The following is a 56,362-nucleotide window of genomic DNA, read 5'->3' as shown; positions in this document are numbered from 1 at the left end:
CAGCAGGACGACCCAGACGATCAGCAGGCTGAGCATGGAGACCGCCACGGACATCTGGCCGTCGCTCTTGCCGTTGGAGTTGATCCACACCGAGAAGGGGGCGAAGCCGAGGATGGAGGCGGTGGTGAACTCGCCGAGCACCAGGGCGACGGTGAGCACGGCCGCGTTCAGCAGCGCGCTGCGCAGGTTCGGCAGGACGACGGTGAACACCGCGCGCAGCCAGCCCGCGCCGCAGTTGCGGGCGGCCTCGACCAGGGTGACGACGTCCACGCCGCGCAGTCCGGCGTCGATCGCCCGGTAGGCGAAGGGCAGCGCCATCAGCACGTACGCGATGACCAGCACGATCGGGAAGGCCGGGTCCTGGATCGCCACGATGGTCTGGAAGAGCGGGGTGTCCTGGAGGTAGTCCGGGCCCCAGCGCAGCACGCCGATGATGCCGGTGGTGAGCGCGACCACCGGGACGACCAGCGGCATCGAGCACATCACCTCGATCACCGGGCGCAGCCTGGGCGCGCCGAGCCGGGCGGCGAGCATCGCCGGGACGAGCAGGAGCAGCAGCACCGCCACGGTGACGCCGGCCAGTTCGAGGCTGAGCACCAGGCTGTCGGTGAAGCCGGGGGCGTTCAGCAGCTCGGTGTAGGCGCGGAAGGTGGTGCCGCCCTTGTTGTCGTCGATGCTGAACCACAGCGAGGCGGCCATCGGCACGGCGAAGTAGACGCCGCAGAGCAGCAGGACCAGGCCGCGGCCGAGTCGGATGCGATTGATCAGGCGAGCCACTTGGCACTCCGGCGCTGAAGGGGCAGGTACACGGCCATCACCAGGCAGGCGACCACGATCATGTCGAGGCCGAGCGCGAGGGCGAGGTTGCCCTGGCCGACCAGGACGTTGCCGGACAGCGCGTCGCCGATCTGCATCGAGATCAGCGGCACCGAACTGCCCACCATGGCCTCGGCGGTGGCGTACGCGGCGAAGGAGGCGCCGAACAGCAGCACGAAGCCGCCGAGCAGCGAGGGCAGCAGGACGGGCAGCGCGACGTGCCGCCAGTACTGCAGCGAGGTGGCGCCGTTGTTGTAGGCGGCCTCGCGCCACTGGACCCGCAGGCCCTCCAGGGCCGGGGTGATGGTGATGACCATCAGCGGGACCAGGAAGTAGAGGTAGACCACCGAGAGGCCGGAGAAGGTGTAGAGGTTCCAGCCGTGCGCGGTCAGGCCGAGCTTCTCGGTGACCTCGCCGGAGTTGCCGAGGGTGGCGACGAACATGAAGGCGAGCGGCACGCCGCCGAAGTTGGCGAGCACGCCGGAGGCCGACATCACCGCCTCGCGGAACATCCGGAACCGGGAGGTCGCCACGGCCTGGGCCAGCGGCAGGCCGACCACGGTGGCGATCAGCGCGGTCAGCAGCGAGAGCTTCACGCTGCCCCACAGGGCGGTCCAGTAGGCGCCCTGGAGGGAGCCCGTGAGGTTGTCGGTGGTGAAGGTGCCGCCGCCGTCGGGCGCGTCCGAGGAGGTGGTGAACGCGCCGATGGCGATCGCGACGGCGGGCAGGCCGAAGCCGATCACGAAGAACAGCAGCAGGGGGAGGGCGGCGAGCCAGGCCCGTCCGCCGCCGGCCCGGCGCCTGCCGGGGCGGGGGGCCTTGGCCGTGCGGGCCGGGGCCGTGGTGGGGGAAGCGGGGCCGGGGACGCCCCCGCCGCTCTGGGCGACGGAGGCGGAAGCCGGCACCGGGGTGGGAGCCGTGGTCATCTCAGGTCAGCCCGCGATCGCCTTGGCCCAGTTCTCGGTCACGGTCTTCTTGGCCGCGTCCGTCTGCTCCTGGGTCGGGAAGGTGGTGAAGGGCTTCTCGACCGGCGGGAGCTTGGCGGCGGCGGCCGCGTCCAGGGTGCCGGCGGCCTTCATGGCGTCGAACAGTGCCGGGGTGGCGTAGCCGCCGAGGAAGCCGTTCTGGCCCTGGGCGCTGTAGAGGTACTCCTCCCACAGGCGCGCGGCGGCCGGGTGCGGGGCGTCCTTGTTGATCGCCTGGTTGTAGTACTGGGCGTAGGAGCCGTCCGAGGGGATGGCCACCTGCCAGTCGATGCCCTTGTCCTTGAACTTCTCGGCGTAGCCGGCGTTCAGGTAGGACCAGTCGATCGAGATCGGGGTCTCGCCCTTCTCGATGGTCGCCGGGGTGACCTCGACCGGGTTGAAGTTGCCGGCCTGCTTGACCTTGCCGAAGAAGTCGATGCCGGGCTGGATGCTGTCCAGCGAGCCGCCGTTGGCGAGCGCGGCCGCGTACACGGCGCCGAAGGCGGCACCGGCCTTGGTCGGGTTGCCGTTGAGGGCGACCATGCCCTTGTAGTCGGGCTTCAGCAGGTCGGCGAAGGTCTTCGGGCAGACGGACACCTTCTTGGCGTCGCAGCCGATCGACATGTAGCCGCCGTAGTCGTTGTAGTGGCGGCCGTCCGCGTCCTTCATGGTGGCCGGGATCTTGTCGAAGTCGGTCACCTTGTACGGGGCCAGCAGGCCCTGCTTGGCGGCGCTCAGCGCGAAGGCGGAGCCGAGGTCGACGACGTCGGGGGCGCGGTCCTGGCCCTTGCGGGAGGTGACGGCGTTGATCTCGTCCTGGCTGGAGCCGTCCGGGTTCTCGTCCTCGATCTCGATGCCGTACTTGGCCTTGAAGTCGTCCATCAGCTTGCCGTAGTTCGCCCAGTCGCGCGGCAGCGTGATGACGTGCAGCTTGCCCTCCTTCTTGGCGGCGGCGACCAGGCCGTCCATGCCGCCGAAGTCGGCGACCGAGGTGGCGGTCTTGGCGTTCTTGCCGCCCGCGCCGTCGCCGGACTTCGCGGCGGAGGAGCCCGCGGAGCCGCAGGCGGTGAGGGAGAGCGCGGCAGCGGTCAGGACGGCCGCGAAGGCGGCGGAGCGGGCACGGTGCACGGACACGGGTCAGTCTCCTGAGAAGGGGGAACTGCGAGTGGGCGTCTCGATCGGGGGATCTGGCGAGTGGCGTCCGGAGTCGTCCGGGCTTCGGGGGCTGTTCGGAACCGTCCGAGTTGACTAGCCAACTTCGCTGACGGGGGTAAGTACGCCGGAGTCCGGTGACGGGAAGGTGAACGGACGGCCCAGAACCGGGGTCAGCTGCGGGAACGGTCGAATCCGGCCATCGGAGCGTGATCCGTTCGGTGCCATGCTTCGAAGGCGCACCGGGATAGGGTCGGGTTGTCCGCGCCGGCACCGCTGCGCAGGACACCGCCCCAGGAGGGACATTGACTGACGTGGCAACCGAGCCCCAGCGCCCCGAGGCCGAGGGGCACCCGGCCGTCGAGCGTCCGGCCGTCGAGCGCCCCGCCGCGAGCGAGGAGCGCACCCCGGGTGCGCTGTACCGGAAGGTCGCCGCCGACCTGCGCGAGGCCATCACCACCGGCGCGTACGGCGAGGCCGGCCGGCTGCCCGCCGAGGGCGCGCTGGCCGAGCAGTACGGCGTCTCCCGCGGCACCGTCCGCCAGGCGCTCGCGGTGCTGCGCTCCGACGGGCTGGTCACCTCCCGCCGCGGCACCCGCCGGGTGGTCCTCGGCGGCGCCCGGGTACAGAGCTTCTCCGAACTGCTCAGCTTCACGCACTGGGCCTACTCGATGGGCGAGGAGCCCGGCGGCATCCTGGACTCGCTGGTGCGCCGTCCCGCCGACGCCGCCGAGCGCGAGCAGCTGCGCCTGGAGCCCGGCGCCGAGGTGTACGTGACGGTCCGGCTGCGCACCCTCTCCGGCACGCCGGTGATGGTCGAGCGCACCGTCTACCCGCCGCGGGTCGGCGAGATCGTCGCCGAGCTGCCGCCGGACGTCGTCTCGCACACCGAGGTCCTGCGCGAGCACGGCATCCTGTTCACCGACGCCGACCACACCATCGACATCGTCGCCGCCAACGCCGAGGACGCCCGGCTGCTCGGCTGCCGCCGCGGCGGCCCGCTGCTGCGCGAGCGGCGCCGCACCACCGACCCCACGGGCACCCCGGTGGAGTGGTCCCAGGACCGCTACCTGCCCGGGACGGTGGCCTTCAGCGTGCACAACTCCCTGGCCACCTCGGCGCTCTCGCGGCACGCGCGGGAGATGGATTGAGCCCCCTCCCACGCGCTCCGCTGACCGCGTGAGGGTGCCCGCTCCGCTCACCGCATGAGGGAGGCGAGCAGCGCGCGGTAGTGGTCGAAGCCGGGGGCCGGGGCGCCGGGCACCTTCGCCTGCTCGTCCCAGCGCCGTACCGCCACCGCGTCGACCGCGCCCGGGAGTTCGGCGGGAGCGGTGCCCGTCCGACCAGAGCACCTCCAGCAACCCGTCCGTCTCCGTGCTCGCCGCGACCGCCAGATCCTGCGGCAGGTCGTCGATCCGGAACAGCTTCTGCCCGTTGCGCGGGTCCCGGCACCCGGCGCACGGGCAGTTGTCGCGCAGCCAGTACGGCGGCAGCTCGGTCGGTCGGGTGGGCTCGGCGGGCTCGGTCATGGGTGGTCTCCTCCTCGGCGGCATCCCGTGGTGAAGTTGTATAGCCAACTTCACCACGGAGCGGAGCCTGCCCGTTGGCGGTGAGTTCCGGGTGCCGGGTGGATGAACGCTGCGGGAACTGTGCCGTCGGGCGGTGGCCGGGCCGGGGCGGACGGCGTTCGCCCGGTCGGGTCGGGGCCGGCTGCGCCGGGCGCGTCCGGCTGGTGCTTCGTCCGTCTGGCTGACAGGGGCGGGTCGGAGCGCGTTTTGGCGTGGGGGAGTTCGGGGTGCTGCGGCACTGTCGGGGTGGATTTCCCCTGATGTGAGAGGCGGCCGGGCATGGCTCATTCCGATACGAACACGGGGCCGGTTGCCTCGGGGCACACCGGGCTCAAGCGCGAGGTCGGCGTGATCGGGCTGCTCTGGGCCTCGGTCGGGGCGATCATCGGCTCCGGGTGGCTGTTCGGGGCGCAGAAGGCGGCGGTGGCGGCGGGGCCCGCCGCCCTGCTGTCCTGGGGGATCGGCGCGGTGGCGATCATCCTGCTGGCGCTGATCCACGCCGAGCTGGGCGGGCTGTTCCCGGTGGCGGGCGGGACGGCGCGGTACCCGCACTACGCGTTCGGCGGGTTCGCCGGCATGTCGTTCGGCTGGTTCACCTGGCTGCAGGCGGCGACCATCGCGCCGATCGAGGTGCAGGCGATGATCAACTACGCCCAGCACTGGTCCTGGGCGGACGGCCTGCTGAACAAGAACCTGACGCTCACCGGCGCCGGGTTCGTGGTCGCGGCCGTGCTGCTCGGCATCTTCGTCGCGATCAACTTCCTCGGTGTGCGGCTGCTCGCGCACACCAACAGCGCCGCCACCGTGTGGAAGGTGGCGGTTCCGATCCTGGCGATCTTCGCCCTCGGCATCACCGAGTTCCACGGGTCCAACTTCTCCGTGCACGGCTTCGCTCCGGACGGCGCCAAGGGCGTCCTCGCGGCGATCAGCACCAGCGGAGTGATCTTCGCGCTGCTCGGCTTCGAGCAGGCGATTCAGTGGGCGGGCGAGAGCCGCAACCCCCGCCGGGACATCCCCCGGGCCGTCCTGGGCTCGGTCGTGATCGGCACGATCGTCTACGTCATGCTCCAGGTGGTGTTCATCGGCGCGCTGCCGCCGGAGACCTTCGCCGGCGGCTGGGGCACGCTCACCTACCCCGGCATCAGCGGGCCGTTCGCGGGCCTCGCCACGTTGATCGGCCTCGGCTGGCTGGCGACCATCCTCTTCATCGACGCGATCATCTCGCCGGCGGGCACCGGGCTGGTCTACATCACCTCCAGCTCGCGGGTCACCTACGGCCTCAGCCGCAACGGTTATGCGCCGCAGGCGCTGCAGTTCACCGACCGCAACTCGGTGCCCTGGCTCGGCCTGATCATCGCCTGGGTGGCCGGCGTGATCTGCTTCCTGCCCTTCCCGAGCTGGCAGCGCCTGGTCGGCTTCATCACCTCGGCCGTGGTGCTGATGTACGCGGGCGCGCCGCTCGCCTTCGGCGTGCTGCGCAAGCGGCTGCCCGAGCTGGAGCGGTCGTACCACCTGCCCGGCGGCACGATCATCTCGCCGGTGGCCTTCGCGGTGGCGAGCCTCATCATCTACTGGTCCGGCTGGGACACCCTGTGGCGGCTGGGGCTGGCGATCGTCATCGGGTACGTGCTGCTCGGCGGGTACTCCGCGTACGCCGCGTCGAAGGGCGTGCCGAACGCGCCGCGGATGGACTTCAAGGCCGGGCAGTGGCTGCCGGTCTACCTGGTCGGGATGGGGATCATCTCCTGGCAGGGCAGCTTCGGCGAGGGCTCGCAGGGGAACCTGCCGCTGTGGTGGGACATCGCCGTGGTGGTGGTGTTCGCGCTGTTCGTCTACTACTGGGCGCTGGCGGTCGCGCTGCCGAAGGGGGAGATCGAGCGGAACATCCGCGGCGTCGAGGTGGTGGAGGCCGGCGGGCACTGAGGCCCGGTGGGACAGGGGCGGCCCCGGGAGCCTTCCCGGGGCCGCCCCCGCGCGCTCAGGCCCGGACGGTCGCGTTCCAGGCGGCCTCGGCGGCGGTCAGGGCCGGCTCGGCGTCGGTGCCCGTGGCCGCCGCCAGGCCGGCGAGGCAGGCGCGGACGGTGTCCAGCGCGGCCGCCGGGCCGTAGTGGTTGACCCGGAGCATCGTGGCGGCCAGCGCGCCGCCGCCCGGCTGGACGGGCAGGGCCGGGTCGAGGCGGGCGGCGAGCTCGGCCGCGTTCAGGCCCTCCGGGGCGCGCAGGGTGGTGGCGACCGGGGCCGCGTGGGCGTCCTGGTGCACGTACGGGCTGAGGGTGCCGAGGGCGCGGACGCCGGCCCGGGTGGCGGCCGCGGCGGCGCGGTGGCGGGCGATGACGGCGGGCAGGCCGTCGCCGGCGATCCGGTCCAGGCAGGCGCCGAGCGCGAGCATCTCCAACTGGGCCGGGGCGTGCGGGAGTACGGTGCGGCCCGCGTCGGTCCAGCGCTCCTTCCAGTCCAGCAGCGACAGGTAGGAGCGGCGCGGGGCGGCCGGGTTGGCGGCGATCCGCTCCCAGGCGCGCTCGGACACCGAGACGGCGGAGACCCCGGCCGGGCCGCCCATCGCCTTCTGGCCGCCGATGACGCACAGGTCGACGCCCCACTCGTCGGTGAACAGCGGCTCGGCGGCGACGGAGGCGACCGCGTCGAGCATCAGCAGCGCGCCGTGCTCGCGGACCACGGCGCCGATCTCGGCGACCGGGTTGGTGTTGCCCGTGGCGGCCTCGGCGTGGACGAGCGAGACGAAGTCGATCGCCGGGTCGGCGTCGAGGGCCTCGGCCACCTGCCGCGCGCTCACCGCGCTGTCGAAGGGCACGGCGAGGTCGACGACGGTCGCGCCGCAGGAGCGCAGCCAGTTGCCGAAGGTCTGCCCGTACGGGCCGGTGACGATGTTGAGCGCGGTGGAGCCCGGGTGTGCGGCGCCGCGGATCGCGGCCTCCAGGGGGAGCAGGGCCTCGCCCTGGGTGACGATCACGTCGGCCTCGGTGTGCAGCAGCGCGGCCACCTGGTCCTCGATCGCCGCGAACTCGGCGGCGGAGAGCGGGGGGAGGTCGAGGAAGGGGCTCACGGTTGAACCTTTCGCGCGCGGGACCGGGATGGTGGGTGCCGGAACGAGTCTGCCGCATCCGCACTGCTTACAGGGAACCCGCCCGTCGGTAGAGTGCGGCCATGAGCGATGGCGCGGTGCTGCACGTGCGGGGTCGGGTGCTGGTCGGTCCGGAGGACGTCCGGGACGAACTCTGGGTGGTGGACGGCAGGGTGAGCTTCACCCGCCCGCCGACCGCCGGCGACGTCCGGACGGTGACCGGCTGGGTGCTGCCCGGCCTGGTGGACGCGCACTGCCACGTCGGCCTGGACGCGCACGGCGCGGTGGACGCCGCCACCAGCGAGAAGCAGGCGCTCACCGACCGCGACGCCGGCACGCTGCTGATCCGCGACGCGGGCTCGGCCGCCGACACCCGGTGGATCGACGAGCGCGAGGACCTGCCCCGGATCATCCGCGCCGGGCGGCACATCGCCCGCACCCGCCGTTACATCCGCAACTACGCGCACGAGATCGAGCCCGGCGACCTGGCCGCGTACGTCCGGGCCGAGGCTCGGCGCGGGGACGGCTGGGTGAAGCTGGTCGGCGACTGGATCGACCGCGACCGGGGCGACCTCGCCGCCTGCTGGCCGGGCGACGCGCTGGCCGAGGCGATCGCGGCGGCGCACGAGGAGGGCGCGCGGGTCACCGCGCACTGCTTCTCCGCCGAGTCGCTGCCGGACCTGCTGGCGGCCGGGATCGACTGCGTCGAGCACGCCACCGGGCTGACCGAGGAGCTGATCCCGGTCTTCGCCGAGCGCGGTGTCGCCATCGTCCCGACCCTGGTCAACATCGCCACCTTCCCGGACCTCGCGGCCGGCGGCGAGGGCAAGTTCCCGGCCTGGGCGGCGCACATGCGGCGGCTGCACGAGCGCCGGTACGACACGGTGGGCGCCGCCCACGACGCGGGCATCCCGGTGTTCGTCGGCACGGACGCGGGCGGCTCGCTCGCGCACGGGCTGGTCGCGGACGAGGTGGCGGAGCTGGTGAAGGCGGGGCTGAGCCCGGCCGAGGCGCTGTCGGCGGCGAGCTGGGGGGCGCGGGAGTGGCTGGGGCGGCCGGGCCTGGAGGAGGGCGCTCCGGCGGACTTCGTGGTGTACGGGGAGGACCCGCGGGCGGACGTCCGGGTGCTCGCGGACCCGCGGACGGTGGTGCTGCGGGGGCGTCCGGTCGGCTGACTGAGCCGTCCCCGGCGGGCCGTCGGGAGGTCCCGGGCGGGCCGTCGGGGAGGTCCCCGGCGGGTCCTCGATCACATGATCATCCGCTGAACGCCCTGTCGGTGTAGGCCGATAGGGTGGCGACCATGGCACCGCGTCCACTGAATGAGATCGTCGAGCCCGGCTGGGCCGCCGCCCTGGAACCCGTCACCGGACGGGTCGCCGCGATGGGCGACTTCCTGCGCACCGAACTGGCCGCCGGGCGTACCTACCTGCCCTCCGGCCCGAACGTGCTGCGGGCCTTCCAGCAGCCCTTCGCCGACGTGCGGGTGCTGATCGTCGGGCAGGACCCGTACCCGACCCCCGGCCACGCCGTCGGGCTCAGCTTCTCGGTGGCGCCGCAGGTGCGGCCGATCCCGGCGAGCCTGATCAACATCTACCGGGAGTACGGCACCGACCTCGGCCTGCCGCAGCCGTCCAACGGGGACCTCACCCCGTGGACGCAGCAGGGCGTGCTGCTGCTCAACCGCGCGCTGACCACCGCGCCGGGCAAGCCCGCCGCGCACCGGGGCAAGGGCTGGGAGGAGGTCACCGAGCAGGCGATCCGGGCCCTGGTGGCGCGTGGCGGGCCGCTGGTGGCGATCCTCTGGGGCGCCGACGCCCGTCGGCTGCGGCCCGTGCTCGGGCAGGTCCCGGCGATCGAGTCGGCGCACCCGAGCCCGATGTCGGCCGACCGCGGCTTCTTCGGCTCGCGCCCGTTCAGCCGGGCGAACGAGCTGCTGGTGCGGCAGGGGGCGCAGCCGGTGGACTGGCGGCTGCCGTAGGGCTCCGCCGTCCGGCTGTTGTAGCAGAGGCGGGTCGGTGCAGAACGTCAATCTCACTCCAACGGGTGAAATAACGTTCTGTGTTGCTCATGTGACGGATTGTTCGAGAAGACTGGCGGCTCATCGTTTCATCTGCGTGGGGGTGCCGCCATGTCTGCTCGTCCGTCCTCGGGGCGAATTGTTTCTGCAACCGCCGTCGTACTGGTGAGCACCGCGCTCACCGCCGGGCCCGTCCAGGCGGCTCCGTCCGCCCCGTCGGCCCCCGCCTCCCCGGGCAAGGCGCGGGCCGTCACCGCCGAACTCGCCCTGGACGTCAAGCTGTTGAACAACGCCGTGGACGTCCCGGTGAACATCGCGCTGAACAAGGTGGAGTCGCCCGCGCAGCGCGAGGGCTCGGTACTCACCGCGAAGGTCGACGGGGTCGACCAGCAGGGCCCGGTCACCCTGGTCAAGGCCGACGTCGGCACCTCCGTGACCCGGGTCGACGCGAAGGGCGCCACTGCCTCCGTCAAGCTGGTCAACGCCGACGTGCACGCCCCCGGCCTGCCCGCCACCGCGCTGCTCGGCCTGGAGGCGATGAGCGCCGAGGCCACCTGCCCGGTCGACGGGCAGCCGACCGCGGACGTGGTCGCGCCCGCCAGGCTGACCGTGCTCGGCAAGCCGGTCACCGTCGGACTGTACGGGCCGACCAAGGTGGACGTGCCGCTGATCGGCAGCGTCTCGGTGGAGTTCTCGAAGAAGACCACCACCTCGACCACCGCCGCCGCCTCGGCCCTGGAGGTGCAGGTGGAGGTGAACCCGCTGAACCTGAACGTCGCCAAGGTCACCGGGAAGGTCACCGTCGCCTCGGTGGGCTGCGAGAAGCCCTCCGCGCCGTCGGCCACCCCGTCCGCCACCGGCGAGCCGAGCACCCCGCCCGCCGCCCGGCCGGCGGCCGACAGCACCACCTCGCGCGCCGCCGCCCCGCAAACCGCCGTGGACGGGCCCGGGAAGCCCGAGCACCTCGCTGCCACCGGCGGCGGCAGGGCCACCGGCCCGCTGGCCGCCGGGGCCGCCGCCCTGGTCGCGGGCGGAGCGGCCGCGCTGTGGGCCACTCGGCGCCGCCGGGCCGCGCACGCCCGCCGGCACTAGTTGCTCCGTCGGCGGGGTCGCTCCGCACGGCAGGACACTCCGTGGGGCGGGAGTGCCACCCCCGGCACTCCCGCACCGTGACCGTGCCAACGCGGACGGTTGGTTCACATGCGCGTTACATGAGAGGAACAACCGGGAAACGGCGGCTTGCGACGCTACGCGGGCACCCACCACCCAGCAACGCGAGGGACAAGCCGTGGCAATCAAGGCCGAGTACATCTGGATCGACGGCACCAAGCCGACCGCGAAGCTCCGTTCCAAGACTCGCGTCCTGCCGAACGCCGACAAGATCCCCACCTGGGGCTTCGACGGTTCCTCGACCAACCAGGCCGAGGGCCACGCCTCGGACCGCGTGCTGGAGCCGGTGAAGGTCGTCAAGGACCCGATCCGCGGCGGCGACAACATCCTAGTCCTCTGCGAGGTCCTGGAGACGGACGGCACCCCGCACGAGTCCAACACCCGTGCCCTGCTGCGCGAGGTCGAGGAGAAGTACACCGCGCAGGAGTCGATCTTCGGCATCGAGCAGGAGTACACCTTCTTCAAGGGCTCCCGCCCGCTCGGCTTCCCGGAGGGTGGCTACCCGGCCCCGCAGGGCGGCTACTACTGCGGCGTCGGCGCCGAGGAGGTCTTCGGCCGCGAGATCGTCGAGCTGCACCTGGACCGCTGCATCGACGCCGGCCTGGCGATCTGCGGCATCAACGCCGAGGTCATGCCCGGCCAGTGGGAGTTCCAGATCGGCCCGGTCGACGCGCTGACCGTCTCGGACGACCTGTGGATCGCCCGCTACCTGCTCTACCGCACCGCCGAGGAGTTCGGCATCGACGCCACCCTGGACGCCAAGCCGGCCCGGGGCGACTGGAACGGCGCGGGCGCCCACACCAACTTCTCCACCAAGGCGATGCGCGAGGGCTACGACGCCATCATCACCGCCTGCGAGTCGCTCGGCGCCTCCCAGGAGAAGGTGCTGGAGCACGTCAACCAGTACGGTGAGGACATCCAGTCCCGCCTCACCGGCAAGCACGAGACCGCCCCGTGGAACGTCTACAGCTACGGCGTCTCCAACCGCGGTGCCTCCGTCCGCATCCCGTGGCAGGTCGAGGTGGAGCAGAAGGGCTACATCGAGGACCGTCGCCCGAACGCCAACGTCGACCCCTACGTCGTCACCCGCCTCCTGATCAACACCTGCTGCGAGGCCCTGGAGAAGGCCGGCCAGGTCTGATCCCACGCCCTGAGGTGTGAGTGCAACGTCCGCAGGCCCCTCCCCGCACCGGGGAGGGGCCTGCGGACATTCGGGTGCCGGGGGCCCTGGCAGCGGACGTCGGCGGGGACGTTCGCGAAGCCCTGGACCACGTGCCTTCACGTTCCGTGCCGACGCCCCGGCGGACAACCGTACGCGTCCGAACGGACCACGCGCCGGGGGGCGCGGCCGTGCCCCGCAAATCGCTGGTCAACCGCCCCTGCCGGACCGAGAATTCATGGCATGACCCAGCAGCCCCTGCTCCTCCTCGACGTGGACGGACCGCTCAACCCCTTCGCCGCGCCGAAGCGGCGGCCGGACGGCTACGGCACCTACCGGCTGCTGCCCACCTGGTGGGTGGCGAAACAGGAGCGGCTGGCGGCGGCGCAGGCCAGGTCGGCGACGCGGGCGAAGCACGCGAAGCCTCCCGCGGCGCGGATCAAGCCGCTGCGGGTGCTGCTGAACCCCGCGCACGGGCCCGAGTTACTGGCGCTGCCGTACGAGCTGGTGTGGGCCACCGGGTGGATGAGCGAGGCGAACACGCACATCGGCCCGAACATCGGGCTGCCCGAACTCCCGTACATCCGTTGGACGGAGATGTTCGCCGAGGATCCGGACGGGCTGCACTGGAAGACCCGGGACGTCGTCGCCTGGGCGGACGGGCGGCCGTTCGTCTGGGTGGACGACGAGCTCGGCCCGCAGGACGCCGAGTGGATCGCGGCGAACCACCCCGGGCCGGCGCTCACCCTGCACGTCAATCCCCGAATAGGCCTGCTGGACGACGACTTCGCGGCCCTGCGGGAGTGGGCGGCCGCCGCATGACCGGGAAGCCGCTGCTCCTGCTCGACGTCGACGGGCCGCTGAACCCCTACGCCGCGCCCGCGACCCGCCGCCCGGAGGGCTACCGGACGCACCGGCTGCTCCCCGAGTCGTGGGTGGCCCGCCACGCGCCGCAGCCGCGCGAGCGGGTCAAGCCGCTGCGGGTGTGGCTGAACCCGGCGCACGGGCCGGAGCTGCTGACGCTGCCGTACGAGCTGGTGTGGGCGACCACCTGGATGGACGAGGCGAACACCCTCATCGGCCCGAACATCGGGTTGCCCGAACTCCCGTACATCCGTTGGACGGAGATATTCGCCGAGGATCCGGACGGGCTGCACTGGAAGACCCGGGAGCTGGTCGCCTGGGCGGACGGGCGGCCGTTCGTCTGGGTGGACGACGAGCTCGGCCCGCGGGACATCGAGTGGATCGAGGCGAACCACCCGGCCCCGGCGGTGGCGCTCTGGGTCGACCCCCGGTTCGGCCTGCGGGAGCTGCACTTCGCGGCCCTGCGGGAATGGGCGGAGGAGGAGCAGTGAGCGGTGCGGGTACGGGCGGTGTCGGCACGGTCGAGCGGCTGTGGCGCTACCCGGTGAAGTCTCTGCTGGGGGAGGAGCTGGACGAGGCCGAGGTCACCGGGCGGGGACTGGCCGGGGACCGGGAGCGGGCGCTGCTCGACCTGGCGACCGGACGGGTGGCCAGCGCCAAGCACCCCCGGCTCTGGTCGGGCCTGCTCGGGTACGCGGCGGCGGCCACGGCGGACGGCGGGGTGGCGATCACCGGCCCGGACGGGCGGCGCGTCGCCGACGAGGCCGAGCTGTCCGAGGCGTTCGGCCGCAAGGTCGAGCTGATCGACGAGCGCCCGCCCGGAGCGGCGGTCGAGCGGGCCGTGCCGGAGGAGGTGCTGGCGCACGGCATCGCGGCCGAAGTCGACGTCACCGTCAGCGAGTTGGGCCGCGGAGCGCCGGACGGAGGCTTCTTCGACTTCGCCCCGCTGCACCTGGTCACCACCTCCGCGCTGCGCGCCACCGGCGCCGAGGCCGAGCGCTACCGGCCGAACCTGGTGATCCGCACCGAGGGCGAGGGCTTCGTCGAGAACGCCTGGGTGGGGCGGGAGTTGGCCATCGGCGCGACGCTGCGGCTGCGCGTCCTGGCACCCACCCCGCGCTGCGCCGTCCCCGTCCTGCGGCACGGCCCGCTGCCCCGCAACGCGGACGCCCTGCGCATCCCGGCCGAGCGGAACCGGGTGGTCCCGTTGGAGGGCATGCCGGCGCTGCCCTGCGCCGGGGTGTACGCGCAGGTGGTGGCACCAGGGCGGATTCGGACGGGCGACCGGCTCAGGGTGAACTGAGCACGGCCTCAAGGGCCTTGAGGAAGCGGTCGGTGGTCTCCTCGTCCCGGACGGCGATCCGCAGCCACTCCTCGCCCAGCCCCGGGAAGGTGTCCCCGCGCCGGACGGCGAAGCCGTGCTCGCGCAGCCGCTCCCGGACGGCCGCCGCGTCCGGCAGCCGGACCAGGACGAAGGAGGCGGTCGGTTCGCCGTACAGCCGCACCGAGTCGAAGGCGGCCAGCCCCCGCACCAGGTGCTCGCGATGGTGGGCGAGTTCGGCGGCGGCCCGGTCCGCCTCGGCGAGCGCAGCCGGAGTGCTGCAGGCCTCGGCGGCGGCCAGCGCCGGGGTGGAGACCGGCCAGAGTGGCTGGGCGGCCGAGAGTTCCGCGATCAGCGGCGCGGGCCCGAGCACGTAGCCGATGCGAAGCCCGGCCAGCCCCCAGGTCTTGGTGAGGCTGCGCAGGACGACGACCCGGCCGGGCAGGTCCCGTACGGAGGCGAGGGACTCCCGCTCGCCCGGCACGGTGTCCATGAACGCCTCGTCCACCACCAGGGTGCGCCCCGGGCGGGCGAGCGCGGCGACGGCCCCGGCGGGGTGCAGCACGGAGGTCGGGTTGGTCGGGTTGCCGAGGACGACCAGGTCCGCCTCCTCGGGGACGGCGCCCAGCCGGAACCCGTCCTGCGGGGAGAGCAGCACCCGGTGCACCCGGTGCCCGGCGTCCCGCAGCGCCGCCTCCGGCTCGGTGAACTGCGGGTGCACGACGGCGATGTGACGTGCCGTCACCACCCGCGCCAGCAGCACGAAGGCCTCCGCCGCACCCGCGGTGAGCAGCACCTCCTCGACCGGGCGGGTGTGCCGGGCGGCCACCGCGGCGCGGGCGGTGCGCTGGTCGGGGTAGGCGGCGAGGTCGCCGAGGGTGGCCGCGAGGCGCTCGCGCAGCCAGCCGGGGGGCGTTCCGGTACGGACGTTGACGGCGAGGTCGACCAGGCCGAGCCCGTCGGCGCGGACCTCGGCGTCGCCGTGGTGGCGCAGGTCGGGTTCGGGGGCGGTCACGCGGGGTCTCCTCGGTGAAGGACGGGGGCTGCGGGCGGCTCGGGTGAGTCGGGCACGTGGTCGGGCACGTGGTGGACCTCGTACGGGCCGGGCGGGACGGCGAGTCCGGTGCCGTCGCCGAGGGTGACCAGCGCGACGGCGTGCCCGTGGGCGGCCAGGAGCGCGGCGGCTCCGATCGGGTCTACCGGCGTCCCGGAGCCGTCCGCCGCCGTCCCGGCGGCGACGTCCACCGCGATCCGCCGGGTGGTCGGTCGGAGCAGCCCGCCCACCGCTTCGACCGCCTCGAGCGAGTCGAGCGCCTCCAGCGCCCCGGGCGTCCCCACCACGGCCGAGGCTGCCCGCAGTTCGGCCAGGGCGTGGGGCGTCAGCCGGTCGGGCTCGCCGGAGCCGAGGTCCGGTCCGAGGCCTTGTTCGAGGCGGAGCACGGCGAGCCGCCCACGCACCGCCCCCCGCGCGATCGCCACCGTCGCCGTAGCCGACTTCCGCTTGGCGACCAGCAGCCGGCCGCCCGGCGCACTCGCCAGTGCCGCCGCCTCGGCGACGCTCGCGGTGCCGACGGCCGTCCCGACCCGCGCGGACGGGTTCGGCACCGGCACGCCCGCCAGGGCCTGGGCCGGGTGCTCGTCCACCGGTACGCCGCCGAGGCAGAACGCGGCCCAGCGCACCGCCGGGTGGTCCGCCTTGCCGGCCACCGTCGCCAGCCGGGCCACCGCGGAGCGCTCCAGCCCGGCCTCTTCCAGGGCGGCCGCCAGCAGCCGCATCGCCTCGGTCTCCTCGGCACCGCCGGCGGCGCCGATCCCGACGACGAGGGTGCGCGGGAGCACCAGCAGGTCGCTGTATCCCGGGTCCTCCTGGTCGGTGACCCGCAGGACCGGGGCCTCCCCGGGGGCGTCGGGCTCCGTGTACGGCCGGTGGCGGGCCCGCGGCGCGTGCCCGGTGGGGACCGGGGTGACGCCGAGGGCGGCCGCCACCTCGACGGACAGCTCCTCCGCGGCGTCCCCGCCGGCCATCGGGACGACCCAGCGCCGCTGCGGGTCCACGCAGAGCAGCACCGTGCCGCGCGGCAGATCGACGAAGCCGCAGGTCAGCAGGGAGACGAGGGTCGGCAGCGGGGATACGGCGACCACCGACCGGTACTGGCGGAGGGCGAAGTCCAGGACGTCGGGCGGCTGGGAGCAGTTGCCGTACGAGGCCTGGTGGACGCGGCTGCTCTCGGGCCAGCGGGCGTGCAACTCGGAGGTGAGCGGGCGGGACGGCCCGTCGATGGCGACCAGTCCGATCACGTACCGCACTCCTTGCCGTTCCCGGCCCTCCGGCAGCGGGCCTCCGCGATCCCACCACGGGCGGCCGGAGGGGGTCAATCACGGAGCGTGTGAGATCCGTCGCCGGGGAGCACACGGGGAGCGGTGGGAACCAGTGGGGAGCAGCCGGAGCGGGCGCGCCGGGGAGCACACGGACGCCCGCCGGGGGACGATCGGGAGAGTGCGACCCCGAACGCCGCACGTCCACGAACCGGAAGGTCCGCGCGTGGCAGCTGCTCGTCTGTTCTTCACTTGTCTTGTGCCGTACACGCCACCGCCGCGATCCTACTGTTTTCGGCGCTCCCGCCCCGGCAGCCCCGACCTCCGGAGGACCCCATGGCCTTCATCCGACCGCGCACCCCCGGCGCACCCGCCCCCACCTCCAGTTCCGCCCCGTCCGGCGCCCCGCGCCCCACCCGCCGTCGCCGGCTCCGCCCGCTGACCGCCCTCGCTGCGGGCCTCGGCCTGGTCGCCGGCTCGCTCGGCCTCTGGGCCGCGGGCGGCAGCGCGTCCGCCGGCACCGCCGCCGCGCTCCCCGCGCCGGACCACGTGGTGGTCGTCGTGCTGGAGAACCACGCCTACTCGCAGGTGATCGGCAGCTCCAGCGCCCCGTACCTCAACGGCACCCTGGTGGCCGGCGGCGCGCGGCTGACCCAGTCCTACGCACTCACCCACCCCAGTCAGCCCAACTACTACATGCTGTTCTCCGGCAGTTCGCAGGGCATCGTCGACGACAGCTGCGTGGACGTCGGAGCGCTGCAGGGGCCCAACCTGGCCTCCGAGCTGCTCGCCGCCGGCCAGACCTGGGCCAGCTACAACGAGGGCCTGCCCGCCCAGGGCGCCACCGACTGCCGCGTCGACTCCTACGCGCAGAAGCACAACCCGTGGTTCGGCTTCGGCAACGTGCCCACCGACAGCGCCTACGGCATGGACGCGTTCCCGACCGACTTCAGCACCCTGCCCAAGGTCTCCTTCGTCATCCCGGACCTCTGTGACGACATGCACGACTGCTCCGTCCGCACCGGCGACTCCTGGCTGCAGAGCAACCTCGACGCGTACGCGCAGTGGGCGAAGAACAACAACAGCCTGTTGATCGTCACCTTCGACGAGGACAACCGCCTGGCCGGCAACCGCATCCCGACCGTCGTCTACGGCGCCCACGTCGCCCCGGGCAGCAGCACCACCACCAGCTACAACCACTACGACGTGCTGCACACCCTGGAGGACCTGGCCGGGGTCGACGCCCACGCGGGCAACTCCGCCGGGGCCACCGACATCACCGGCATCTGGAACTGACGCCCGTGTACGTCGCGGACTCCCGCAGCTCGAAGGCGCCCGTCGCACCGGCCACCGGTTCGGTGCGGCGGGGCGCCGTCCCCGGAACGGTGCTCGCCCTCGGCGCCGTCAGCATGGTCACCGACATCTCCTCCGAGATGGTCACCGCCGTCCTCCCCCTCTACCTGCTCACCGGGCTCGGCCTCTCCCCGCTCGGCTTCGGCCTGCTCGACGGCATCCAGAACGGCTTCAGCGCGCTCGTCCGCCTCGCCGGGGGCCACCTCGCCGACCGGCGCGGCCGGGACGGCGCCGCCCGGCACAAGTCCGTCGCGGCCGTCGGGTACGGGCTCTCCGCGCTCTGCCGGCCGCTGCTGCTGTTCGTCCACACTGTGCCGCTGATCGGCGCGGTGATCGCCGTCGACCGCACCGGCAAGGGCCTGCGCACCGCGCCCCGGGACGCGATGATCTCGCTCGCCACCGAACCCGCCCACCGCGGACGGGCGTTCGGCGTGCACCGGGCGATGGACACGGCCGGCGCGCTGCTCGGCCCGCTCACCGCCTTCCTGGTGCTGCGGCTGGCCGGCGGCCCGATGCTCGCCGACGGGGGCGAACGGCACGGCTACGACGCGGTGTTCACCGTCAGTGCGTGCGTCGCCGCACTCGGCGTGCTGATCCTGCTGCTCTTCGTGCCGAACCGGCATTCGGCTGACGAGACGTCAACTGGCGCCCCGTCGCTGCGTGACAGCCTCACCCTGCTGCGCCTGCCCGGGCTGCGGCGACTCACCCTGTGCGCCGTCCTGCTCGGGCTGACCACCGTCAGCGACTCCTTCCTCTACCTGCTCGTCCAGCGCCGACTGGGCCTGCCCGTCAACCTCTTCCCGCTGCTGCCGCTCGGCACCGCCGCCGCCTTCCTACTGCTCGCCGTCCCGCTCGGCGCCCTCGCCGACCGGATCGGCCGCCACCGGCTCTTCCTCGCCGGGCACGGGGTGCTGCTGCTCGCGTACGGGGTGCTGCTCTCGCCGCTGCGCGGGCTGCCGGCGGTGGTCTGCGTGCTGGTGCTGCACGGCGCGTTCTACGCGGCCACCGACGGCGTGCTCGCCGCCGCGGCCGCCGACACCGTACCGGCCGAGCAGCGCGGCGCCGGACTCGCCCTGGTCGGCACCGGGCAGGCGCTGGCCCGTTTCACCTGCTCGCTGCTGTTCGGCGCGCTGTGGGGTGCGGTCGGCGGCCCGTCGGCGCTGGCCTGGTCGGCCGGGGCGCTGGCGCTGTGCGTGGCCGGCGCGGCGGCGGTGCTGCGCCCGTCCGAACCCGTCGTCGCATCCGAGGCCGTCGAGGAGAGCTCGTGAACCTGCAGAACCGGACCAGGGTGATCATCCTGCTGGTCGCCGTCGTGCTGCTCGGCGCGGTCGGCACCGGAGCCGTCCTCCACGCGGCCGACCGCACCGCCCGTCGGGACCAGGTCCAGCCCGGCGGTCCGTCCGTCGAATCCGGCGCCGTGTCACTCCAATCCGCGGGCGGTGGACGGAAGTTGCTGTTCCGCAACATGGCCTGGGGCCCGCACCGGGACGAGGTCACCGCCGTCCCCGCCGACCGCCCCGACGGCCCGCGCACCGCCTCCGGCGTCCAGTGCCTGCGCTTCCACGCCGCCGCCGGCACCGGCATCTGCCTGCAGGCCGAGCACGGCCCGCTGGAGGACACCTACCGGGCCGTCATCCTGGACGACCACCTGCGCGAGCAGCGCTCCTTCCCGGCCGCCGGGATCCCCACCCGCTCCCGGGTCTCGCCGTCCGGGCACCTCGCCGCCTGGACGGTCTTCGTCAGCGGCGACTCGTACGCGGGCAGCAACTTCTCCACCCGCACCTCGATCGTCGACGTCCGGGACTGGAACCTGCGGGAGAACCTGGAGGACTTCGCGGTCATCCTGGACGGCCACCCGTACCAGGCGCACGACATCAACATCTGGGGCGTCACCTTCGCCGACGACAACACCTTCTACGCCACCGTCGCCAGCGCCGGGCAGACCCACCTCGTCCGCGGCGACCTCACCGCCCGCACCCTCACCGCCCTGCACGACAACGTCGAGTGCCCCTCGCTCTCCCCGGACGGCACCCGCATCGCGTACAAGAAGCGCGTCCCCGGCCTGCCCGCCGACGCGCCGTGGCGGCTGTACGTGCTCGACCTCGCCACCATGACCGAGACCGCCACGGCCGAGCAGCGCGAGATCGACGACCAGGCGCTCTGGGACGGCGCGGGCACCCTGGTCTACGCCCTGCCCGGCGACTACGGCGCCGACCTGTGGACCGTCCCGGCGGACGGCTCGGGCAGTCCGCAGGCGGTCACCAAGGCCGCCGTGGCCCCCGCCTACCTCGGCTGAGGAACTCTCGGATACGGTCCCTCGTCGAGCACAGTGTGACGTCCTGATCGAAGGTCCTGGTCCGAAGCCCGGTCCGAGGCCCTGGACCGAGGTCCTGGTCCGGGGCCCTGGACCGAGGTCCTGGTCCGGGGCCTTGGTCCGAGGTCCTGATCGAACGTCCTGATCGAGGGGGAGCGAGCAACAACCGTGGACGGCATCCCACCCGAGCGCATCGTGACCGACTCCTGGCCCGCCCTGCACGGCCGCCCGGTCCTGCGGCGCACCGTCGCCGTCGGACTGGTGCTGTGCGTGTCCGTGGCCGGCGCCCTCGTGGTGCGCGGCGTCAACGCGCTCACCGTCGGCCGCAGCGGCCACGAGACCGACCGCGACCGCGCCGAACGCCTGGCGGGCCTCCACCCCTCGCAGCACCCCGGCGTCGGCCGCTACTACGTACCGGTCGGCGCCGTGTACACCCACACCTCCGACGGCGCCCCCGTCGCCTACCTCCACTACCGCCTCGGCGGCGGCAAGGCCCCGGGCCTCGGCGACTTCCTCAGCGCCTACGACCTCCCGGCCCCCGGCCCTGCCGCGCCCCTCCCGCCCGACCTCGTCGCCGCGCTCGGCGGCGACGAGCCGGCGGAGGCCCCGGAGCTCACGGAGGATCCGCTCCCTTCCCCTTCGCCGTCCGCTCTCCCCTCGGCGTCTCCCTCCCCCTCGGTCGTGCCCTCCGCCGCGCCCTCCGCCGCGCCGTCGGCGTCCCCCGTCCCGCCCTCGCACGCTCCCTGCCCCGGCGAGGACGACTCCGAGGACGACTCCGAGGCCGACCCCGCTCCCGCTCCCGAGGCCACGCCCGCGGCGGCCCCCGCCTCCGTCCCGGAGGTCACGCCCACCCCCACGGCGACCGTCACCCCGACTCCCACGGCCACTCCCACCCGCACCCCCTCCGCCCGCCGCATCTACGTGGCCGCGATCCCCGGCGGCCTCTCCGGTGCCGCCGACATCTACATCCGCGCCACCGGCTGACGTCCGGGGCGGTTCGTCTGCGTGTGGACGTGCCGCTGCCCCGCCGAGTGGTGCTCGGCGGGGCAGCGGTGGTGAGGGGGTGGTGCGGGCGTCGCGGTCAGCGGGTGGCCGCCGGGACCGGGGTCGGCGCCGGGGCCGGGACCGGAGCGGGAGCGGCGGTCGGAGCCGGGGTCTTGCGGGCGGGGCCCTGGCCGGCGACCAGGGCGCCGAGGGCGAGGAGGAGGCCGAGGACCTGCCACGGGGTGAGGGTCTGGCCGAGGACGATGAGCCCGCCGACCGTGGCGACGACCGGGTTGATCAGGCCGAGGAACGAGGCCGGACCGGCACCCAGGTGGGCGATGCCGCGGAACCAGAGGACGTAGCCGAGTGCGGTGCTGAACAGGCCGAGGTAGGCGAAGCCGGCCAGGTTGGCGGCGCTCAGCGCGGGCGGCGCGCCCTCGACGAACGCGGCGAGCGGGACCAGGAAGACCGAGCCGGCGAGCAGCTGCCAGGCGGTGAGGTCGGTCAGGGTGGCGCCCTCGGGGCGGCCCCAGCGGCGGGTGAGGACGGTACCCATGGCCATCAGCGCGACCCCGGTGACCATCGCGGCGATTCCGATGCCGTCCAGCCGGGCGCCGCTCTTGAGCACCAGGAGTGCCACCCCGCCGACCCCGACCAGCCCGGCGAGCACCGCGCGGCGCCCGGGCCGTACGCCGAGCACGCCGATGGAGAGCCCGGCGACGAGCAGCGGCTGGATCGCCCCGATGGTGGCCGCGACCCCGCCGGGCAGACGGTAGGCGCCGACGAACATGAGCGGGAAGAACAACCCGATGTTCAGCATCCCCAGTATTGCCGCGCGTCCCCACCAGCGGCCCTTGGGCAGCTTGCGGCCGATCGCCAGCAGGAGCAGCCCGGCCGGCAGGGCGCGCAGCGCGGCGAGCAGCAGCGGGCGGCCTTCCGGCAGCAGCTGGGTGGTGACCAGGTAGGTCGTGCCCCACGCAGCCGGTGCGAGTGCTGCGGTGGCGGCGATTCCTGCGCGCTTGCGGTCCATGACGACCATCCCCTCAACGTTGATTATCTGAACGTTGAGATAAGTTCTACGCGCCTCGGTAGGTGAACGTCAAGTATGTGAAGGTTAAGATATCTGGACGAGGTTCCAGCGAAGCAGAACGCAGGAAGGCGGCAGACCATGCAGCAGCGCGACACCGTCGACGACATCGTCGAGCAGTGGGCCCGGGCCCGTCCCGACCTGAACCCCGAGCCGATGGCCCTGATCGGCCGGCTGCGGCGGCTCAACGCCCGGGTCGACAACGCCCTGCGCGAGTACTTCACCGCCTGCGGCCTGGACTCCTCCGAGTTCGACGTCCTGGCCACCCTGCGGCGCTCCGGCGAGCCCTACGAGCTCAACGCCCGCGCCCTCCTCAAGTCCGCCATGGTCACCTCCGGCGCGATCACCAACCGGGTCGACCGGCTCTCCGCCAAGGGTCTGGTGGAACGCAACCCCAGCCCGGACGACCGCCGCGCCGTCCTGATCCGGCTCACCCCGGCGGGCAAGGAGTTGATCGACGGCGCCCTGGAGGGCCACGTCCGCAACGAGGAGCGGATCCTCGCCGCGCTCGACGCGAAGGAGCGCGCCCGGCTCGACGGGCTGCTGCGCAAGCTCCTCATCGCGCACGGCGACACCGAGCCGCTCCTCGACTGAGCCACCCCTCGGCCGGGTCCGCCGCGCGGCACGCGGGCGGGCGTGTCGCGCGGGCGGGGGTGTCCAGCACGTCGTCGTCCACGCCGAGCACCCGACCCACCTGATCTGCCGCGCCTGCTCCGTCGCCGCCCGCCCCCACCGCCCCTGCCTGGACTGCGGCGAGCCCGCCGACTCCCGGTCCCCCGCCGACGGCCGCGAGGACGTCTTCATGGGCGCGGTGGCGATCCACACCCGCCTGCGCTGCGCCCGCTGCCACCGCGGCGACGCTGTCAACGGCACCTTCGGCAACGGCGGCTGACCGGTCGTTCAGGGGCGGGCGCTCAGCGGTACGCGATCAGCGCGTAGCGCTCGTCGCGCACCGGACCGCCCCGCAGCCCGGCATCCCCGCTGAGCGGCTCGACGCGCACCTCGGACACCAGCGGCCGGACGGCTGAGGCGAGTTCCTCCGCCCCGACCCCGCCGGCCCACGGCAGCGGCGGCGCCCCGGCCGCGTACGGCGTCACAGCCTGCCCGGCCTCGCGCCACCGGCCCTCCACCAGCACCAGCCGACCAGCGGGGCGGAGCAGACCCACCCAGGTCCGGAGCGTCTGCTCGGGCTCGGGCAGGGTCCAGACCAGGTGGCGCGACAGCAGCACGTCGAACCGCTCGCCCCCGACCGGCGGCGCCGCCGCATCGCCCACCAGGAACCGCCCCGGCAACCCCGCCGCAGCCGACTTCGCCCCCGCGCGCTCCACCATCCGCGGTGCCAGGTCCACCCCCGTCACCCGGTGCCCGTCCGCAGCGAGCAGCACCGACATCGAGCCCGTGCCGCACCCCACATCGAGCACGTCACAACCGCCACCCGGCACCCACCCCCGAAGCCGTCGCACCCAAGCCGCCCGGACCGCCTCCTCCCGCACCCCGTGGTCGGGCTCCTCGTCGAAGGCCTCGGCGGCCGCATCCCAGTACTCGGCAATGGCACGGCTGGAGTCGCTCATGCCGGGCATCGTCGCAGGGGCCACTGACAGTCGGTGGTTCGTCGGAGCGTCCGGTCGGCCATGCGGGGGAGCGGGCGCGCCGAACTCCCGGCAGTACGGTCAGCTGCCGGACGCCGCGACCCGCGCGGCGATGACCCGCGCGCACTCGGCGGCGGAGGCCCGCGAGCTGTCCACCACCAGGTCGTACCCGACCCCCTCGTGCACCGCCTCCGCCTGCGCCGCCGCCATCCCGGCCACCCGGTCGCCGCGCGCGGCCTCCCGGGCGGCGGCCACCGCCGGGTCGCAGCGCACGCCGACCCAGAGCACCTCCAGGCCCGCCAGCGCTGCCCGCCAGCGGGTCTGCGAGGCCGTGGTGCCGAGGAACACCTCGTCCACCACGATCCTGGCGCCGGCCCGGGCCATCGCCGCCACCCCGAGCGTCCAGGCGGCGTCCAGTTCGGCGAAGACCGGCCCGACCTCGACCGCCCCGTCCCCGTCCGTCACGCCGCCGATGCCCTCGCTCCCGCCCAGCAGCGCGGGCGGCAGCGCGTCGACCAGGGTGTCCGCGCCGAGGTGCAGCCACGGCTGGGGCAGCAGCTCCTGCAGGCAGCGGGCGATGCTCGACTTGCCGGAGCTGGAGCCGCCGTTGAGGACGATCACATGGATGCGCGCATCCTACGGCGGCGCAGCTTACCGCGACCCCCCGTGAGCCGCCGCGGCGGCCGCGAAGGAGGAGGCCAGCGCCGGCGCGCCCGCCCAGTGCAGGTGCAGGTACGAGGCGTGCACGTTGCCCCCGGCGAAGCCCTCCGTGCGCGGTCCGGTCGGCAAGTGCCAGCCCCACGCGGGGTGTTCGCCCGCGCCCGGTTCGCAGACCGTGCGGTGGAACTCGTGTCCGCGCAGCCGGGTGCCGGCTGCCGCCAGCGGCGAGTCGTGCAGGGCGACCGCCTCCCGGTAGCCGAGGGTGAGGCGTTCGGTCATCCGGGCGTCGGCGTCCAGTACGCCGCACATCGGCAGGCCGTCCAACTCCCGCCCCAGGTAGAGCAGTCCGGCGCACTCGGCGGCGATCGGCCCGCCCGATGCGGCGAACCGCCCGATCGCCGAGCGCAGTTCCGCGTTCCCGCTCAACTCCCGCACGTACAGCTCCGGGAAGCCGCCGCCGATGACCAGCCCGGCCGTCCCCGCGGGCAGCGCGGTGGCGTGCAGCGGGTCGAAGGGGACGACCTCGGCCCCGGCCGCGCCGAGCAGTTCGGCGTTCTCGGCGTACGAGAAGGAGAACGCCGCGCCGCCCGCCACCGCGATCCGCGGCCGCCCGGCCACCGGGGTGACCTCGGCCGACGCGTCCCACGGCTCGGCGTCCAACTCGGGTGCGGTACGGGCGAGTTCGAGCAGGGCGTCCAGGTCCACCGAGGAGGCGACCAGGTCGCCCATGTCGGCGACCGCCTTCAGCGCCTCCGCCGAGCGCTCCACCGCCGGGATCAGCCCGAGGTGGCGGGACGGCGTGGCGACCGCCGCCGAGCGGCGCAGCGCGCCCAGCACCGGCACGCCGGAGCCCTCCTCCAGGGCCTCGCGCAGCAGCTGCTCGTGCCGGTCGGAGGCGACCCGGTTGAGGATCACCCCGGCGAGCCGCACCTGCGGGTCCCAGGAGGCGAAGCCGTGCACCAGCGCGGCGACCGAGCGGGACTGCGAGGAGCCGTCGACCACCAGCACTACCGGCGCCCGCAGCAGCTTGGCGACGTGCGCGGTGGACGCCAGCTCCCCGCGCCCGGAGGCCCCGTCGAACAGGCCCATGACGCCCTCGACCACGGCGACGTCCGCCCCCGCCGCGCCGTGCAGGAACAGCGGGGCGATCCGCTCGGGCCCGCAGAGGAAGGCGTCCAGGTTGCGGCCCGGGCGCCCGGCGGCGAGCGCGTGGTAGCCCGGGTCGATGTAGTCCGGACCGACCTTGTGCGGCGACACCGCCAGCCCGCGCGCGGCGAGCGCCGCGATCAGGCCGGTGGCGACGGTGGTCTTGCCGGCTCCGGAGGAGGGCGCGGCGACGACGAGGCGGGGGATGTTCACGGGGCTGGCGCTCAACGCTCTACCACTCGATGCCGCGCTGGCCCTTGCGGCCGGCGTCCATGGGGTGCTTGACCTTGGTCATCTCGGTGACCAGGTCGGCGAAGTCGGTCAGTGCCTCGGGCGCGTACCGGCCGGTGATCACGACGTGCTGGCTGCCCGGACGGTCCTTGAGTACGGCCACCACCTCGTCCGCGTCGACCCACCCCCAGTGCATCGGGTAGGTGAACTCGTCGAGCACGTAGAAGCGGTAGGTCTCGGCGGCGAGGTCGCGCTTGACCTGCTCCCAGCCCTCCTTGGCAGCCTCCTCGCTGGACATCTCCTGCTCGGCGGAGCGCTGGATCCAGGACCAGCCGGAGCCCATCTTGTGCCAGTCGACGGTGCCGCCCTCGCCGGAGGCGCCGAGCACGCGCAGCGCGTTCTCCTCGCCGACCTTCCACTTGGCGGACTTCACGAACTGGAACACCCCGACCGGCCAGCCCTGGTTCCAGGCCCGCAGCGCCATGCCGAACGCGGCGGTGGACTTGCCCTTGCCCGGGCCGGTGTGCACGGCGGTGATCGGCAGCGTGCGGCGTTGACGGGTCGTCAGGCCGTCGTCGGGAACGCTCTCGGGGACGCCCTTGGGCATGGGGATCAGGCCGCCTTTCGGATCGAGGTCGTACGGACGTCGCCGCGGCCGGCCGCGGGACGGTTCTCGCGGACGAGCGAGGCCACGCCCTCGGCGCGCAGCTCGTCCAGGCTGACGGCGGTGCCGCCGAGCTGCCCGGCCAGGGTGCGGGCCAGGCCAAGCCGGACCGGGCCGGACTCGCAGTCCAGCACCACGCTCGCGGTGCCCTGCGCGGCGAACAGCGCGGCCGCGCGGTGGGAGCGGGCGAGCGCGTCGCGCCCGCCGGTGGCCCGGCCGTCGGTCACCACGACCAGCAGCGGGCGCCGGCTGGGGTCGCGCAGCCGCTCGATCCGCAGCACCTCGTGGGCGCGCAGCAGCCCCTCGGCCAGCGGGGTCCGCCCACCGGTGGGCAGCGACTCCAGCCGGGCCGCGCCGACCTCCACCGAGGAGGTGGGCGGCAGGGCCAGCTCGGCGCCGGTGCCGCGGAAGGTGATCATGCCGATCTTGTCGCGCCGCTGGTAGGCGTCCATCAGCAGCGACAGCACGGCGCCCTTGACGGCGGTCATCCGCTGCCGGGCGGCCATCGAGCCCGAGGCGTCGACGACGAACAGCACCAGGTTGGACTCCCGTCCCTGGCGCACCTGTTCGCGGAAGTCGTCCTTCTGCAGCACCAGCGCCCGCCCGCTGCGCCCGCGCGCCACCTGGTGCGGCGCGGCGGCCTGCAGGGTCGCGGTCAGGTGCAGCCGGCCGAGCGCGCCCTGCGGACGGCGGGCGCGGATGGTGTGCCCGCCGGTGGTCTCGGCGGGGGAGCGACGGCCCTGGGCGCCGTGGCCGGTGCCGCGGACGGTGAACAGCTTGGTCCGGTACGGGTCCCCGGCCGCGGCCGGCGCCGACTCCCGTGCGGGCGCGGGGTGTTGGGCCGGGACGGGCTGCTGCGGCTGCTCGCCGGCGGAGTCGGTGTCCGCCGCGGAGGGCTCCGGGGCGCCGCCCTCGGACGGCTCGGGAGCCCCGCCGCCGTCCGGACCGCCGCCGTCGGGGCCACCGCCGTCCGGGCCGCCTCCGTCGCCAGGACCGTCGCCGTCACCGTCCCCGTCGCCCTCCGGCTCCGGCTCCGGCTCGTCCTGCCCGGCGTGCTCCTCCAGCGTCCGGTCCAGCTGCTCCTCGTCCAACCCCGGCGCGTCGAAGGGGTTGCGGCGGCGCCGGTGCGGCAGCGCCAGCCGGGCGGCCTTGCGGACGTCCTCCTCCAGCACCTCGGTGCGCCCGTCCCAGGCGGCGAGTGCGACGGCGGTGCGGGCCATCACGATGTCCGCGCGCAGACCGTCCACCTCGAACGCGGCGCACACGGCGGTGATCTGACGCAGCGCCATATCGGTCAGCTCGACCTTGGGCAGCAACTCCCGCGCGGCGGTGATGCGTTCGGCGAGCGCCCGTTCCTCCGCGGCGAACCGTGCGGCGAACCCGGCCGGGTCGGCGTCGTACGCGAGCCGCCGCCGGACCACCTCGGCGCGCTCCGCCGGGTCCCGGGTGGCGGCGATCTCGACGGTCAGGCCGAACCGGTCGAGCAACTGCGGCCGGAGCTCGCCCTCCTCCGGGTTCATCGTGCCGACCAGCAGGAACCGGGCCGCGTGCCGCACCGACACGCCCTCGCGCTCGACGTAGGAGCGGCCCATCGCGGCGGCGTCCAGCAGCAGGTCCACCACGTGGTCCTGGAGCAGGTTCACCTCGTCGATGTAGAGCACACCGCGGTGCGCCTTGGCGAGCAGCCCGGGCTCGTACGCCTTGACGCCCTCGGCCAGTGCGCGTTCCAGGTCGAGCGAGCCGACGATCCGGTCCTCGGCCACGCCGACCGGCAACTCGACCAGCTGGGACGGGCGTTCGTGGACTCCGGCGGCGGAGGCGTGCGGCCCGTCCGGGCACTGCGGGTCGGGGGCGGCGGGGTCGCAGGCGAAGCGGCAGTCGTCCACGGCGGCGATGGACGGCAGCAGGCCGGCCAGCGCGCGCACCATGGTCGACTTCGCGGTGCCCTTCTCGCCGCGCACCAGCACGCCGCCCACGGCCGGCGAGACCGCGTTCAGCAGCAGCCCGAGCCGCAGGTCGGCCATGCCGACGATCGCGGTGAACGGATAGCGGACGTCACTCATGCCGTGCCCCACTCCTGTCGTGCCCGGTCCTGCGGTCGTACCCGGCTCATGCGTCACTCCCAGGTGCCCCGGGCGCCAGGAACGGCAGCGATCCGGCCGCCGGCACCCCGCCCTCGATCAGCTTCCACAGCGCGTCGGTGTCGGCGTGCTCCTCGATCAGGTCGCCCAGCCGGTCCAGCCGGGCCTCGCGCGCCGCGGCGAAGGAGGTGTCCGGCGCCGGGACGAACGCCCGTCCCGCCAACTCGGCGACCTCGCGCAGGAATTCACGACGGAAGGCGTCGTTCTCCAGGACGCCGTGCCAGGTCGTGCCCCAGACCGCGCCCACCCGGCAGCCGTCCATGCTCCGCCCGAGGCCGTCGGAGACGAACGCGTCCCCGCCCTCGACCGCCACCACGCCGTGGTGGATCTCGTAGCCCTCGACCCGCTGTCCGTACGCCTCGCCGACCGGCCGCGCGAGCACCTTCCCGGCCCCGAACCGCACCTGCGTCGGCTGCAGGCCCAGCCCCTCGACGACGCCCGCCTTGGACTCCACCTCGTCGACGATCCCGCGCGCCAGCATCTGGTAGCCGCCGCACACCCCGAGGATCGGCAGCCCGGCCGCCGCCCGCGCCTTCAGCGCCGGCTCCAGGCCGCGCTCGCGCAGCCAGGCGAGGTCCGCCACGGTGGCCCGGGTGCCGGGCAGCACCACCAGGTCGGCGTCGGCCAGCTCCTCCGGCCGCGTGGCCCAGCGCACCAGCACGCCCGGCTCCTGCGCCAGCGCGTCCACGTCGGTGAAGTTGGACAGCCGGGGGAAGCGCACCACGGCCACCCGCAGCACGTCCGCCCCGAGCGGGCCGCGGCCGTCCACCCGGTCCACCACGGTCGACAGGTCCAGCGAGTCCTCGGCGTCCAGCCACAGTCCGGGCAGCATCGGCAGGGTGCCCAGCACCGGACGGCCGGTCAGCCCGTGCAGCATCTCCAGCCCGGGCGCCAGCAGGCGCGCGTCGCCGCGGAACTTGTTGACGAACCAGCCCGCCACGTGCCGCTGGTCCTCCGCCGACAGCAGCGCCAGCGTCCCGTACATCGCCGCGAACACACCGCCCCGGTCGATGTCCCCGACCACCACCACCGGCAGTCCGGCGGCCGTGGCCAGGCCCATGTTGGCGATGTCGCGGTCGCGCAGGTTGATCTCGGCGGGCGAGCCGGCCCCCTCGCAGACCACCACCTCGTAGCGGCGGCGCAGGTCGGCCAGGCACTCCAGGGCGCGCTCCAGCAGGACGGGCTTGCGCTCGCGGTAGTCCAGCGCGCCCACTTCGGCGACCGGCTTGCCCAGCAGGACCACCTGGCTGCGGCCGTCCGCGCCGGGCTTCAGCAGCACCGGGTTCATCGCCGCCTCCGGCTCCACCCGGGCGGCCTGCGCCTGCATCGCCTGGGCGCGGCCGATCTCGGCACCGTCCAGGGTGACGAAGGAGTTCAGCGACATGTTCTGCGCCTTGAACGGCGCCACCCGCACGCCCTGGCGGGCCAGCCAGCGGCAGATGCCGGCCGTGACCACGCTCTTGCCCGCGTCCGAGGTCGTCCCCGCGACCAGCAGTGCGTTCGTCATGCCCTTCCCCTCTTCCCCAGGAGCGCGCGCAGCAGGACGTGCCCCGCGACCGTCGTACCCAGCGCCAGCGCGCCCACCCGCCGCGAGAGCGTGCAGGCCCGCTCGATGTCGTCCACCGTCACCGGCCGCAGCTCCGCCCCCAGTACCGGCCGGTGCTCCACCCTCGTGCCGTACCGCAGCGTGCCGCCCAGCCGTACGCCCACCGCGCCGGCGAAGGCCGACTCCGCCTGGCCCGCGTTCGGGCTCGGGTGCGCGGAGCCGTCGCGCCGCCAGACCCGCCAGGCCGTCCGCGGTTGCGGGGCGGCGGCCACCGTGAGCAGCGCCGTCAGCCGGGCGCCCGGCCAGCCCGCCAGGTCGTCCAGCCGCGCCGAGGCCCAGCCGAACCGGGCGTAGCGCGGCGAGCGGTGGCCCACCATGGCGTCCAGGGTGTTCACCGCGCGGAAGGCCAGCAGCCCGGGCGTGCCCGCGAGGGTGCCCCAGGCGAGCGCGTTCACCACGGCGTCGGCGGTGTTCTCGGCGACCGACTCGACCACCGCGCGGGCGATCTGCTGCTCGTCCAGCGCGCTCGGGTCACGCCCGCACAGGTGTGGCAGCCGCTCCCGGGCGGCCGCCAGGTCGCCGTCCTTCAGCGAGCGGCCGACGTAGCGGGCCTCGCGGGTCAGCGAGGTGCCGCCGAGCACCGTCCAGGTCGCGGCGGCCGCCAGCGCCGCCCGGCCCAGCGGCCGCCGGCCCACCGTACGGTCCAGGGCGAGCGCGCCCGCCGCGACCGCGCCCACGCACAGTGCCGTGTACCCGGCCCCGGCCGCACGGTCGTCGCGCCACAGCCGCCGCTCCAGGCGGGTCGCGGCGCTGCCGAAGGCGGCCACCGGGTGGCCGCGGCGCGGGTCGGCGAAGCGGGCGTCGGCGGCGTAGCCCGCGGCGGCGCCCAGCGCGAACGCGGCGGCGTGGGCGAGCGGTCGCGAGGTCAGTGCGCGGACGGTCATCGGCTGGACGCCGGAAGACGACTCGGCGTGGAGCCGAACGAGGCGGCAGGACAGCTCGGAGTCCGGCGTGGCGGTGGGGCAGCCTGCATCGCGTGCGTGTCCTCACTCAGGGTCCGCGCCCTGGATCGACGTAGCGGGGGCGAGAGTCTCCTGGCTTCCGGGTCGGACGCACCCCCGGGGCCTTCCAGCGGCTTCTGACGGCCCGCCGTGGCGATAGTTCCGAGCGTGCTCCCCGGTGACAGTGGCGGGACCGCGCCGGACTCGCACCGGCTTCCTCTCCATGCCTCCGATTGGCCCCAGGATCCCATCACGGGCCAGAACCGGGAGTCAACCGAGGTCACGGAGGGGTTGGTCACACGGGCGACCCCGCTGACACCCTGTGGGATCGCCCAGCGGAGCGCCGCCCCCGGACGTGCCGCTTCGTGCGTTCGGGTGCTGGGGGGCGCGCCGGGTCCGCGCCTACCGTTCGGTGGCATGCGTCGCAGAAAGCCCCCCGCCCCACCGCCCCCGGTGCCGTTCTCGCCCGCGGCCGCCCGCGCCCACCGGGCCGGCCTCGGCCTGACCCCCGAGCAGGTCGCCGAGGGCATGGCCGCGCACGGCGTCCGACTGCTGCCCGCCCACGTCCTCGCCTGGGAGAGCGGCGAGCTGCGCCCCAGCGAACCGGAGTTCATCGCGCTCGCCCGTGCCCTCTGGTGCCCCGCCGCCCAGCTGATGGGCACCCGCCCGGTCCGGCTGCGCGACCACCGCATCGCCCGCGAACTCGGACAGGCCGCCGTCGCCGACCGCACCGGCACCACCCTCGACGCCTACCGGGAGGCCGAACTGACCGGCCACTGGGACGGCGACGAGGAGCAGACCCGCGCCCTCGGCGAGGTCCTCCACCTCGGCCTGCCCGAACTCGTCGAGGCCACCGGCCGCGCGGGCGCCCTCGACCACCTCCTGCGCCAGTGCCTCGGCGGCCGCTGGCAGCCCCAGCTCCACGCCCTCGCCCGCATCGTCCCGGCTCCCGCCGACGCCCTCGCCGACGTCCTCGCCGCCCTCCACCAGGAGCACCACGTCCCCACCCACTGGGGTGCCACCACCCGCGCCGCGCCGCCCCCCGCCACCGACTCCCTCACCCCCCGCTTCTGGCACCTCCTCACCGAGGCCCTCTGATCTCACCGTCGGCGCTCCCCGACACGCGCCGGGCCCGCTCCCCGACACGCGCCGGGCCCGCTCCGCGTGACCCGGACGGTCCAGCCCGGTGGCCGGGCGGGCGGGGCGCCGGTGGACTGGTGCACGAACACCGTCCGGTCCGTGACCGAGAGAGCGGGGAACGATATGCGCTGGGGAACCGCTGCCGTCGTGGCGGCCGCCGCCGTCGGGGCCGGGGCCGTCGTCCTGGTGATCGGCCGGCGGGCGTCCGAGCGGATGGTCCGTCCGGTGACCGACGGCCAGGAGTCCGGGCCGGTCCTGGTCCGGAGCCTCGGCGCCGGGCGGATCACCTTCAGCCGCGGCCCGGAGAGCCTGCACCCCGGCCGCTGGGCGGTCGAGTGGGCGGACGGCGGGCACGCGGTGGTCGAGGAGGTCCTGCACAGCGACGAGCAGGGCGTCACCCGTCGGCTGGTCCGCGCCGACCGGGGCACCCTCACCCCCGGCACCGAGGTCCGCTTCACCCCGCGCGTCCACCTCGGCGACCCGACCCGGGCGCTCGGCCTCGCCTACACCGAGACCGCCGTGGACGGCGAGCTCGGCGCCCTCCCCGCCTGGTACCTCGAGGGCAAGCGCGGCACCTGGGTGGTCCTGGTCCACGGCCCCGAGGCCGACCGACAGCAGACCCTCCCGGTCCTGCCGGTCCTCGACCGCCTCGCCCTGCCTGTCCTCGCCGTCACCTACCGCGGCGACGAGGGCGCCCCCGCCTCCCCGGACGGCTACAGCCACTTCGGCGAGACCGAGTGGCGCGACGTCGAGGCGGCGGTACGGTTGGCGCTCGACAACGGGGCGGGCCGGGTGATCCTCTACGGCTGGTCGGTCGGCGCCACCATGGTGCTGCAGACGGCGGCGCGCTCCGCCTGGTCGTACGCCATCAGCGGGCTGATCCTCGACTCGCCGGTCCTCGACCTGCCGGCCAGCGCCCGGCGCGACGCCGAGCGGCTCGGCTTCCGCGGCGCCGCCGCCGAGCTCGGCGCGCTCGCCGCCCGGGGCCGCACCGGCGTCGACCTCGCCGACTTCTCCCGCATCGCCGAGGGCACCGACCTGCGCGTCCCGACGCTCCTGCTGCACAGCCCGGCGGACCGGATCTCCCCCTTCCGCAGCGCCCAGCACCTGGCCGCCGCCCGCCCCGACGTGGTCAATCTGCAGGCCTTCCCCGGCGCCGACCACGCCGCCCTCTGGAACAGCGCCCCCGACTACTACACCGAGCTCCTCCGCCGCTGGCTCACCCCCCTCCTCTGAAGTCCTCCGGAGTCCCCTGAGCTCCCCCCGACCGCCGGCCGGGCGTGAGAAGTCGGGCCCGCCGACTTCTCACACCGCAAGATCGCCGCGGCTCGCCCGCCATCCGTCCGGATCCGGGCTGGACAGTCCCCTCGGACGCGGACGGCGGCGCCGCCGTCCGCCGCGATCGCCCCCGCAGTCAGGGGCACAATTTGGCCCCCTTGGCCGACCACCGCCACCACACTCCGTGACCGTTCGAACGGGCCCAGCAACCGTCCCGGCCCACCTGGCATGAGCAGGCCACACGTTTCCGGCCAGGCGGTTTGCCTCTGTTGCCCGATCTTGCGGAGGTGCCGTCGCCGGTCGTCCGGTCGTACGGACAACCGGATGTGACAGAAGGCCGGTACAAGGGGAAGACTGCTCGACGTGACGTCTCGGAACCCGCGCGACCGTGATGCCCCGCTCCCGCCTCCGATCGGTACCGGTGCGACGGTGACCCGTCTCCCCGGTACGGCCCACCGGCCCGCCGGTGGCAGGCCGGGCGGGGCGGGTGTACCCCGTAACGGCGTACCCCGGCGGCGGGGGCCCGCGCCGGCGCCCGGGCGGGGCAGGGTTCCCGTGCCGGAGGGCTTCCCCGCGCCGGCCGAGCTGGCGCCGCTGGCCCGTCGGATGCTGGTGGACGCCGTCCGGATCGCCCGCTGGGCCGGGGAGCTCGAGGAAGTCGACAAGCGTGGCGAGCTGCTGCCGGAGGACGCCCGTACGGCGGGCCGGGCGCTGGCCATGACGGTCGGCGCCGCCGCCAAGGCCTGGGGGCAGGCGCTCCTGGTGGGCCTGGTGGAGGCCCGGGACGCCGGTGCCGGCCCCGGCTGGCGCCTGCACGCCTGGGAGCACGACGACGAGGCCGTGGTGCGGGGCTGGTCGGCGCTGTTCGACGCCTGGACCCTGCTCGCCCCGGTGCCGCCCGCAGCGCTGCGCGGCGTGTTCGCCGTGCTGGCCGGGCAGGCCGTCGACCAGGCCCCGCAGCTGCTCTCCTTCCTGCACCTGGTGGACGGCCCGGTGGCCGAGAGCGAGCTGCTGGAGCTGCTGCGCCGCGGTCTGGACGAGCGCCGGGTCGGCGGCGGGGCCGGCGGTCCCGGCCTGTCGCCGGTGCCGCACGCCGCCTCCGCGGTGTCGGCCGTCCGCGGCACCTGCCGGGAGCCGCAGATCGACACCCCGGCCGCTCCCTCGGACGTCGCCGCCGTCCTGGACTGGATGCTGGACGGCCTGGCCGCCGTCGGCGCCCTGACGCGCAGGAACGACGCCGCGGAACTGTCGCCGCTCGGCCACTGGGCGGTGCGGGCGAAGCTGGAGGAGATCTGCACGGTCGCCCAGACCGCGGCCGGGCACATCGAGCAGAGCGCCTTCGAGCTGCTGAACGCCTGCGCCGACTACTCGCCGGGCCCGGCCCGCGCCGAGTACCGAGCCTGGGTCGCGGCGCGGCCGGCGGACCGGGCGGTGGCCGAGCTGCTGGACGCGGCGCAGGGCGACGACGCGCTGGTGCGCGGCCTCGCCTTCGAGGCGCTGCGGGTGGCCGGCGGACCGGCCGAGCAGGCGGTGCGGGCGTCGGTGGACGAGCCGGTGCTGCGCCCGTACGCGCTGCTGTGGCTGGCGGAGCGAGCGGACGAGGGGGTCTCCCCGGCGGACGTGCTGGGCGCGGACGACGCGGCCTGGCTCTGGGTGGACACGGCCGCCGCGGTGCTCGACCACGGCGAGACGGAGCTGCTGGTGGGCCACGTCGAGGGCGCCTCGGCGGGCGATCCGGTGCGGCTGTTCGCCCGGGCCCGGCAGTCCGGGCACCCGCGGGCGGCCTCGGTGCTGTCGGCGGTCTCGAGCGTGCACCCGGACCCGGGCGTGGCCAGAGCGGCCCGCCGCTCGGCGTTCAGCGTCCACACCGGCGGCGCGTAGCCGGCGCAGGCACGAACGGCCGAGAACGACGAAGAACGGCTGGAACGAAGAACGGCCGAGACGGCATAGAACGACGAAGAACGGCGAAGGGCCCGGAACCGATCGGTTCCGGGCCCTTCGCCGTGAGACGGGAAATCAGCCGAGCCGCGACTCCGCCCGCCGGGCGCGGACGTCGCCGACCTTCTGCCCCACCTTGCGGCGGATGACCAGCAGCGGCGCCATCGCGGCGAGCGTGATCTGGGCGAACGCGCCGACGTGCATCAGCGCGTCGCCGCCGGGCAGGCCGGTGGCCCAGGCGGCCAGGCAGCCGATGGAGACCACGATCCAGCAGAGCGTGGCGGTGGCCAGCAGCCCCTGCGGCTTCGGGTACTCGATCCGGCTGACCATCAGGTACGCGGCGCCGAAGATGGCGAGCAGACCGGGCAGGAACGGCGGGTCGAGCAGCACGATGGCGATGACCGTCATCGCGCCCATCGGGCAGGGCATGCCCTGGAACACCCCGGGCCGCATCTTGACGGCCGAGAAGCGGGCCAGCCGCAGCACGACGGCGAGCAGCACGGTGATCGCGATGAGCGCCGAGAGCTTGCTGTTGGAGCCCTGGGAGACCATGCCCCAGACCGCGACGAAGTAGGCCGGCGCGATGCCGAAGCTGATCAGGTCGGCCAGGTTGTCCAGTTCCGCTCCGAGGGCGGAGGAGCGCAGCTTGCGCGCCACCAGGCCGTCGAAGAGGTCGCACATCGAGCCGATCAGCAGCAGCGTGACCGCGGTGGCGGCGCTGTGCCGGTCCGGAGCGGCGTCCGGGTTGGTGATGTGCGGGACGAGGACCCCGGTGGTGATCGAGTAGATCGCCAGGAAGCCGCAGACGGCGTTCCCCAGGGTCAGGAAGTCGGCGGTGGACAAGTGCTGCGGAGAGCGCGGGGCGCGCAGCTCGCGGTCGCGCGCCCAGCGGCGGCGGCGCAGGGCCGTCTCCTCGTCGTCCAGGCCGACGATTGTCTCAGGATCAGTCACGGTCAAGGCGCGTCACCCCGGCTGTGGTCTTCTGGCCGACCTCGACGCCGACCTCGACGCCGGCCGGCAGGTAGGTGTCGACCCGGGACCCGAACCGGATCAGACCGATCCGGTCGCCCTGCTCGACCTTGGTTCCGGCGTCCACGTACGGCACGATGCGGCGGGCCACGGCCCCCGCGATCTGGACCATCTCGATGTCGCCGAGCTCGGTGTCGAAGTGCCAGACGACCCGCTCGTTCTGGTCGCTGTCCTTGTTGAACGCGGGGACGAAGCCGCCCGCGACGTGCTCGACCGACGTCACCGTGCCCGGCAGGGGCGCGCGGTTGACGTGGACGTTGAGCGGGCTCATGAAGATCGCGACCCGGGTGCGGCCGTCCGGCCAGGCGTCGATGCTCTGCACCACGCCGTCGGCGGGGGAGATCACTCTGCCCGTGCCGATCTCACGCTCGGGGTCGCGGAAGAACCACAGCATGCCCGCGCTGAGCGCGCAGGCGGGTACCGCCGCCAGGGCCCACTTGCCGCTGCGCCGGGTGAGGGCGGTGGTCACGGCGGCCGTGGCGAGGGTGGGGACGAACCAGGGGGTGGCTCCGCGCGCGATGGTCACGCGGGGTCGCCGACCGGCCGTCGTGGCTGCGAGGGCATCGCGGTCCGTGACGGAGTGGTGAGGGGACGGGCTGATGGGCATCGAAGACCTTTGTCGCGGGGGATCATGGCCGCTGGACGGGGGCCACCGCGGGATCGGTAATAGAGGGACGGCTTGCTGTCCCGGTGGATGCTATCGGGAGCACACGGTGGGTGGGCAACCCGCCTGCTCGTTCATGTGTCCGGTGGGAGCGCGTCCGCGCGTCCACCTCTACGACCGTAGCTCGACCCGGTCCGGTTCCCAAGGGACCGCACACGGCTGGTGAGACTTGTCTCAACGGCACGCGGACGGAACCCGCCGGGGGAAACGGCCGCGGCGGCCGGAAGCGGGTGTACGGAAGCGGCCGCAGGGCGCGTTGTCGCAGCTATACGCCCTGCGGCCGCTTCCGGAGGGCCGTGCCGGACCCTGGCGGACCAGGCCGGGCCCGTGACGGGGCACGGCGCTCCGCCGGGACGGGCCCGCACGCCCGTCGACCGGCGGTTCGAGGGGGCCGCCCGGTGACGTGGTCCGTCGGCGGGCGGCCCGGGGATCACTCGGCGATCCGGTACTCCTCCAGGAGCCGGCGTCCGACGATCATCTTCTGGATCTCCGCAGTACCTTCACCGATGAGCAGCATCGGGGCCTCGCGGTAGAGGCGCTCGATCTCGTACTCCTTGGAGAAGCCGTAGCCGCCGTGGATGCGGAAGGCATCCTCGACGACCTCCTTGCAGTACTCGGAGGCGAGGTACTTGGCCATGCCGGCCTCGAGGTCGTTGCGCTCGCCGCTGTCCTTCTTGCGGGCGGCCATGACCATCATCTGGTGGGCGGCCTCGACCTTGGTGGCCATCTCGGCGAGCTTGAACTGGATGGCCTGGTGCTCGGCGATCTTCTTGCCGAAGGTGGAGCGCTGCTGGGCGTAGGAGATGCCCAGCTCGAAGGCGCGGCGGGCGACGCCGCAGCCGCGGGCGGCGACGTTGACGCGGCCGACCTCGACGCCGTCCATCATCTGGTAGAAGCCGCGGCCCGGGACGCCGCCGAGGATGCGGTCGGCCGGGATCCGGACGTCCTGCAGCACCAGCTCGGTGGTGTCGACGCCCTTGTAGCCCATCTTCTCGATCTTGCCGGGCACGGTCAGGCCGGGAACCTTGGGGTTCGGGCCGAAGCCGGCCTCCTTCTCGATCAGGAAGGTGGTCATGTTCTTGTACGGGGAGCTGCCGCCCTCGTCGGTCTTGCAGAGGACCGCGACGAGGGTGGAGGTGCCGCCGTTGGTGAGCCACATCTTCTGGCCGTTGAGGACGTAGAACTCCCCGTCCTTGACGCCCTTGGTCGAGATGGCCGAAACGTCGGACCCGAGGCCCGGCTCGGACATCGAGAAGGCGCCGCGGATTTCGCCGGCCGCCATCTTCGGCAGGAAGTAGTCCTTCTGCTCCTGGGTGCCGTGGGCGTTGATCATGTGCGCCACGATGAAGTGGGTGTTGACGATGCCGGAGACCGACATCCAGCCACGGGCGATCTCCTCGACCACCAGGGCGTAGGTGAGCAGCGACTCGCCGAGGCCGCCGAACTCCTCGGGGATGGTGAGCCCGAAGAGGCCGAGCTGCTTCATGCCCTCGACGATGGCGGTCGGGTACTCGTCCTTGTGCTCCAGCTCGGTCGCGACCGGAATGATCTCCTTGTCGACGAAATCCCGCACGGTGGCGAGGATGTCCCGCTGGATCTCGGTGAGGCCGTCGGTCTGTGCGAGGCGTCCCATCGTGCGGCTCCGGAAAGGTCTAAGAGGGCGGGGGGGGGGATTGCGGGGGCCCTGCCGGCGTGGCTGCGGCAGCAGGGCCCCCGTTACCGGGTGGGGGTCGGCCGATGACGGCGGCCTGCCCCTCCGGGGTCTCGGGTGGAGATGGGTCAGGAGAGCGGGGTCGGGCGGCCGGGCTGCTCGCCGCCGCGCTCCTTGATGTACGTCTCGGTCGGCACCATCACCTTGCGGCGGAAGATGCAGACGACCGTGCCGTCCTGCTTGTACCCCTTGGTCTCGACGTAGACGATGCCCCGGTCGTCCTTGGACTTGGACGGCCACTTGTCGAGCACGGTGGTCTCGCCGTAGATGGTGTCGCCGTGGAAGGTCGGCGCGACGTGGCGCAGCGACTCGATCTCCAGGTTGGCGATCGCCTTGCCGGAGACGTCCGGGACGGACATGCCGAGCAGCAGCGAGTAGATGTAGTTGCCCACCACGACGTTCTTGCCGAAGTCCGTCGTCTTCTCCGCATAGTTGGTGTCCATGTGGAGCGGGTGGTGGTTCATGGTGAGCAGGCAGAAGAGGTGGTCGTCGTACTCGGTGACCGTCTTGCCGGGCCAGTGCTTGTAGACCGCGCCGACCTCGAACTCCTCGTAGGTGCGTCCGAACTGCATGGCTCAGGCCCTCAGCTTTCCGGGATCTCGAACTTGGTGGTGCGCTGCATGCCGGCGGCCCGGCCCTTGCCGGCGATGACCAGGGCCATCTTGCGGCTGGCCTCGTCGATCATCTCGTCGCCGAGCATCGCGGAGCCCTTGGCGCCGCCCGCCTCGGAGGTGCAGTAGTCGTAGGCGTCGAGGATCAGCTCGGCGTGGTCGTAGTCCTCCTGCGAGGGCGAGAAGATCTCGTTCGCGGCGGCGACCTGGTCCGGGTGGAGCACCCACTTGCCGTCGAAGCCGAGCGCGGCGGAGCGGCCGGCGACCTCGCGGTAGCCCTCGGCGTTGCGGATCTGCAGGTACGGCCCGTCGATCGCCTGCAGGTCGTTGGCGCGGGCGGCCATCAGGATGCGCATCAGGATGTAGTGGTAGGCGTCGGCGCCGTAGCCGGGCGGCTGCTCGCCGACGACCAGGGACTTCATGTTGATGGAGGCCATGAAGTCGGCGGGGCCGAAGATGATGGTCTCCAGCCGGGGCGAGGCCTCGGCGATGGCGTCGACGTTGATCAGGCCCTTGGCGTTCTCGATCTGCGCCTCGATGCCGATCTTGCCGACCTCGAAGCCCATGGTCTTCTCGATCTGGGTGAGCAGCAGGTCGAGCGCCTTGACCTGCTCGGCGTCCTGGACCTTGGGGAGCATGATGCAGTCGAGGTTGGGGCCGGCGCCCTCGACCACGGTGATCACGTCGCGGTAGGTCCAGTGCGTCGTCCAGTCGTTGACCCGGACGACCTTGGTCTTGCCGCCCCAGTCGCCGTTGTTCAGCGCGTCGACGATGTTGTGGCGGGCGCTCTCCTTGACCAGCGGGGCGCAGGCGTCCTCGAGGTCGAGGAAGACCTGGTCCGCCGGGAGGCCCTGGGCCTTCTCCAGGAAGCGCGGGTTGCTGCCCGGTACGGCGAGGCAGGAACGGCGGGGCCGGAGGCGGTTCACGGTAGTCATGAGGGTGGTTCTGTCCTTCCCAGTGGTCAGCTGGTGGTCGCGGGTGCGGGCGTCCAGGGCTGGAGCTTGTTGGCGAGCCGGATCTCGTCCACGATCCGGCCGATGATGGTCGTGATGCCGAAGTCCTTCGGGGTGAACACGGCGGCGACGCCGGCGGCCTTGAGGGCCTCGCCGTCCGCTGCCGGGATGATGCCACCCACGATCACCGGGACATCCTGCACCCCGGCGCGGTCCAGGCGCTTGAGGACGTCGGGCACCAGCTCGCAGTGCGCGCCGGAGAGGATCGACAGGCCCACGCAGTGGACGTCCTCCGCGACGGCGGCGGAGACGATCTGCTCCGGGGTCAGCCGGATGCCCTGGTAGACCACCTCGAACCCGGCGTCGCGGGCCCGGACGGCGATCTGCTCGGCACCGTTGGAGTGTCCGTCCAGGCCGGGCTTGCCGACCAGCAGGCGCAGCTTGCCGGCGCCCAGCTCCGCGGCGGTCGCGGCGACCGCGGCGCGGACCTGCTCCAGCTCCCCACCGGGCTCGGCGGCCACGGCGACGGGCGCTCCGCCGACGCCGGTGGGGGCGCGGTACTCGCCGAAGACCTCGCGCAGGGCGAAGGACCACTCGCCGGTGGTGACGCCGGCGCGGGCGCAGGCGAGCGTGGCCGGCATCAGGTTGGCCTCGGTGGCGGCGACGGCCTTGAGCTCGGCCAGCGCCCGCTGGGCGGCGGCCTCGTCGCGCTGTCCGCGCCAGGCCTCCAGGGCGGCGAGCACGGAGCGCTCGGAGGCCGGGTCGACCACCATGATCGCGGTGTCGAGGTCGGCGGTGAGCGGGCTCGGCTCGGTGGTGTCGAAGCAGTTGACCCCGACGATCTTGTCCTCGCCGGACTCGATCCGGGCCCGGCGGGCGGCGTGCGAGGCGACCAGGTTGGACTTCAGGTAGCCGGACTCGACGGCCGGAATGACCCCGCCCATCTCCAGCACCTTGGCGATCTCCGCCTCCGCGCCGGCCAGCAGCGCGGCGGTCTTGGTCTCGATCACCTCGGAGCCGTTGAAGATGTCCCCGTACTCCAGCAGGTCCGACTCGTACGCCAGCACCTGCTGGATCCGCAGCGACCACTGCTGGTCCCACGGGCGGGGCAGGCCGAGCGCCTCGTTCCAGGCGGGCAGCTGGACGGCCCGGGCGCGGGCGTCCTTGGAGAGGGTGACGGCCAGCATCTCCAGGACGATCCGCTGGACGTTGTTCTCCGGCTGCGCCTCGGTCAGGCCGAGGGAGTTGACCTGGACGCCGTAGCGGAAGCGGCGCTGCTTGGGGTCGGTGACGCCGTAGCGCTCCAGGGTGACCTTCTCCCACAGCTGGGCGAAGGCGCGCATCTTGCACATCTCCTCGACGAAGCGCACGCCGGCGTTCACGAAGAAGGAGATCCGGGCGACCACGTCGCCCATCCGCTCGGCGGGCACCTGGCCGGAGTCGCGGACGGCGTCGAGCACCGAGATGGCGGTGCACATCGCGTACGCGATCTCCTGGACGGGTGTGGCCCCGGCCTCCTGCAGGTGGTAGCTGCAGATGTTGATCGGGTTCCACTTGGGGATGTTGCCGACCGTGTAGGCGATCATGTCGGTGATCAGCCGCACCGACGGGCCGGGCGGGAAGACGTGCGTCCCGCGCGACAGGTACTCCTTGACGATGTCGTTCTGGGTGGTGCCGGTGAGCTTGGCGATGTCGGCGCCCTGCTCCTCGGCGACCACCTGGTAGAGCGCCAGCAGCCACATCGCGGTGGCGTTGATCGTCATGGAGGTGTTGGTCTGCTCGAGCGGGATGCCGTCGAACAGGGTGCGCATGTCGCCGACGTGGCCGACCGGGACGCCGACCCGGCCCACCTCGCCGCGGGCGAGGATGTGGTCGGAGTCGTAGCCGGTCTGGGTCGGCAGGTCGAAGGCGACGGACAGGCCGGTCTGGCCCTTCGCCAGGTTCCGCCGGTAGAGCGCGTTGGAGTCGCTCGCGGTGGAGTGGCCGGCGTAGGTGCGCATCAGCCAGGGGCGGTCGCGCTTCTGGGGCTCTGTCATCGGGGTGCGCCTCACACGTTCCGGCTGTGCTTGTTGTTCCGCTCGTCGAGCTCGCGGAAGAGGTTGATGGCGTCGATGTGCTTGGCGCGGAACTCCGGGTCGGTCACGCCCAGGCCCTCCTCGGGGGCCAGGCAGAGCACGCCGACCTTGCCCTGGTGCTTGTTGTGGTGCACGTCGAGGGCGGCCTGGCCGGTCTCCTCCAGGGAGTAGACCTTCGACAGGGTCGGGTGGATCTTGCCCTTGGCGATCAGGCGGTTGGCCTCGAAGGCCTCGCGGTAGTTCGCGAAGTGCGAGCCGACGATGCGCTTGAGCGACATCCACAGGTAGCGGTTGTCGTACTGGTGCATGTAGCCGGAGGTGGAGGCGCAGGTGACGATGGTGCCGCCCTTGCGGGTGACGTACACCGAGGCGCCGAAGGTCTCGCGGCCCGGGTGCTCGAAGACGATGTCCACGTCCTCGCCGCCGGTGAACTCGCGGATCTTGGAGCCCAGGCGCTTCCACTCGCGCGGGTCCTGGGTGTGCTCGTCCTTCCAGAACTTGTAGCCCTCGGCGGAGCGGTCGATGATCGCCTCGGCGCCCATGGCGCGGCAGATCTCGGCCTTGGCGTCGTTGGAGACCACGCAGATCGGGGTGGCGCCGCCGGCCAGCGCGTACTGGGTGGCGTACGAGCCGAGGCCGCCGCTGGCGCCCCAGATCAGCACGTTGTCGCCCTGCTTCATGCCGGCGCCGTTGCGCGAGACCAGCTGGCGGTACGCAGTGGAGTTGACCAGGCCGGGGGAGGCGGCCTCCTCCCAGGTGAGGTGCTTCGGCTTGGGCAGCAGCTGGTTGGTCTTCACCAGGGCCAGCTGGGCCAGGCCGCCGAAGTTGGTCTCGAAGCCCCAGATGCGCTGCTCCGGGTCCATCATCGTGTCGTTGTGGCCGTCCGCGGACTCCAGCTCGACCGAGAGGCAGTGCGCGACGACCTCGTCGCCCGGCTTCCAGGCGTTGACCCCGGCGCCGGTGCGCAGCACCACGCCCGCCAGGTCGGAGCCGACCACGTGGTACGGCAGGTCGTGGCGCTTGGTGAGCGGCGACAGCCGGCCGTAGCGCTCCAGGAAGCCGAAGGTGGAGACCGGCTCGAAGATCGAGCTCCAGACGGTGTTGTAGTTCACCGCACTGGCCATGACGGCGACCAGGGCCTCGCCGGGGCCCAGCTCGGGCAGGGCCACGTCGTCGAGGTGAAGGGACTTGCGGGGGTCCTTGTCGCGGCTGTCGAGGCCCGCGAACATCTGCTCCTCGTCCTTGTGGAGCGTCACCGCTCGGTAGGACTCGGGGAGCTTGATCGCCGCGAAGTCCGCCGACGTGCTGTCGGTGCTGAGGATCGCGTCGAGGATTTCCTGCATGGCTGCCTCCGAAGGCGTACCTGTGTGAGGGTCACAGGGCGTCTGGGGGAGCCGGGAGCGGACACCGGCTTCGCTGAGGTGGGTGGTGGGTGGGTCAGGCTGGGCACCCGGTGTGGACCGGGCCGTGCTGGCACTGCTCCCGGGGTGTGGGAACGCCGGACGACGGCGCGCCGAGGTGGGGAGCCGCGGCGCCGCGACTGGTGGGTAACAAGGTAGTGGCACCCTGTGCCACTCGTAAAGACACCGGGTGTCAGGAATTCCGAGCGTCCGAAACGGGCCGAAACGACGCGTGACGCGCGCCCGGCGGGCATGCGAAAGGCCCGCGCCGACGAATCGGTGCGGGCCTTCGATACCGCTCTGACCTGCGTAAATGCTGGGCTTACGACTCCCGGGCGCCGCTCAGTGCGGCCCGGATGCTGTCCACCACGACGTCCAGCGGGACGTCCGTCCGGGCGACTGTGATGAGTACCTCACCTCCGGGGCTGGCACTCAGTGCGCTCTCCGCCACGATCTCACCGGGCGCCCCACTGGCACCGGGTGCCACCACTGATCCCCGGCGTCTGGCACCCGGGGCACTGGAGGCCCAGAAGGTCCGCCGGATCACCTCGAAGGAGTGGTCCAGCTGCGCCTCCACGTCCCCCCGGCCGCCGGCCCGCAGCCACCGCCGCAGCACGTGGTTGTGCGCCGCGACGACCGCCGCCGCCGACACCTCGGCGAGCATCGAGTCGTCCTCGCCGCCGCGCTGCCAGCCCGAGGGGATGGACTCGCCGGTGTCGAACCGGCCCAGCAGGTACCGGGTGAACAGCCGCTCGTAGCGCGCCACCACCGCGATCTCCCGCTCCCGCAGCGCCGGGACCTGGCGGATCAGCTGGTACCGCGCGACCGAGACCCCCGGGGTGGAGGCGTACATCCGCAGCACCTCCTTGATGCCGCGGCAGACCACATCCAGCGGGTGCTCCTCCGGCTCGGCGCTGGCCAGCAGGTCGGCCACCCGGACCAGGGTGTCGTCGTGGTCGGGGAAGATCGCCTCCTCCTTCGACCGGAAGTACCGGAAGAAGGTGCGCCGGGCCACCCCCGCGGCGGCCGCGATCTGGTCGACCGTGGTCTCCTCGTAGCCCTGCGAGGCGAACAGCTCCATCGCGGCCGTGGCCAGGTCCTGGCGCATCTGCTGGCGCTGCGCCGCCGCCCGGCGGCTGCCCGGCCCGCCCTCCGGCCCGGTGCCCCCGGTCGAGGGGGCCGTCCGGTCGGCGCCGTGCGAACCGGCGGGGTGCTGCGGGGAGGCTGACTGAACCCGATCCATGTCCGGAACGCTACACGGCCCCGCGGGCGCGCCCGCGGGCCTTCCCCGGCGCACCGGCGCGACCGGGCCGGTCACGGCCGGCCGCGGCCAGCGTGAGGACACCGTCCCCGGGCTCCAGCCGGGGCGGGCGGTGGGCGCGGCGCCGCGCGGCGCCGCGCCCCCGGGCTGCGGCGTGGTCACCGGCGCGCGTGGTCGCGGAAGCCGCGGCCGGTCTTGCGGCCCAGGCAGCCCGCCGCGACCAGGTGCTCCAGCAGCGGCGCGGCGGCCAGGCCGGGCTCGCGGAACTCCTGGTGCAGCACCTGCTCGATGGCCAGCGAGACGTCCAGACCGACCACGTCGAGCAGCTCGAACGGGCCCATCGGGTAGCCGCAGCCGAGCTTCATCGCGGTGTCGATGTCGTCCACCGTCGCGTAGTGCTCCTGCAGCATCCGCACCGCGTCGTTCAGGTAGGGGAAGAGCAGCGCGTTGACGATGAAGCCGGCCCGGTCGCCGCACTCCACCGGGTGCTTGCGGACCTTCGCGGTCAGCTCCAGCACGGTGGCGGTGACGTCCGGCGCGGTCAGCACGGTGGAGACCACCTCGACCAGCTTCATGGCCGGAGCCGGGTTGAAGAAGTGCATGCCGATCACGTCCTGCGGCCGCGAGGTGGCGGTCGCGCAGCTGATCACCGGCAGCGAGGAGGTGGTGGTGGCGAGCACCGCGCCCGGCTTGACGATCTTGTCCAGGGTGGCGAACAGCTCCCGCTTGACGCCCAGGTCCTCGGCCACCGCCTCGACCACCAGGTCGACCTCGGCCAGCTCGGCGTACTGGCCGACCGGGGTGATCAGCTCCAGCGCGGCGTCCCGCTGCTCGGCGGACATCCGGCCCCTGGCGACCGAGCGCTCCAGCGACTTCGCCAGCTGCGCCTTGGCCCGGTCAGCCTTCTCCTGGCTGCGGGCGGCGAGCAGCACCGGGTGTCCGGCCTTGGCGAACACCTCGGCGATGCCGGTCGCCATGGTGCCCGAGCCGCAGACGCCGATCGTCCGGACCTCCCGGCCCGGGACCTTCGGCTGCGCCGGGCCGGTGGCCGCGTCCACGGCCTTGGACGAGCCCGGCGCCTCGTAGGTGTAGAAGCCGCGGCCGCTCTTGCGGCCCAGCAGCCCGGCGGAGACCAGCTGGCCGAGGATCGGGGCGGGGGCGTGCAGGCGGTCCCGGGACTGCTCGTACATCGCCTCCAGGACGGTGCGCGCGGTGTCGACGCCGATCAGGTCGAGCAGCGCCAGCGGGCCCATCGGCAGGCCGCAGCCGAGCCGCATAGCGGCGTCGATGTCCTCCCGCGAGGCGTACTTCGACTCGTACATCGCGGCGGCCTGGTTCAGGTACGCGAAGAGCAGGCCGTTGACCACGAAGCCGGCCCGGTCGCCGGCTGCCACCGGCTCCTTGCCGAGGTCGCGGGCGAAGGCGGCGGCGTCCTCGGCGGTCTGCGGGGAGGTCAGCACGGTGCGGACCACCTCGACCAGCTTCATGGTGTGCACCGGGTTGAAGAAGTGCAGGCCCAGCACCCGCTCCGGACGGGCGGTCGCGGCGGCGATCCGGGTCACCGACAGGGCGGTGGTGCCGGTGGCCAGCACGGTGGTCTCCGGGCAGATGCGGTCCAGCTCGGCGAAGACCTCCCGCTTCAGCTCCAGCTGCTCGGGGACCTCCTCGATCACCAGGTCGGCGCCGGCGGCGGCCGCCAGCTCGTGCCCGACCGAGATCAGGGCCAGCAGCCCGGTGCGCTCCTCGGCGGTGAGTCGCTCCCGGTCGACCGCGTGCGCGGTCGCCTCCTCGATCCGGGCCAGCGCCCGGGCGGCGGAGTCCTCGGTGGCTTCGATGCCGATCACCCGGCGGCCGCTCTTGGCGACCGCCACCGCGACACCGGCACCCATCGTGCCGAGGCCGACGACGGCGACGGTGGGGAAGGGACGCTCCATTTGTCCTGACTCCTAGTCATGAAGGGCCCGTGCGTGCTCCGGCGGGCGCGCCGCCGCGCCCGTACGACGGGGGGCGGCCACCGCCGGAGGAGGGTCCACGCGCGGGGGCTCGGGAAGATGACGGGGTGCGGCCCACCCGGGGCAGTCGCCGGTCCGCTCCGGCCGAACTGCGGGTGTGCCGTGGTACTCAGGCGCTCGAAGGTGAAGGAAGCGACTCTGATGCGAGGAGAAGCCCGGCCTGCCGCGGTTCGCGGTACCGGCCGGTGAAAGCGCACCGCGCGAGCGCCGCAGACACGGCGACCGCAGGCTCCCGCCGGTGCGGCTCCCGAAGCCCGGCGGTGGTGCGTGCGGCCACTGTAGCGAAGCTACTCGCCGGTAGGAAGGGGTCGTGGGCGGAAAACCGTTCGGGCGCGGGGCCGGTGTTCGCTAGGGTGATCGACGCGGGGGCGGCTCCGCGGCGTGCTTCCTTCTCCACTCATCTCCACAATGAATCCGAGTGCGCCCACTCTCCGCCCCCGCTTTGTCATACCTACCGGGGGAAGAGCAGTGAAGAAGCCGAGCGCCGTGACGCCCGAGACCGGCCTGGACGCCTACCTGCTGCGCCGCCACGGGACGGTCCTGGTCGCCGCCGGGGCCCCGTCCGAGGAGCCGCAGCCGTGGACGGCCAAGGGGCTGGTCGCGCTGGAGGCCGACCTGGCCGAGCGCGGCCACGTCCTGACCCGCGACCTGCGCGCCGCCCTCGTCCGGCTGCGCCCGGCGGACCTCGCCGAGACCGGCGCCCGGCTGCTGCGCGGGATCGACGCCGCGCTCGGCGCCGACCGCCGCCACGAGCCGCTGTTCCGCCGCTTCCCCGACGGCGTGCCCCCTCACGCGCACGCCTCCTACTCCGCGGCCATCCGCGGCTACCTGCTCTGCCAGGACAGCCAGATCTGCCTGGTCTGCGAGCGCAGCAGCCTGGAGGCCGGGATCGGCGCCCTCGCCCCCTGCGCCCACCTGCTGTGCGGCGACTGCCACGAGGACCTGGTCGAGACCTTCGACGACCGCCGGTGCCCGGTCTGCCTCACCCCGCTGGAACGCGAGCGCTACCTGAAGTCCGACACCAGTGGCGCCCGCGCCGTCGCCAAGGGCCTGCCGCCCGGCGGACTGCTCAAGCCGCTGCGCCTGGCCGAGGCCGTCGACGCGACCACGCTCGCCGGCACCGCGCTCGCCGCCCTGCTCACCCGGCAGACCCCGCTCGGCCCGCAGGACCGCGAGGACCTCGCGCTGCTCCTCGACCACGCCCCCGAGGACCCGGCCGCCTGGCTGCCCGCGGAGATCCCCGTCCGGGAGAGCCGCGCCACCGTCCTCGCCGCGCTGCTGCGCCGCGAGCCGGAGCGCACCCGCCCGCTGCTCGCCGACCACCTCACCACCGCCACCGACGTGCTGCGGCTGATCTGGGCCTGGTCCGGCGCCGAACCCGACCTGCTGCCGGAGACCGCCCGCACCCTGCGCCTGCGCAACCTCCCCCGCCCGCTGCGGCGCGAACTGCTCGCCGTCCTGGACGCGTTCCCGGTCGGCACCCTCGCCGAGGACCTGCGCCGCCACCGGCAGCCCTGGCTGCGGGCCGGCGAACTGCTGCACCCGTACGAGCACCGCGACCGCTTCCCCTACGCCGCGGCCGCCTTCGCCGTGATCCGGCAGAGCGATCTCGACCTGCACGGCCTCGGCCCGCAGCTGCGCGAGGCGCCCGCCCCGCTGCGGGTACGCGAGACGCCGGGCGGGCACACCCGGCTGACCGTCGAGACCTTCGCCGCGCGGGTCGAGCACGCCCTCGGGCAGGGCGACCTGCCCGCCGCCGTCCGGCTGCTGGCCCGCCGCCCGGGCGAGCTGGTGCGCCGGCTGCACCACCTGCTGCGGGTGCACGAGACCTGGTTCCCCGGAGAGCCGCTGCCCGCCGAACTCGCCGAGGCGCTGCCGGCAGCGCTGCGCGCGGTCGCGCCCGGCCCGCTGCTCGGCGCGTACGGGCGGCTGCGCGCACCGCGCGAAACCGGCGAGCGGCGGCTGTACTTCCCGCGCGGCCGGGTCGCCTCGGCGCACGCCCGCTTCGACTGGGGCACGCCCGTCCCGGCCGGGCTCAGCGCGCCGGTCTGCACCCTGATCGAGGCCGAACTGCTGCGCCGCGCCGGGCAGTCGGCGCGGGAGGCGGGGCGCTACGAGGTCGCCGTGCTGGACGCCGCACTGGCCGACCTGGTGGTGCCCTTCGCCGAGCGCGCCGCCGCCAAGACCCTGGTCGCGGTGCCGCGCGGCAGCGTGCAGCAGCTCCCGGACGGGCAGCGGCTGCGGCTCTTCCTGCACTGGACGCAGCGCCCGCACCAGCGGGTCGACCTCGACCTGTCGGTCGCCTTCTACGACGAGGACTGGCAGTTCACCGGCCTGTGCGACTACACCCGGCTGGTCACCGGGCCGCGCGCCGCCGTCCACTCCGGCGACTTCACCACCGCCCCGCCGCCGCACGGCGCCACCGAGTTCGTGGACCTCGACCTGCCCGCCCTGGCCGGGATCGGCGCCCGGTACGCCGTGGTGGTGGTCTTCAGCTACAACGACATCCCGTTCGAGGACCTCACCGAGGCCTTCGCCGGGTTCATGACCCTGGACCAGGCCGCGGCGGCCAAGCACCGCAAGGGCGCCTTCCACGCGAAGGACGTCCGCCAGCGGCTCGACCTCGCCGGGGACGCGAAGATCTGCGTGCCGATGATCGTGGACCTCGAGCAGCGCGGCTACACCTGGACCGACCTCAACACCGGCTCCGGCAGCGGGTTCCACAACCTGGACCGGCACCACGCCCGGATCGGCTCGCTGGCGAAGGACGTGCTGACGCACTTCGCCGCCGGCTCCCGGGCCACCCTCTGGGACCTCGCCTGCGCGTCCGCCGCGGCGGGCGGCGACGAAGTGCTGGTCCGCGACCGGACGGGCCGCGGGCTGGACGTCTACCGCCGGGGCGCGGACGAGCCGCCGGCCGACTTCGCCGCGCGGGTGCGCGGGCGCCACGTGAGCGACCGGCGCACCGAGCAGCCGCCGGACGACACCGCCCGGCTGATCGCCGAACGCCTCACCGGCGCCCGGGCGTTCGCGGCGCTGGTGCACGCCGACGTGCCCGCCCCGGCCGGGGTGCACGGGACGTTCTACCGGCTCTACCCGGGCCCGACGGACGCCGCCCCGGACGCCCTGGAGCGGATCACCGCGGGGGAGTTGACGGCCCGGTTCACCCCGAACGGGTGAACGGGTGGACGGGCTTCCGTTTGGACCACCCGATAGGGGAGTTACGGAAGCCCAACCGGCGGGGCAGCATGGTGACATGACCATCGGAACCGCCACCGCCGGCCCCACCGCGCCCGGTCCCGCCCAGCCGTCCGGCGCCGACGAGCCGTCCGGCCCCGCCGGGGCCGCGGCCGCCGTCGCGCTGCCCCCGCGCGCCGAGCGGGCCGAGCGCGCCGAGGAGGTCGTCGACCGGCTGCGCACCTCCGCCGTCGAGGCGGTGGCCGTCACCTGGGTGGACAACGCGGGCGTCACCCGGGTCAAGGCCGTACCGCTCGGCGCTCTGGTGCACGCCGCGCAGTGGGGCGTCGGCACCGCGCCCTGCTTCGACGTGTTCCTCGCCGACGACGCGATCACCACCAGCCCGATCATCGGGGGCCCCACCGGGGACCTCAGGCTCTACCCCGACCTCGGACGGGTCGTCCCGCTGGCCGCCCAGCCCGGCTGGGCCTGGGCCCCGGGGGACAGGTACACCCAGGGCGGCGCCCCGCACCCGGGCTGCCAGCGGCTGTTCGCCCGCCGGGCGCAGGCCGCCGCCGCCGGGCGCGGGCTGGGCCTCAAGGCCGGCATCGAGGTCGAGTGGGTGGTCGCCCTCGCCGGCTCCCCGCAGGAGGAGCCGCGGTACCCGACACACGGCCCCGCGTACGGGATGCACCGGCTCACCGACCTCTCCGACTACCTGCGGGACGTCCTGCGCGCCCTCGGCGAGCAGCGCCTCGAAGTCCTGCAGATCCACCCCGAGTACTCCCCGGGGCAGTTCGAGGTCTCGGTCGCCCCCGAGGACCCGGTCGGCGCCGCGGACACCTCCGTCCTGGTCCGGCACACCATCCGGGCCGTCTCCGCCCGGCACGGCCTGCGGGTCTCCTTCGCCCCGGTGGTCGAGGCGGGCGCGGTCGGCAACGGCGGGCACCTGCACCTCAGCCTCTGGCGCGGCGAGCACAACCTCGGGCACGGCGGCCCCGGTCCGCACGGCCTGACCGCCGAGGCCGAGGGCTTCCTCGCCGGCGTGCTCGACACGCTGCCCGAACTGCTGGTGCTGGGCTGCTCCAGCCCCGCCGGGTACCTGCGGCTGGTGCCCTCGCACTGGGCCGGCGCCTACCAGTGCTGGGGCCTGGAGAACCGCGAGGCCGCGCTGCGCCTGGTCACCGGCTCCACCGGGGAGCGGGCCACCGCCGCCAACGCCGAGGTCAAGTGCTTCGACGCGAGCGCGAACCCGTACCTGGCGGTCGGCGGGGTGATCGCGGCCGGCCTCGCCGGGATGGACCAACGGCTGGCGCTGCCACCGGAGTTCACCGGGGATCCGGCCGCCGCCGAGCCCGGCACGGTGCCCCGGCTGCCGCAGGGCCCGGCCGAGGCGCTGGCCGCGTACGAGCGCTCGGCGGTGCTGCGCGAGGCGCTCGGCGAGCCGCTGTACCAGGCGGTGCTGGCGGTGCGCCGGGCGGAGGCCGAGCAGTACGCGGCCGCCACGCCCGAGGAGGTGGCAGCGGCCACCCGCTGGCGGTACTGACCGGTGTCCCGGCCGGAGGCGGCCCCGCTGGTCGACCACCACTGCCACAGCGTGGTGGCGGCCGACCTCGCCGACGACGCCCTGGCCGGGCTGCTCACCGAGTCCGACCGGCCGCCCGCGCCCGGCTGCTCGCCCTTCGACAGCGCGCTCGGCCTCGCCGTACGGCGCTGGTGCCCGCCCGTGCTCGGCCTGCCCGCGCACGCCCCGGCCGCCGACTACCTGGCCCGGCGGCGCGAGTTGGGCGCCGCCGAGGCCACCCGCCGCCTGCTCGCCGCGGCCGGGCTGGACACCTGCCTGGTGGACACCGGGCTGACCACCGCCGGGGGCGCGCCGCTGTTGCCGCTCGGCGAGCTGGCCGAGGCCGCCGGGGCGTCGGTGCGCGAGGTGGTCCGGCTGGAGTCGGTCGCCGGGGCGGTTCAGGCCGGCGCCGAGGACTGGCCGCGGGCCGTCGCCGAGGCGCTGGCGGAGGCCGCCTCCGGGGCCGTCGCGGTCAAGTCGGTGCTCGCCTACCGGCACGGCCTGGCCGCCCCGGCCGAACGGCCCGGCCGGGCGGCCGTGGTGGCCGCGGCCGGCGCCCGGCTGCGCGGCGGGCAGGACCGGCTGACCGACCCGGTCCTGCTGCACCACCTGCTCTGGACGGCGGTGGACGTCTGCGCCGGGCTCGGCCTGCCGCTCCAGCTCCACACCGGCTTCGGCGATCCGGACCTCACCCTGCACCGGGCCGACCCGTCCCTGCTGACGGACTTCGTGCGCGCCGCCGAGCCGAGCGGCGTCCCGCTGGTGCTGCTGCACTGCTACCCCTACCATCGCCAGGCCGCCTGGCTGGCCCAGGCCTTTCCGACGGTCTTCACCGATCTCGGGCTGACCGCCTCCTACACGGGCCCGCGGGTGGCGTCGGTGCTGGGCGAGATGCTGGAACTGGCGCCGTTCGGCAAATTGCTGTTCTCCACCGACGCTTACGGGCTACCCGAACTTTTCTTGGTGGGCACCTGTCAGTTCCGGTACGGACTGGGTGCGTTGCTGGACCGTTGGCAGGCGGACGGTGCGTGCTCCGCCGCCGACGCGCAGCGGCTGAGGCGGCTGGTCGCCGCCGAGAACGCGCGTCGGCTGTACGCGTTGTAGCGGGGTCGGCGGCCGCTTCCGAAGTGCATGGTCGCACGTCGGCGAACCATCACTTTTTAACAATCTTGATCCCTGTTTCCCTTGTTCACCTGCCGGACTCCTAACCTCCGTTGCTGATCCAGATGTGACGATTAGATGACTACCTCTTGCGCATCTCATCGAATATTCATTAGCGTCCCGGTCATTCCCAGCGCACCTGCCAACCGCAGCTGCCCGCATGACGACTCGGGAGGGCCAACCCCAATGAGAATGCCTCGGATCAGCCGGACCCGGTACGCGGCGGTGGGCCTCGTGCTCGCCACCGCCGGCGCCCTCGCGCTCCCGGCCGGCACCGCCGTCGCGGCTCCCACGGCCGACCCGACGACCGGGCCGCTGCTCAGCTACGTCGTCAACACCAAGGCCAACCACGGCCAGGTGCAGAAGGTCGAGCAGGCCGTCAAGAGCCTCGGCGGCACGGTGGTCTACTCGTACGACCAGATCGGCGTCGTCATCGCGCGCTCGACCGACACCAAGTTCGCCGAGAAGCTGCGCCTGGCCAAGGGCGTCGAGTCCGTCGGTGCCAGCCGCACCAAGGGCATCACCGCCGCCGACCAGCAGAAGGCCGAGGTCGCCGCCGAGCCCACCGCCGCGCCCGCCCCGGGCCAGGAGCCGCTCGAGGCCAACCAGTGGGACATGCGCCAGATCGGTGTCGACAAGGCGCACAAGATCTCGCTCGGCAGCCGCAACGTCACCGTCGGCGTGCTGGACTCCGGCATCGACGCGACCCACGAGGACCTGGCCGCCAACGTGGACGCCTCGCAGTCGGTCTCCTGCATCGACGGCGGCAAGCCGAACACCGACTGGAAGGCCTGGCAGCCGGGCGTCGACGGTGACCACGGCACCCACGTGGCCGGCACCATCGCCGCCGCCAAGAACGGCAAGGGCGTCGTCGGCATCGCCCCGAACGTCAAGCTGGCCGCGGTCCGGGTCGTGGACGACGGCGGGTTCATCTACCCGGAGTACGCGATCTGCGGCTTCGTGTGGGCCGGCGAGCACCAGTTCAAGGTGACGAACAACAGCTACTACGTCGACCCGTGGATGTTCAACTGCCCGAACGACAAGGACCAGGCGGCCGTCTCCGCCGCCGTCCGCAAGGCCGTCGCGTTCTCGCAGCGCAAGGGCGTCCTGAACGTCGCCGCCGCGGGCAACGAGAACATCGACCTGGCGCACAAGACCACTGACGTCTCCAGCCCGGACGACACCACCCCCGGCACCCGCCCGATCACCAACGACTGCCTGTCGCTGCCGACCGAGCTGCCCGGCGTCATCGCCGTCTCCTCGGTGGGCGTCAACGGGGACAAGGCGTACTACTCCAGCTACGGCAAGGGCGTCGTGACCGTCGCCGCGCCGGGTGGCGACCGCCGTTACCAGATCCCGGACACCCCGGACAAGAACGGCCGCATCCTGTCCACCATCCCCGGTGGCAAGTACGGCTACATGCAGGGCACCTCGATGGCCGCCCCGCACACCACCGGTGTGCTCGCCCTGCTCGCCAGCACCTTCCCGTGGGCCAGCCCGGAGGAGCTGACCGAGATGCTGACCAGCCAGGCCGAGTCGCACCCGTGCCCGACCGGCGGTGCGTTCAACCCGGGCGGCACCGGCGAGTGGAAGGCCACCTGTGAGGGCGGCGCGGACGACAACGGCTTCTACGGCGCGGGCATCATCAACGCCGAGAAGGCGGTCCAGTGGTGGCGCTGAGGCGCTGACCGCGACCACACCTGATCGCTGAGCCGGGGAGCGGGCCCAATCTGGGTCCGCTCCCCGGTCGCGTTTGAGTACCCGTACTCAGGCCGCCGTGCACGCCGCCGCCCAGGATGGTTCCGTAACCGACGGAGTCACCACAGGAGTTGAGCGGCAATGGCACAGACCCTCCCGGGACGGCAGGCCCTCCCCGGCAAGCGGAACCTGCTCGGGGCCGCCCTGGGCGTGGGCCAGCTGCTGCTCGCCGCGCCGATGCTGCTGACCATCGGGTCCGCCGCGCTGGTGGTCTCGGTGATGGGGCTCGCCTCGGGCACCCCGGTCGTCACGTGCCTGCTCTTCGTCCTGCTGATGGCCCTGGGCCCGCTGCTCGGCCTGGGCATCGCCCTCCTGGTCGCCCGGGCGCAGCGGTTCCCCAGGGAGATCGCGTTCCCGGTGGTGAGCTTCGGACTGCTGCTCGGCACCGCGGTCGAGTACTTCGGCTGGCTCCGCCCCGCGATCGGCTAGCCCGCGGCTTAGCCCGCGGCTACCCCTCGTCGAAGTGGTGCTCCCAGACCGTCTCCACCGACGGCTTGCCGTGCAGGTCCGGAACCTCCCGCAGCCAGGCCGGCCGCCCGGCCCTGGTCCGGGCCGCGCGCCGCCGCTCGGCCTCGCGCAGCTGCTCGGGCGTGGCGAAGCCCTCCGGCAGCCACTCCCCGGAGAGCACCACCCGGGCGGCCAGGTGTGTGACGTACGCGTGCCGGACGGCGTCCGCCGAGTCGAAGCCCGGCTCGTCGGCCAGCCACTCGTCCGGGACCAGCGCCAGCACCTCCTCCAGCAGCGGCACGGTGACCAGCGGGCCGAGCTCGTCGTCCGCCAGCCCGACGTCCGGGGCCGAGCCGCCGAGCGCGTGCGCGCTGAGGTCGTACCGCTTGCCGACCGCGGCCTCGGCGCCCGCCCAACGGTGGTGGAAGATCAGCGCGGCGCCGTTGTCGATCAGCCAGAGCCGCCCGTGCCAGACCACCAGGTTGGGGTTGTGCACGGTGCGGTCGACGTTGCCGGTGAGCGCGTCCAGCCAGACCACCCGGCCGGCCTCGGCGGAGTCCACCCCGATCATCCCCGGCCGGAAGTCCCGCGCCCCCGGCAGCAGGTCCATCCCGAGGTTGAGGCCCGCGCTGGCCTTGAGCATGTCCTGGATCTCGGTGTCCGGCTCGTCCGCGGCGACCGCCGGGTCGAAGTCCACCAGCCGCAGCTCCGGCACCCGCAGGCCCAGTCGCCGGGCCAGCTCGCCGACGATCACCTCGGCGATCAGCGCCTTGCGGCCCTGCGCGGCCCCGGTGAACTTGACCACGTACGTTCCCAGGTCGTCGGTCTCCACCACGCCGGGTACGGAGCCGCCCGCCCGCAGGGGGTCGACGTAGCGCACTGCAGTCACCAGATCGAGCACACCGGCCACCCTATCCCGCCGCGTCACGGGCGCGACCCTGTGATTGGCTTGCCGGTGAGAGCGCTACCCACCAGACGAGGAGAGCAAGGTCATGGGACAGGTGCAGGCCACCACCGAGCGGGTCTACGACGCCGCG

At 73.7% G+C, this 56,362-nt stretch carries 47 protein-coding genes, 1 pseudogene and 1 riboswitch (2 of these 49 cut by a window edge); of the genes and pseudogenes, 23 read left to right on the top strand and 25 right to left on the bottom strand.

The window, feature by feature from the left end:
* The 3 genes in view from ACZ3TI_RS09310 to ACZ3TI_RS09300 are tightly spaced (at most 6 nt apart) and all read right to left on the bottom strand, a layout consistent with a single transcriptional unit that may run on beyond the window.
* On the bottom strand, nucleotides 1-765 hold the 5' portion of the coding sequence (locus ACZ3TI_RS09310; protein ID WP_465725471.1) for an ABC transporter permease. The gene continues 45 nt to the left of window position 1, outside the view; only the first 765 of its 810 coding nucleotides appear in the window; its start codon is at nucleotides 763-765; the stop codon falls past the left edge of the window.
* Nucleotides 765-1,742 carry an ABC transporter permease gene (locus ACZ3TI_RS09305; protein ID WP_465725079.1) on the bottom strand — a complete coding sequence of 326 codons (978 nt, stop codon included), beginning with the start codon at nucleotides 1,740-1,742 and terminating at the stop codon, nucleotides 765-767. Before ACZ3TI_RS09305 ends, ACZ3TI_RS09310 begins: the two co-directional genes overlap by 1 nt.
* A 6-nt stretch (nucleotides 1,743-1,748) precedes the next feature.
* On the bottom strand, nucleotides 1,749-2,915 hold the full coding sequence (locus ACZ3TI_RS09300; RefSeq protein ID WP_465725078.1) for an ABC transporter substrate-binding protein: 1,167 nt from the start codon (nucleotides 2,913-2,915) through the stop codon (nucleotides 1,749-1,751).
* Nucleotides 2,916-3,349: 434 nt separating this feature from the next.
* Here ACZ3TI_RS09300 and ACZ3TI_RS09295 point away from each other — a divergent pair, with 434 nt between their 5' ends.
* Nucleotides 3,350-4,084, top strand: a complete 735-nt coding sequence (locus ACZ3TI_RS09295) for a GntR family transcriptional regulator (RefSeq protein WP_465725469.1) — start codon at nucleotides 3,350-3,352, stop codon at nucleotides 4,082-4,084.
* A gap of 186 nt (nucleotides 4,085-4,270) precedes the next feature.
* Here the strand turns inward: ACZ3TI_RS09295 and ACZ3TI_RS09290 are convergent.
* Nucleotides 4,271-4,462, bottom strand: a pseudogene (locus tag ACZ3TI_RS09290) (gamma-butyrobetaine hydroxylase-like domain-containing protein); the annotation flags it as partial.
* Nucleotides 4,463-4,780: 318 nt separating this feature from the next.
* Here ACZ3TI_RS09290 and ACZ3TI_RS09285 point away from each other — a divergent pair.
* Nucleotides 4,781-6,424, top strand: coding sequence for an APC family permease (locus ACZ3TI_RS09285; protein ID WP_465725076.1), 1,644 nt, complete (start codon nucleotides 4,781-4,783; stop codon nucleotides 6,422-6,424).
* 55 nt (nucleotides 6,425-6,479) lie between these two features.
* Here the strand turns inward: ACZ3TI_RS09285 and ACZ3TI_RS09280 are convergent, their stop codons facing one another.
* The gene (locus ACZ3TI_RS09280; RefSeq protein WP_465725074.1) at nucleotides 6,480-7,565 is read right to left on the bottom strand and encodes a pyridoxal-phosphate-dependent aminotransferase family protein; all 1,086 of its coding nucleotides are present in this window, start codon (nucleotides 7,563-7,565) and stop codon (nucleotides 6,480-6,482) included.
* Between the two features lie 101 nt (nucleotides 7,566-7,666).
* Between ACZ3TI_RS09280 and ACZ3TI_RS09275 the strand changes: the two genes are divergently transcribed.
* From ACZ3TI_RS09275 to ACZ3TI_RS09245, 7 genes are all read left to right on the top strand, one after another.
* A complete protein-coding gene (locus tag ACZ3TI_RS09275; RefSeq protein ID WP_465725072.1) occupies nucleotides 7,667-8,758 on the top strand; it encodes an amidohydrolase family protein in 1,092 nt (363 codons plus the stop codon).
* A 125-nt stretch (nucleotides 8,759-8,883) separates the two neighbouring features.
* Nucleotides 8,884-9,561, top strand: coding sequence for a uracil-DNA glycosylase (locus tag ACZ3TI_RS09270; RefSeq protein WP_465725070.1), 678 nt, complete (start codon nucleotides 8,884-8,886; stop codon nucleotides 9,559-9,561).
* Nucleotides 9,562-9,711: 150 nt separating this feature from the next.
* Nucleotides 9,712-10,692 carry an SCO1860 family LAETG-anchored protein gene (locus ACZ3TI_RS09265; protein WP_465725068.1) on the top strand — a complete coding sequence of 327 codons (981 nt, stop codon included), beginning with the start codon at nucleotides 9,712-9,714 and terminating at the stop codon, nucleotides 10,690-10,692.
* A gap of 196 nt (nucleotides 10,693-10,888) precedes the next feature.
* Nucleotides 10,889-11,911 carry a glutamine synthetase GlnII gene (gene glnII / locus ACZ3TI_RS09260; protein WP_465725066.1) on the top strand — a complete coding sequence of 341 codons (1,023 nt, stop codon included), beginning with the start codon at nucleotides 10,889-10,891 and terminating at the stop codon, nucleotides 11,909-11,911.
* A gap of 261 nt (nucleotides 11,912-12,172) precedes the next feature.
* Nucleotides 12,173-12,751, top strand: a complete 579-nt coding sequence (locus ACZ3TI_RS09255) for a hypothetical protein (RefSeq protein WP_465725064.1) — start codon at nucleotides 12,173-12,175, stop codon at nucleotides 12,749-12,751.
* A complete protein-coding gene (locus tag ACZ3TI_RS09250) occupies nucleotides 12,748-13,284 on the top strand; it encodes a hypothetical protein (RefSeq protein WP_465725062.1) in 537 nt (178 codons plus the stop codon). The genes ACZ3TI_RS09255 and ACZ3TI_RS09250 overlap by 4 nt, the downstream gene beginning before the upstream one ends.
* Nucleotides 13,281-14,096 (top strand): MOSC domain-containing protein, encoded by an 816-nt coding sequence (locus ACZ3TI_RS09245; protein WP_465725060.1) that lies wholly within the window; start codon nucleotides 13,281-13,283, stop codon nucleotides 14,094-14,096. Before ACZ3TI_RS09250 ends, ACZ3TI_RS09245 begins: the two co-directional genes overlap by 4 nt.
* Here ACZ3TI_RS09245 and cobC read toward each other — a convergent pair.
* Together cobC and ACZ3TI_RS09235 are read right to left on the bottom strand one after the other, a co-directional pair.
* Nucleotides 14,083-15,129 carry an Rv2231c family pyridoxal phosphate-dependent protein CobC gene (gene cobC, locus ACZ3TI_RS09240; protein WP_465725058.1) on the bottom strand — a complete coding sequence of 349 codons (1,047 nt, stop codon included), beginning with the start codon at nucleotides 15,127-15,129 and terminating at the stop codon, nucleotides 14,083-14,085. The two genes, ACZ3TI_RS09245 and cobC, sit on opposite strands and share 14 nt — an antisense overlap.
* Nucleotides 15,126-16,412: a cobalamin biosynthesis protein gene (locus ACZ3TI_RS09235; protein WP_465725056.1), complete on the bottom strand. Its 1,287-nt coding sequence runs from the start codon at nucleotides 16,410-16,412 to the stop codon at nucleotides 15,126-15,128. Before ACZ3TI_RS09235 ends, cobC begins: the two co-directional genes overlap by 4 nt.
* A 354-nt stretch (nucleotides 16,413-16,766) precedes the next feature.
* On the opposite strand from ACZ3TI_RS09235, the gene ACZ3TI_RS09230 reads away from it, so the two are divergent.
* The 4 genes from ACZ3TI_RS09230 (at nucleotide 16,767) to ACZ3TI_RS09215 (ending at nucleotide 21,081) form a co-directional block, all read left to right on the top strand.
* Nucleotides 16,767-17,726 carry an alkaline phosphatase family protein gene (locus ACZ3TI_RS09230; protein ID WP_465725054.1) on the top strand — a complete coding sequence of 320 codons (960 nt, stop codon included), beginning with the start codon at nucleotides 16,767-16,769 and terminating at the stop codon, nucleotides 17,724-17,726.
* 5 nt (nucleotides 17,727-17,731) lie between these two features.
* Complete coding sequence (locus ACZ3TI_RS09225) at nucleotides 17,732-19,051, top strand: MFS transporter (RefSeq protein WP_465725052.1); 1,320 nt, start codon at nucleotides 17,732-17,734, stop codon at nucleotides 19,049-19,051.
* A gap of 2 nt (nucleotides 19,052-19,053) precedes the next feature.
* Nucleotides 19,054-20,079: a TolB family protein gene (locus tag ACZ3TI_RS09220; protein WP_465725467.1), complete on the top strand. Its 1,026-nt coding sequence runs from the start codon at nucleotides 19,054-19,056 to the stop codon at nucleotides 20,077-20,079.
* Nucleotides 20,080-20,265: 186 nt separating this feature from the next.
* The gene (locus tag ACZ3TI_RS09215) at nucleotides 20,266-21,081 is read left to right on the top strand and encodes a hypothetical protein (protein ID WP_465725050.1); all 816 of its coding nucleotides are present in this window, start codon (nucleotides 20,266-20,268) and stop codon (nucleotides 21,079-21,081) included.
* Between the two features lie 97 nt (nucleotides 21,082-21,178).
* On the opposite strand, the gene ACZ3TI_RS09210 is transcribed toward ACZ3TI_RS09215, so the two are convergent.
* Nucleotides 21,179-22,111, bottom strand: coding sequence for an EamA family transporter (locus ACZ3TI_RS09210; protein WP_465725048.1), 933 nt, complete (start codon nucleotides 22,109-22,111; stop codon nucleotides 21,179-21,181).
* A 138-nt stretch (nucleotides 22,112-22,249) separates the two neighbouring features.
* On the opposite strand from ACZ3TI_RS09210, the gene ACZ3TI_RS09205 reads away from it, so the two are divergent.
* Nucleotides 22,250-22,762 carry a MarR family winged helix-turn-helix transcriptional regulator gene (locus tag ACZ3TI_RS09205; RefSeq protein ID WP_465725046.1) on the top strand — a complete coding sequence of 171 codons (513 nt, stop codon included), beginning with the start codon at nucleotides 22,250-22,252 and terminating at the stop codon, nucleotides 22,760-22,762.
* Nucleotides 22,763-23,082: 320 nt separating this feature from the next.
* Here the strand turns inward: ACZ3TI_RS09205 and ACZ3TI_RS09200 are convergent, their stop codons facing one another.
* From ACZ3TI_RS09200 to ACZ3TI_RS09170, 7 genes are all read right to left on the bottom strand, one after another.
* On the bottom strand, nucleotides 23,083-23,739 hold the full coding sequence (locus ACZ3TI_RS09200) for a class I SAM-dependent methyltransferase (protein ID WP_465725044.1): 657 nt from the start codon (nucleotides 23,737-23,739) through the stop codon (nucleotides 23,083-23,085).
* A gap of 99 nt (nucleotides 23,740-23,838) precedes the next feature.
* Nucleotides 23,839-24,378, bottom strand: coding sequence for a chloramphenicol phosphotransferase CPT (cpt, locus tag ACZ3TI_RS09195; RefSeq protein ID WP_465725042.1), 540 nt, complete (start codon nucleotides 24,376-24,378; stop codon nucleotides 23,839-23,841).
* A 30-nt stretch (nucleotides 24,379-24,408) separates the two neighbouring features.
* A complete protein-coding gene (locus tag ACZ3TI_RS09190) occupies nucleotides 24,409-25,791 on the bottom strand; it encodes a cobyrinate a,c-diamide synthase (RefSeq protein ID WP_465725040.1) in 1,383 nt (460 codons plus the stop codon).
* A gap of 4 nt (nucleotides 25,792-25,795) precedes the next feature.
* Nucleotides 25,796-26,401: a cob(I)yrinic acid a,c-diamide adenosyltransferase gene (cobO, locus tag ACZ3TI_RS09185; protein WP_465725038.1), complete on the bottom strand. Its 606-nt coding sequence runs from the start codon at nucleotides 26,399-26,401 to the stop codon at nucleotides 25,796-25,798.
* Nucleotides 26,402-26,406: 5 nt separating this feature from the next.
* Nucleotides 26,407-28,521: a putative cobaltochelatase gene (locus tag ACZ3TI_RS09180; RefSeq protein ID WP_465725036.1), complete on the bottom strand. Its 2,115-nt coding sequence runs from the start codon at nucleotides 28,519-28,521 to the stop codon at nucleotides 26,407-26,409.
* 46 nt (nucleotides 28,522-28,567) lie between these two features.
* The gene (locus ACZ3TI_RS09175) at nucleotides 28,568-30,106 is read right to left on the bottom strand and encodes a cobyric acid synthase (protein ID WP_465725034.1); all 1,539 of its coding nucleotides are present in this window, start codon (nucleotides 30,104-30,106) and stop codon (nucleotides 28,568-28,570) included.
* Nucleotides 30,103-31,089, bottom strand: coding sequence for a cobalamin biosynthesis protein (locus tag ACZ3TI_RS09170; protein WP_465725032.1), 987 nt, complete (start codon nucleotides 31,087-31,089; stop codon nucleotides 30,103-30,105). The genes ACZ3TI_RS09175 and ACZ3TI_RS09170 overlap by 4 nt, the downstream gene beginning before the upstream one ends.
* Nucleotides 31,090-31,233: 144 nt before the next feature.
* A riboswitch (cobalamin riboswitch) is annotated at nucleotides 31,234-31,365 on the bottom strand.
* 198 nt (nucleotides 31,366-31,563) lie between these two features.
* On the opposite strand from ACZ3TI_RS09170, the gene ACZ3TI_RS09165 reads away from it, so the two are divergent.
* From ACZ3TI_RS09165 to ACZ3TI_RS09155, 3 genes are all read left to right on the top strand, one after another.
* A complete protein-coding gene (locus ACZ3TI_RS09165) occupies nucleotides 31,564-32,244 on the top strand; it encodes a helix-turn-helix domain-containing protein (protein ID WP_465725030.1) in 681 nt (226 codons plus the stop codon).
* Between the two features lie 165 nt (nucleotides 32,245-32,409).
* Nucleotides 32,410-33,522: an alpha/beta hydrolase family protein gene (locus tag ACZ3TI_RS09160; RefSeq protein WP_465725029.1), complete on the top strand. Its 1,113-nt coding sequence runs from the start codon at nucleotides 32,410-32,412 to the stop codon at nucleotides 33,520-33,522.
* A 597-nt stretch (nucleotides 33,523-34,119) separates the two neighbouring features.
* Nucleotides 34,120-35,445, top strand: a complete 1,326-nt coding sequence (locus tag ACZ3TI_RS09155; protein ID WP_465725028.1) for a hypothetical protein — start codon at nucleotides 34,120-34,122, stop codon at nucleotides 35,443-35,445.
* A gap of 135 nt (nucleotides 35,446-35,580) precedes the next feature.
* Here ACZ3TI_RS09155 and ACZ3TI_RS09150 read toward each other — a convergent pair whose 3' ends face one another.
* The 9 genes from ACZ3TI_RS09150 to ACZ3TI_RS09110 all read right to left on the bottom strand — a co-directional run bounded on the left by ACZ3TI_RS09150 (nucleotide 35,581) and on the right by ACZ3TI_RS09110 (nucleotide 47,140).
* Nucleotides 35,581-36,459, bottom strand: coding sequence for a CDP-alcohol phosphatidyltransferase family protein (locus ACZ3TI_RS09150; RefSeq protein ID WP_030059975.1), 879 nt, complete (start codon nucleotides 36,457-36,459; stop codon nucleotides 35,581-35,583).
* Nucleotides 36,446-37,138 carry a phosphatidylserine decarboxylase gene (locus ACZ3TI_RS09145; protein WP_465725027.1) on the bottom strand — a complete coding sequence of 231 codons (693 nt, stop codon included), beginning with the start codon at nucleotides 37,136-37,138 and terminating at the stop codon, nucleotides 36,446-36,448. Before ACZ3TI_RS09145 ends, ACZ3TI_RS09150 begins: the two co-directional genes overlap by 14 nt.
* Nucleotides 37,139-37,625: 487 nt before the next feature.
* A complete protein-coding gene (locus ACZ3TI_RS09140; protein WP_465725026.1) occupies nucleotides 37,626-38,828 on the bottom strand; it encodes an acyl-CoA dehydrogenase family protein in 1,203 nt (400 codons plus the stop codon).
* A gap of 146 nt (nucleotides 38,829-38,974) precedes the next feature.
* The gene (locus ACZ3TI_RS09135) at nucleotides 38,975-39,478 is read right to left on the bottom strand and encodes a MaoC family dehydratase (protein ID WP_045704019.1); all 504 of its coding nucleotides are present in this window, start codon (nucleotides 39,476-39,478) and stop codon (nucleotides 38,975-38,977) included.
* An 11-nt stretch (nucleotides 39,479-39,489) separates the two neighbouring features.
* Nucleotides 39,490-40,452, bottom strand: coding sequence for an HpcH/HpaI aldolase/citrate lyase family protein (locus tag ACZ3TI_RS09130; protein ID WP_465725025.1), 963 nt, complete (start codon nucleotides 40,450-40,452; stop codon nucleotides 39,490-39,492).
* A gap of 26 nt (nucleotides 40,453-40,478) precedes the next feature.
* On the bottom strand, nucleotides 40,479-42,506 hold the full coding sequence (locus ACZ3TI_RS09125) for a protein meaA (RefSeq protein ID WP_465725024.1): 2,028 nt from the start codon (nucleotides 42,504-42,506) through the stop codon (nucleotides 40,479-40,481).
* 11 nt (nucleotides 42,507-42,517) lie between these two features.
* A complete protein-coding gene (gene ccrA / locus ACZ3TI_RS09120; RefSeq protein ID WP_465725023.1) occupies nucleotides 42,518-43,888 on the bottom strand; it encodes a crotonyl-CoA carboxylase/reductase in 1,371 nt (456 codons plus the stop codon).
* A gap of 379 nt (nucleotides 43,889-44,267) precedes the next feature.
* Nucleotides 44,268-45,188, bottom strand: a complete 921-nt coding sequence (locus ACZ3TI_RS09115) for a TetR family transcriptional regulator (protein WP_465725022.1) — start codon at nucleotides 45,186-45,188, stop codon at nucleotides 44,268-44,270.
* A gap of 176 nt (nucleotides 45,189-45,364) precedes the next feature.
* A complete protein-coding gene (locus ACZ3TI_RS09110) occupies nucleotides 45,365-47,140 on the bottom strand; it encodes a 3-hydroxyacyl-CoA dehydrogenase family protein (RefSeq protein ID WP_465725021.1) in 1,776 nt (591 codons plus the stop codon).
* A gap of 546 nt (nucleotides 47,141-47,686) precedes the next feature.
* Between ACZ3TI_RS09110 and ACZ3TI_RS09105 the strand changes: the two genes are divergently transcribed.
* The 5 genes from ACZ3TI_RS09105 to ACZ3TI_RS09085 all read left to right on the top strand — a co-directional run bounded on the left by ACZ3TI_RS09105 (nucleotide 47,687) and on the right by ACZ3TI_RS09085 (nucleotide 55,307).
* Nucleotides 47,687-50,398 carry an MXAN_6230/SCO0854 family RING domain-containing protein gene (locus tag ACZ3TI_RS09105; RefSeq protein WP_465725020.1) on the top strand — a complete coding sequence of 904 codons (2,712 nt, stop codon included), beginning with the start codon at nucleotides 47,687-47,689 and terminating at the stop codon, nucleotides 50,396-50,398.
* A gap of 76 nt (nucleotides 50,399-50,474) precedes the next feature.
* Nucleotides 50,475-51,941, top strand: a complete 1,467-nt coding sequence (locus ACZ3TI_RS09100; RefSeq protein WP_465725019.1) for a type I glutamate--ammonia ligase — start codon at nucleotides 50,475-50,477, stop codon at nucleotides 51,939-51,941.
* Between the two features lie 3 nt (nucleotides 51,942-51,944).
* Nucleotides 51,945-53,063: an amidohydrolase family protein gene (locus ACZ3TI_RS09095; RefSeq protein WP_465725018.1), complete on the top strand. Its 1,119-nt coding sequence runs from the start codon at nucleotides 51,945-51,947 to the stop codon at nucleotides 53,061-53,063.
* 243 nt (nucleotides 53,064-53,306) lie between these two features.
* Nucleotides 53,307-54,800 (top strand): S8 family peptidase, encoded by a 1,494-nt coding sequence (locus ACZ3TI_RS09090; protein ID WP_465725017.1) that lies wholly within the window; start codon nucleotides 53,307-53,309, stop codon nucleotides 54,798-54,800.
* Nucleotides 54,801-54,959: 159 nt separating this feature from the next.
* Nucleotides 54,960-55,307 (top strand): hypothetical protein, encoded by a 348-nt coding sequence (locus ACZ3TI_RS09085; RefSeq protein WP_465725016.1) that lies wholly within the window; start codon nucleotides 54,960-54,962, stop codon nucleotides 55,305-55,307.
* 19 nt (nucleotides 55,308-55,326) lie between these two features.
* Here ACZ3TI_RS09085 and ACZ3TI_RS09080 read toward each other — a convergent pair whose 3' ends face one another.
* Nucleotides 55,327-56,226 (bottom strand): HipA family kinase, encoded by a 900-nt coding sequence (locus tag ACZ3TI_RS09080; RefSeq protein ID WP_465725015.1) that lies wholly within the window; start codon nucleotides 56,224-56,226, stop codon nucleotides 55,327-55,329.
* Between the two features lie 91 nt (nucleotides 56,227-56,317).
* Here ACZ3TI_RS09080 and ACZ3TI_RS09075 point away from each other — a divergent pair, with 91 nt between their 5' ends.
* Nucleotides 56,318-56,362, top strand: the beginning of a protein-coding gene (locus ACZ3TI_RS09075; protein ID WP_465725014.1) for an SRPBCC family protein. The gene runs 396 nt beyond the window's last position; only the first 45 of its 441 coding nucleotides appear in the window; it begins with the start codon at nucleotides 56,318-56,320; its stop codon lies beyond the right edge, outside the window.

The sequence above is a fragment of the Kitasatospora sp. NPDC023120 genome (assembly GCF_055560835.1).
This window is presented reverse-complemented; position numbering and strand designations above follow the sequence as displayed.

What these genes read in the sequence shown, in the direction of transcription:
- ACZ3TI_RS09250 (WP_465725062.1), top strand. Translation starts at nt 12,748, where the DNA reads ATGACCGGGAAGCCGCTGCTCCTGCTCGACGTCGACGGGCCGCTGAAC.
- ACZ3TI_RS09090 (WP_465725017.1), top strand. Translation starts at nt 53,307, where the DNA reads ATGAGAATGCCTCGGATCAGCCGGACCCGGTACGCGGCGGTGGGCCTC.
- ACZ3TI_RS09210 (WP_465725048.1), bottom strand. Translation starts at nt 22,111, where the DNA reads ATGGACCGCAAGCGCGCAGGAATCGCCGCCACCGCAGCACTCGCACCG.
- cobO (WP_465725038.1), bottom strand. Translation starts at nt 26,401, where the DNA reads ATGCCCAAGGGCGTCCCCGAGAGCGTTCCCGACGACGGCCTGACGACC.
- ACZ3TI_RS09205 (WP_465725046.1), top strand. Translation starts at nt 22,250, where the DNA reads ATGCAGCAGCGCGACACCGTCGACGACATCGTCGAGCAGTGGGCCCGG.
- ACZ3TI_RS09200 (WP_465725044.1), bottom strand. Translation starts at nt 23,739, where the DNA reads ATGAGCGACTCCAGCCGTGCCATTGCCGAGTACTGGGATGCGGCCGCC.
- ACZ3TI_RS09255 (WP_465725064.1), top strand. Translation starts at nt 12,173, where the DNA reads ATGACCCAGCAGCCCCTGCTCCTCCTCGACGTGGACGGACCGCTCAAC.
- ACZ3TI_RS09115 (WP_465725022.1), bottom strand. Translation starts at nt 45,188, where the DNA reads ATGGATCGGGTTCAGTCAGCCTCCCCGCAGCACCCCGCCGGTTCGCAC.
- ACZ3TI_RS09125 (WP_465725024.1), bottom strand. Translation starts at nt 42,506, where the DNA reads ATGACAGAGCCCCAGAAGCGCGACCGCCCCTGGCTGATGCGCACCTAC.
- ccrA (WP_465725023.1), bottom strand. Translation starts at nt 43,888, where the DNA reads ATGCAGGAAATCCTCGACGCGATCCTCAGCACCGACAGCACGTCGGCG.
- ACZ3TI_RS09085 (WP_465725016.1), top strand. Translation starts at nt 54,960, where the DNA reads ATGGCACAGACCCTCCCGGGACGGCAGGCCCTCCCCGGCAAGCGGAAC.
- ACZ3TI_RS09130 (WP_465725025.1), bottom strand. Translation starts at nt 40,452, where the DNA reads ATGACTACCGTGAACCGCCTCCGGCCCCGCCGTTCCTGCCTCGCCGTA.
- ACZ3TI_RS09145 (WP_465725027.1), bottom strand. Translation starts at nt 37,138, where the DNA reads ATGCCCATCAGCCCGTCCCCTCACCACTCCGTCACGGACCGCGATGCC.
- ACZ3TI_RS09110 (WP_465725021.1), bottom strand. Translation starts at nt 47,140, where the DNA reads ATGGAGCGTCCCTTCCCCACCGTCGCCGTCGTCGGCCTCGGCACGATG.
- ACZ3TI_RS09170 (WP_465725032.1), bottom strand. Translation starts at nt 31,089, where the DNA reads ATGACCGTCCGCGCACTGACCTCGCGACCGCTCGCCCACGCCGCCGCG.
- ACZ3TI_RS09135 (WP_045704019.1), bottom strand. Translation starts at nt 39,478, where the DNA reads ATGCAGTTCGGACGCACCTACGAGGAGTTCGAGGTCGGCGCGGTCTAC.
- ACZ3TI_RS09275 (WP_465725072.1), top strand. Translation starts at nt 7,667, where the DNA reads ATGAGCGATGGCGCGGTGCTGCACGTGCGGGGTCGGGTGCTGGTCGGT.
- ACZ3TI_RS09165 (WP_465725030.1), top strand. Translation starts at nt 31,564, where the DNA reads ATGCGTCGCAGAAAGCCCCCCGCCCCACCGCCCCCGGTGCCGTTCTCG.
- ACZ3TI_RS09175 (WP_465725034.1), bottom strand. Translation starts at nt 30,106, where the DNA reads ATGACGAACGCACTGCTGGTCGCGGGGACGACCTCGGACGCGGGCAAG.
- ACZ3TI_RS09160 (WP_465725029.1), top strand. Translation starts at nt 32,410, where the DNA reads ATGCGCTGGGGAACCGCTGCCGTCGTGGCGGCCGCCGCCGTCGGGGCC.
- ACZ3TI_RS09180 (WP_465725036.1), bottom strand. Translation starts at nt 28,521, where the DNA reads ATGAGTGACGTCCGCTATCCGTTCACCGCGATCGTCGGCATGGCCGAC.
- ACZ3TI_RS09285 (WP_465725076.1), top strand. Translation starts at nt 4,781, where the DNA reads ATGGCTCATTCCGATACGAACACGGGGCCGGTTGCCTCGGGGCACACC.
- ACZ3TI_RS09100 (WP_465725019.1), top strand. Translation starts at nt 50,475, where the DNA reads ATGACCATCGGAACCGCCACCGCCGGCCCCACCGCGCCCGGTCCCGCC.
- ACZ3TI_RS09140 (WP_465725026.1), bottom strand. Translation starts at nt 38,828, where the DNA reads ATGGGACGCCTCGCACAGACCGACGGCCTCACCGAGATCCAGCGGGAC.
- ACZ3TI_RS09305 (WP_465725079.1), bottom strand. Translation starts at nt 1,742, where the DNA reads ATGACCACGGCTCCCACCCCGGTGCCGGCTTCCGCCTCCGTCGCCCAG.
- ACZ3TI_RS09270 (WP_465725070.1), top strand. Translation starts at nt 8,884, where the DNA reads ATGGCACCGCGTCCACTGAATGAGATCGTCGAGCCCGGCTGGGCCGCC.
- ACZ3TI_RS09265 (WP_465725068.1), top strand. Translation starts at nt 9,712, where the DNA reads ATGTCTGCTCGTCCGTCCTCGGGGCGAATTGTTTCTGCAACCGCCGTC.
- ACZ3TI_RS09230 (WP_465725054.1), top strand. Translation starts at nt 16,767, where the DNA reads ATGGCCTTCATCCGACCGCGCACCCCCGGCGCACCCGCCCCCACCTCC.